This is a genomic window from Streptomyces sp. NPDC005878 (genome assembly GCF_040629815.1).
Lineage (GTDB): Bacteria > Actinomycetota > Actinomycetes > Streptomycetales > Streptomycetaceae > Streptomyces.
This window is the reverse complement of sequence record NZ_JBEXWK010000023.1, coordinates 61,953-118,828: the sequence shown is the minus strand read 5'-3', so window position 1 is coordinate 118,828 and position 56,876 is coordinate 61,953. Positions and strand designations below refer to the sequence as shown.

The following is a 56,876-nucleotide window of genomic DNA, read 5'->3' as shown; positions in this document are numbered from 1 at the left end:
GAGGCTCCAGGATGGGGCTGTGGCCCGGGGGGTAGGCCATCTCGTGCAGCGCAGTCGGGGTTGCAGTCAGGGTGCTGGTCATCGGGGTCTCATTTCGTGAGGTGGCGGTAGGGGCAGGGTGGTTGGGCGGGTTTAGCGGGTCAGGGCGAGGTACTGGTCGGCCGCAGCCGGCCCGAGGTGACGGCGTACGGCGTCGCCGCGGCGCCAGGAAATGGGCCCGTCGAGAGCGTCGAGCATGCGGGCGGCGGCGATGATGGCGTTCAGAGTGAAGTCCTGCTTGAAGCTGTGGCCGATCCGTCGCTCGAGCTCGGCGAAGGTCTGCGGGTGCGGGAGCTCGAGGGCGAAGCAGACGCGGGTGGCGAGGATGAGCCACTCCGGTCCGGCAAGGACGCAGTAGACGCAGGACAGGCGTTCCAGTCCGGTGTCGTAGATGGGGTGGTACTCCAGGCCGTTGCTGGCGATGTCCTGCCAGACCTCCTGCTCGGACAGCCCATGGATGATGTTCCAGGTCAGTACGAGCCGGTTGGCGCTCGTGGTGCGGGTATCGAGCGCCAGGCGCGCTTTGAGGGCGCGCGAGGCGGATTCGGCCCCGCGGACCCCCATCACGTTGAGCACGATGGCCTGGCGGTCGAGGCCGAGCTCCCGCACCCAGGTGGTGATGACGGGGCCGGTGGGGTCCCGCTTCAGCGCGGAGGTGCAGAGCCGGCGTTTGGCGTCGGGCCACATCTGGCGGTCCTCGACCATGCCCAGGAAGCCGCCGTCGGGGGTCACGAGGAGGAACGGGATCCCGTAGCGCTCGGCTTGGCGCCGGGCCAGTTCGGGAACCCCCGGCCACTCCGAGCCGAGATCGCAGTGCATGACGCGCACCTTGTGCAGGCAGCCCGCGGCCTTGGCCGCAGCCACGGTACGGTGCATCGCCACGAGTGAGTCCTTACCGGAACTCGTTTGAATGATGATCAAATCGGCGGCTCGGACCAGGTCGACGGGGTGGTCGGCCAGGCGCTCCAGGAGCACGGTGGTAGCGCGTCGCCGGATGTGCCCGGTCGGGTACCGGTTGAGCGCCGGCCGGTGCGACTGGGCCGTGGACGCGGCGCGTTGCAGCCGAGCTTCGGCCTTGCGGACCTTCTGCTCGGCCTCCTGGTGCTCCTGAATGGCGGCGAGGAGCGTGGAGTATGCCGGGGAGGCGCGGTCGGTTCCGCCCATCGCGTGGATGTGGTCGTGCCAGTGGTGACGGGCCAGGGCGGCGCCGTGCTCGTCGTGTGCTTCTCGGACGGCGTGCTGCGCCGTCCGGTAGGCGTCGGCGGCCTTGCCGGCGCAGCGGATCATGTCAATGGTGCGCAGGGCGTTCTTGGTACTCACGTCGGTCTCCTTGGTCGTGGAGGCGGTTGGGCGGTGGAGGGCCGGACCGGATCGGCCCGGCCACGCGGCGTTGCCGGGGGCTACCGGCGGGGCATGGGCAGGTGGACGCCGGGCAGGTCGAAGATCACGGCGGTGTCGTCCGGGTCACGGTCGGCGCGGGTGCTCGCGAAGTGTGCGCGGACGGCGGCCGCAGCGTCGCCCGGGCCGTTGGCGGTGACCTGGTAGGAGGTCAGGGCCGCCTCGTAGAGCGTGTTGTAGAGGGTGTCCGCGATGTGCGGGGCCTTCTGGGGCGAGGGGGTGGGAAGGACGCCGATGACTTTCACTCGCCATCCGTGGTCGGCGGCGAGGACGGTCCAGGAGTCCGCCTCGCGTTCGTAGTTCCACCGGAACGTCCGGACGAATTCGTCGATCCCGGCGGTGTCGCGGTCGGTGTACTCGGTCCAGGGCCAGTGAAAAGCTCCGGGGCGGTAGTGGCCGTCCTGGTCCGGGAGGACCTCGGTGCGGCCGTGTGGCGTCACGATCACCACGGTGTCGACCTCGAAGTGGGCCGGTGCGTTCCAGTGGCCAGCGCGGTGCGCGGTCTGCGTGTCGGCGCAGATCTTCCGCATCACGGCGCGGGTGAAGCGCGGGGCGCAGTATCCGTCCCAGTGCTCGGGCCGGGTCTGGCAGCGGTAGGGGCCCGCGATGCCTTCCAGGCTCACCTCGTTGCGGGTCCACTGGGCGGCGGAGCCGTCGAGCCAGTTCCGGATGGCTCGCGCGCAGCTGGCGCTGTCGTGCGCCATGTCGGCGAGGGTGGGGTTGGTCAGAGGGGACTCGCGGTTGTACAGCTCGTTGTCGGCGTAGCCGTCGAATTCCGGGCCGTACCGCATGGCGAGCCATCCGCTGTGGTGCGCGATGGGGTGGTCCACCGAGGCGTCGTCCGTGATGGCGATGTGCAGCTGGTGTTCGGACAGCTGGCTGTCCGGTCCGAAGGTGACGTACCGGGCGGTGCAGCCGCCACCGGTGTGCCAGAACTCGGAGGGGATTGCGTAGGCGTCGAGGGCGGCTTTGAGGGCGATGTTGGCCGCGATGTCGTCCGTGGTGCCGTGCTGCGAGGCCAGCGTGCGCATGACCGCTTCGCGGGCGTTGAGGAAGCGCGGGTCAGCCAGCCCGATTTCTGTCGAGGGCATGACACATCCTTATGTTGGGTGGGTGGTTTGGGGTGGGTGGCGGTGTGTCCGGCCGCCTGGTGCGTTGCGTGACCTCGCCGAGAAGGAGTGGGTCGACGACGATGGCGAAGGTAGGAGGAGCCGGGGTTAGCCCGGCAACCGCGATGGAGCACCGCGCGGCTTGGGTGGTTTCACGTCAGGTCCGTGCGCGGCGGGAGATGCATCACGGCAGGTCAAAGAGACAGCCGATGGATCTGTCTAGACTCCCTCGGCATGATCAAGGGGTGCCCCCGTCGCAGCCGGCGTCCGTCTCTTCGCAGTGAAGGCTGAGCGCGTGCCATCGCGGCCTGTGCCGAGACCGGTCGTAAGCTCGCTGGCCGGCGAGGGCCTGTCAGGGGCCGGGAAGCATGGGAACAGTGGGCGGTAAGGCTCAGCGTTCTCCGGAGGGGTTGGTGCAGCCTGCGGACGGCGCCGGAATCCCGCACCGTCCGGCCAACGCCCGCACTACGATGCGCGGATGAGCGAGCTGGCGCCGACGGTACGGCGCACCCTGTACCAGCGTGGGCCGCTGCGCCGCGCGCTGCTGGACACCTCCGTGCTGACGACGGACATCATCGCGGCCACGCGACGGCTGGCCCCGTCGTCGTTCGTCGCCGGGGCGCGGGCGGGGACGGTGCGGTGCCTGATCCCGGTTCACGTGTGGGAGGAGGTGCCGCGGGTGCTGGCCGACCGGCACCACGAGGGCGGCCGGTTCGATCTGGGGCGGGCGCTGGAGCTGTGGCAGTCCCGGTACGCACCCGTCCTGTACGTCGTGGACACTGCCGGCCTGCCGATGACGCCGCAGGCTCAGGTTCTCGCGGGGCGGGATGCCTCTGATGTGCCGATGCTGCTGCTGGCCGGGGTGATCGCTCCGGTGGTCATCATCGGGACCGACGCGGACCTGGTCGACAGCGGGCTCGCGGTCGCCGACTGGGTCGCCCTGCGCGCGGCCCTGGGGGACGTGGGGGTGACGGAGGGTCGGATGGCCGACCTGGAGCGGCAGGCCGGTGTCTTGGCGAACCTGGCCAGCCACCTGGTGAGAGCGACGGTGGAGCAGCTCAGCGAGCCGAAGAAGTTGGCGGCCGCGGCTGTGCTGGGTGCAGCGGCCGGGGCGCTCTACTGGCGGCAGCGGAAGCACCCGCGAGTCCCCTCGCAGCGGCAGCCGGCGCTGCCCGTGGTGCTGGAGCACGCCTCGAAGCGATGGACCGAAATCAGCGCGCGGCACACCCGTGGTGAGGACCGGTGGCGGCAGGCGGAGCTGGGGACGCCCGGCGACACGCTGCTGCACCGGGTCGCCCGGACGCTGGTCAGGTCCCGGGAGCCCTTGACGCGCACGGCGATCGTGGAGCGCCTGGGCGAGACCGTCCCCGGTGCCGGGCACACCGAGCGGATGGCCGCCGTCCTGGATGTGCTGACCGCCCACGCGATGTTCGTTGACGTCACGGGCCGCGGGCACTGGCAGGTGGGCCGGCTCGGCGGCCGGTAACTGGAACGCGCTGCCCCGTCGGTGCGGCTCGTCCTGTCCTCCCGCCTCGCTTGAGCATGCGGTTCGTGTTGCCATGCCAGGCCGTTCGGGTTGGTCACGGACTGTGTTTGTGGATGGGCTGGCAGGGGGCGGTCCACCACGACGTGGCAGTCTGTGTCCAACCCTGGTCGGTTCTGACATCTTCGCGGGCAGCTGCCTCGATTACGTAGCCGTGCGACTCAAGGACTTGTGCAGCCCGCTCCCGCGGCAGGGTCGGCACATGGCCGGTGACAGCGATCAGATAGCGCCCCGGATCGTCAGGCTGAGCAGTGATGAGTTCCTCAGCGGGACCGAGGTCGATGTTCGGGCCGGCCACCACGCCCAAGTCCGGGCCGATGACGGACAACGTCCAGCGCCCGTGGAACACGCCGGCCTCGGCCCGGTACAGGGCAGGCAGGTCGGCATGGGCGGGGTGGGCTTCTGGCACTGGGATCTCCTCGTGGAAGGTGGACGTGCCAGCCAGGCGAGCGCCGGGCCTCCAACGGACACCGACACTGCCACATGACGCCGACTCGTCTTCCCACGGGGGCTGGACTGCCCGTACCGGGGTGGTGCCAAGTGCGCTGAGCATGGTCCGGTCAGTGTTCCGGTGGTGCGCAGGGACTCGTCCATGCCTCGGGAAGCCAGGCTGTAGCGCCTTCCGCGAGGCCGGACGCGGAGCGGTAGCGCAGCCTCAGCTGGACCCAGCCGTGGGCCTCGCGGAGTTTGATCCCGCGGTCGAGATAGAAGAGTTGTCCGATCGGCGCGAAGTCGGGACCGGGGCCAGACCGTGCGGGGACCGCGTCGCGGTTCACGTACCGCGCGAGGTAGCTGACTGCCGTTACTGCGGCCGTGGGCGATTCGGTGGGTGCGGGGTCATCAGTGCGATGGCCGAGGGCGAAGAGCTTCACGACGGACCTTCCCTGGGGGACAGGACGGCTCTTTCGCCGACCGCGATCGTGTGCAGAACAGGGTCGCGGCACCTCGCTGATCGGGACAACCGTCCCGGTCGTACACACGGGAGTTAGAGGCCCGCGCTCCCGGGCTGCGGCTCCGCTGTCGCGGCGCGCATCCCTTCTGCAGGGACAAGTCGTCAGCGGGGAGGGGCTGCGCTCGTGACCTTCTGCGTGCGGCACTTCCGGCGCTTGGCAGCTTCCGCCTTAGTGATCTTGTGCGCCTGGCCGCGGTTCACATCCCGTCCACGCCCCTTGAGCCACGTCACGATCTTCGGGGTATGGGTGCTGTCCAGCACCTTGATCGCGTACCGGACAGCGTCAGCGTTGGTGAGCAAACCTTGCAGCACCACTTCGTGATCCCCCGCAGACGATGGAGACGCAACGACGCCTTCCTCCTCATCGCCCGGAGCAAACGGGGACTTGTCGGTGACGCCACCCGTTTTCTCGCCTTCCGAGGCCACTCCCCCGTGCGCGGACTCTCGTGGCGCTGCGAGCGGCGGCGGCTGCCCGTCATCGACCAACGAGCCCTGGTACCCAGCCGCGGCCTTCTTCCTACTCTTCTGAGGAGCCAGCCCTGAGTCCTCCATCATCGCGGCCCGGTGTGCCTGGGGCTCGCTGGGATCCCTGCCGTTCAGGCGCCGACGCGCTCCGGCGGTGACGATGTCGAGCAGGCTGTCGGTGATCACTCCGCCGGTGAACGCAGCAGCCAGGCCCGCAGCGAGGCGAACGTAGTGGCCGTGGTGTGCCGACACGCTTCGATAGGCGGCGGTGCCGCTTGTGGTCGCAACGGCGAGCGAGGATGCGGAAATCGCAGACTCCAGCAGCCCTAGGGTGATCTCACGAATCAAGCGCTGGGCGAGGGAACCTCGGTCGTCATAGAGCATGGGCATGGCCTCCTCGGGGGTGACGGCGTACACCGGCCAGGGGGATAGGCAGTCCAGGTGCGGCTGTCAAGAGATCGCCTTCGTCGGCGGCTTCTCCGGGTACCTACAGGGGAAGGACCTCCGAACGCCGCGGTCACGAGACCGGAGGGGCGATCGCGGCGTGTCTCTGCTCGGCGGTCGCGTCACGCTGCGGCTCGCGGAGTGTCTGGGCGATGGAGCCCTGCGGTGAGGGTGCGCGCGAGGCTGGCCACGGCGTCGGCTTGCTGCCGGGGCCCATGCGCCGCTTCCATGGCGCGAATGAGGGCGGATCCCACGATAGTGACGTCGGCGATGCGGCTGACCTCCTGGGCTTGCGCAGGAGTGGAGATGCCGATGCCGACTCCGATGGGCAAGTCGCTGGCAGCCCGCAGGCGCTTCACGAAGGTGGGAAGCGCGTCGTGGAGGGGGCCCGCCGAGCCGGTGACCCCGGCGACGGCGGGGGCGTACAGCATGCCGCCGGCGGCCGCGCAGATACGGGCGAGGCGTGCGTCGGTTGTCGAGGGGGCGACGACGAACACCGTGTGCAGGCCGACGTGCCGGGCCGCGCTAAGCCACGCGTCGGCTTCTTCGATTGGCAGGTCGGGCAGGATCACGCCGGCGGCACCGGCTTGCGCCAGGTCATGCGCGGCCCGTTCGAGGCCGTACTTGAACAGCGGGGGATAGTAGGCCATCACGAGGACGCTCGCCGGGGACGTGGCCAGGGACCGGATGCTCTCCAGGAGATGCCGGACGCGGAATCCGGCGGCGAGTGATTGCGCGGCGGCCCGTTGGATAACTGGACCGTCCATCGTGGGCTCGCTGTAGGGCCAGCCGAGCTCGATCACGTCGGTGGTTTCGGCAAGGCGGTGCAGGATCCGCAGGCTGTGGGCCTGGTTGGGGTAGCCCGCGGGTAGATAGGTGGCCAGGGCCGCCCGGTGGTTGGCACGGGCGCGCGCGAGCACCTGGTCGAATCGGGCGGGCGCGCCGGCCGCGGGTCCTCCTGGTGTAAGGCGTGGGCGGCGCCATGTCGGGTTCATGGGGTGAGGCAAGCAGACTGTGCGGGCCAGCGGGGGGCTCGCGGCTTCGCGTCTCACCGCCTGGATCCGGATTCGGGGGTGTTGTTCCGCCGGGCGGTACAGCACCTCGTTGCCGGTTTGTGGGTCAGCCGTGCCGGGATGTCGTCCGGCGGACAAACCAGGATGCCGGATCCTGCGAAGGCCGTCCGCCGGTCGCCGGGAGTCGCGTGGGGAGTAGCACGGCTGGTACCCCTGAGCCCATGCTCAACCGCAGTGGACGCCGTTCTTCGAGACCTCGTAGTGCGCGCGGACGTGGCCGGGCGCACCGAGGTTCATGTCTCCGACCACGTTGATGCAGGCATGCGGTGACTTCACGTAGACCGGCCCCGCCCATCGTGTGTAGACCTGCCCGCGCGCGTATCCGTCGGACTCGCCGTCCTTGTAGGTGGGGCTGTGCAGGCCCACGCCCAGGCCCCAGGCCTGGCCCCGCAGTTCGGGAACCGGCTTGGATATCGCGCAGTTCTTCTTGGTCTTGGCGCTGTAGTAGACGTACACGTAGCCGCCCGTGCGCGGCCCTTCCTTCCCCGAGACCTTCGTCATGGCGTGCTTGCCCACGTAGCCGTAGGTCGAGCCGCACAGCGAAGTGGAGGTGGCGGCCGCGGCGGTCGGCGCGTTCGCGACCATGCCGGCGATCGCGGCGGCACCGACTGTGGAGGCGGCGAGGACTGCGCGGAGCTTCTGCATCGGATCACACATCCCTGGTGTGGAGTAGCCCATGTGATGGGCGGGGCGATCCGAGCCTGTCGCTGTTGGCCAGCGTGCAACTCGGTCCACCGCGCGACGTCCCAAGAGGTGGATCCGCATTCGCCGTCGGCGTTCCGCGCGACGGACCGAGTTGCTGCTGATGGTCGGCGGCCATTGCCCCGTTGCGGGGCGTGCCGACAGCTTCGTCCCTGAGCTGGTCGTACGTCAGGCCCGCACGCAGTGAGGGGGTGGGGGACGGTCAGTTGGGCATGCAGGGCTGCAGCGCGCGGACGGCTCGTGCGATCAGGTCGATTTGCTCGGGCAGCGGGGCACGGGCGCCCAAGTCGCCCAGGTCGGCGAGCGCCTCGCCGATCAGCGGGATCAGGGTGGTGGTGTCCGCGTCCGCGAGAGGCTGTTGGACGGCGCTGATGTGGAGGGCGAGGATCAGCGGTCCGGCCGCGTCGTCTAGGTGCTCGGTGAGGGCGCGCAGGTGCGTGATCGCCTCCTGCCGAAGCGGGTGGGACTGGCTCGTCATTGGATTGGCCAGAGGGCTTCCCACGGCGTGCAGCAGAAGCTGACGGCCGGTGTTCCAGCCGTGGTGCACGGCTCCGGGCTGGTCGGGGTGGCTGCTGGCCGGGAAGATCGTGTGGGACGGCGGGATCTGGTCGATGCGGGTGATGGCAGGCATGTGTTCCTCGCTATCGGTGCCGCCGGTCGGTCCGGCAGGCGCGCGAGGGACGCTAGGAAGCGCCCTACCTAGCTGGGCAACCGTCACGTCCGGCCGGGCGCGAGGTCCAGGTCCACGGCGTCGGGCACGGTGGGGGTGATGTCCATGCGCCGCTTCAGCGCGAGAAGGCCGGCGGCGGCGAGGGCCCCCAGGGCGAGACTCGTCGCCCACATGAGTTCCGGTCCTCCGGCATCGAGGGCGGCGGAGCTGATGAGGGGGGCGATCAGGGCGGAGATGCCCATCGTGGATGCCCAGATGCCGGTGTAGCGGCCCCGGGCATCGGCGGGTGCGAGGCGTTCGACCACTGTCATGATGCTGCTGAAGAACAGCACCTCGCCCAGGGTCCAGATGGCGGCGGCGAGGCCGTAGCCGATGAGGGACTGGCGGGCGCCGAGGTTTCCGCCCATGCCCAGGCCGAGGGTGATCGCGCCCGTGGCGCACACCACCAGCGGGGTACGGCGGTCGATCCAGGGTTGCAGGAGAGGCTGGAAGACGACGACGCCGATCGCGTTGATGAGGCTGATGATCCCGTAGGCCGATGGTTTCAGCCCGTCGTGGTCCATGGCCACGGGCAGTCCGAACAAGACCTGCTGGTACGAGCAGAGATACAGGAGCGTGAGGCCGGTCAGTGCGAGGAACCGCCTGTCGCGGAGCAGGGCCTGGTAGCCCGTGGCCGGGGAGTCGGGGCGTTTGTGGGGTGCTGTCGGGCGTGGGCCTGTTCCGATCCTGCGGATCAGCACGGTGACCGCGAAGGCCAGGTTGGAGGACGCGGCGACGTAGAAGAGCGCGGTCATGTGCCGGTCGGCGATGGCCGTTCCGACAGAACCGGCCACGCCTGCGCCGATGTTGGACGCCCAGTAGAGGCGGGCGTACGCCCGTCCTCGGGCGTCCTCGGGCACCACGTCGGCGACGAGCGCCAGGACGGCCGGGCGGGGTGCGTCGAAGAGGAGGCCGACGGCGAACGCGGCGGCGGTCAGTGTGGGGAGCGTATGCAGGGCGGGGAGCAGAAGGTACACCGTGGTCACGGCGGACAGGGTTACCAGGAGGGTCCGGCGTCGGCCGATGCGGTCGGCGAGCCATCCTGCGATGGCGGGTCCGATGGCCCATCCCGCCCCGAAGGCGGCACTGACCTGGGCCGCGTCCGATGCGCTGAAGTGCTGCTGGCGCACCAGGTACAGGGAGAGGAACGGCACGACGACGCAGCCGCTGCGGCAGATGGTGAAGCCGGCCACAAGCGTCCAGTAGGCGGCGGGCATCCGGAGCGGAGCAGGGCGGGGCTTGAGGGTGGGGCGGTTGTCACGGGCCACCGCTGCTCCTTGACCTTGAGTGAATTGCGGACGGGTGGGAGGCGCAGATGTGCGCTTGCGTCTGCCGCGCGGTGGGGCCGGGCGGGCTCGTCTGAGGATGCGGTGATCGTGAAGGAATCGGGGCGGGCGCCTGCGCGTGGCGCCACCTGGCGGGAGATGATCTTCACGCCGGTTCCGTGGCACGGGCCGTGCCTTGGGTGTCCAGCGGGGTGGCACCGTGGTCCGGCTGTCGGCCGCGAGGCGCGGGGGTCGGTCGCATCCGTGGTCCGGTGACTGTGTCCCGCGGGGCGGAACGACGGGTGCGATCGCAAGGCCAGGGCGTGGGACGTTCTCCTCTGGCGAGCCTGTCCGGCGTGCGGCGGGGTGAGGGTGGGGCGGAACTCGGCCGACCCGCGATAGAGATCGGACCCCTCTTGATGGACCTGCTGGAGAAGTGCCGTGCCTATGCCCGGGCTGACGAGGCACGCGATGTTGGGCTCTATCCGTTCTACCCGGCCTTTCAGGGCCCGTCCGAGGGCGGTCAGGCGGTGCTGGACGGCGCCGAGGTCTGCATGCTCGGCAGCAACAACTATCGTGCGCTGAGCGAGAATGCGCAGGTGATCGGTGCCGCGCAGGACGCGATCGCCCTGTACGGGACGTCCGCGACCGGATCCCGGCTGCTGAACGGGAACCTGGATCTGCATGAGAATCTCGAGGCGGACCTCGCCGACTTCTTCGGCTACGAGGCGGCCCTCATCTTCAGCACGGGCTACATGACCAACCTGGGCGTCGTGTCCGCCCTGGCCGGGCGCGGCGACCAGGTGTTCCTGGATGAGAAGGCGCATGCCTCGCTGATCGACGGCGCCCGGCTGGCGGCAGCCTCCGGCGCGGTAGTGCGCGCGTTCGCGCACAACGACCCCGATGACCTGGCCCGTCAGCTGGCGGCGGCGCCGACGGCCTCTTCCTTGGTCGCCACGGACGGGGTGTTCTCGATGGAGGGCGCCCTGGCTCCGGTGGCCGAACTCGTGACGGTGTGCGAGGAGTTCGGTGCCACCTTGCTGGTCGACGACGCCCATGGGGTGGGAGTGTTCGGGCGGGGCCGCGGGGTGGTCGAGCAGGCCGGTATGCGGGGCCGGGTGCCGCTGATGACCTTGACCTTCAGCAAGGCGTTGGCGTCGCAGGGAGGCGCGGTGCTGGCCGATGCCAAGACGATCGACTTCCTGCGGCACACCTCTCGGCCGCAGATCTTCTCAGCCGGGCTGAGTCCGGCCGACACCGCGGCCGCGCACGCTGCGCTGCGAGAGGTCCGCCGGCGCGCGGAAGCGGAGCCGGACGTGCTGGCGGCGGCCGAGTACCTGCGCCGGGCCCTGGACGCGCTGGGCTACGACGTGGTCGGCAGCGCCGGCCCGGTCATTCCGGTGCGGTTCCCCGACCAGCTTTCGATGCTGTCGGCGCATCGCGTCCTGATCGAGCACGGGGTGTACACCAACGCCGTGTTGCCGCCCGCCGGCGAGGACCACCAGCTGAGGATCGCGTGTACGGACGCGCACACCCCCGACGTGCTGGAGTCGGCGATCGGCGTCTTCGCCTCGCTGCGCGAGGAACTCCTCCCCCGCTACCGCCGGGCGGCGTAACCGTGTCGGCCACCGGGGTCACCGGGGCCAGTTGCGGGCTCGGGCGGCGCTCGCCCGAGCCCTCACGGAGCGCGGATGCCACCTGGTGCTCGTCGCCCGAGACTGCGCGGCCCTCATGAAAGACCCCGCCCCGTCGCGGCCCCGTCCGGGAACCACGACCGGCGGATCGCCCCACTCTGCCGAGGTCCGCGACCGCGAGATCTCACCCAGAAAGGTAGGACACCATGGCCCTTCCCGCCCTCACCAATGACGAGCGCGACGCCGCGCGCCAGAAGGCCATCCTCGCCCGGCAGGCACGCAGCGCCGTGCGGGCGAGCCTCAAGGCCGGAACCCTGACACTCGCCCAGGTGCTGGACCGGGCGGACAGCGTCGTCGGCCGCATGCCGGTGCGACAGCTCCTGACCGCACTGCCCGGCATCGGCCAGGTCCGCGCCACCCGGTCGATGAACGCACTGGGCATCCCTGAGGGGCGCCGTGTCCAGGGCCTGGGGCCCGCCCAGCGAGCCAAGCTCCTGGAGGAGTTCCCCAGCGCCGCGTAACGCGCCGGCCCGGTGACCGGCGCCGCGGCGCCGGTCTCGGTCAGCTGCCTGCGGGGAGCTTGCCGACGGCGGTCTTGATGTGGCGGTCCACCAGGGCGGGGGCGCCCACCAGCATCACCGCGACATTGCCCTTGCGGACCGCCATCGTCTTGAGTACCTGCGCCCCGGAGGGCAGTTCCATCGTCGAGGTGTAGGCGAACTGTTCGTCGCCCAGTTCCGGGGTGACCGACTTGGACACCTTCACCTCGATGGGGGTGGTGCCCGACGTCATCGTGTAGGTGGGGCACGACGTGTAGGCGCCGAACAGCTCCCGCAGCTTGCTGGAGAGCACCGAGGGGCGATCGCTGTGCACTTCCTCGCCCAGCGTGGCGTCCCGGTCGTAGGTGAAACTGGCCTCCGCCTTCGCGGCGAACATGTTCTCCTCGCCGCTCTGGCCCAGCTTCTCCAGCGCGGGGCAGTCCTGCACCGAGATGTCGTCGAACTTCCCGCCCCCGGGTTCCTCTTGGACCTGGACGTATCCGGATCCGAGGTCCGCCTGGGTGAGCAGCAGGGGGCGTAGGGCGCCTTCGGCGAGCGGCTTCGCCTCAGCCGCCGGCTTGGCCTGCGGCTTCGCGTCGCCGCCGTCTCCTCCCCCGCTGCTGCACCCCGTGATGAGTACGCCGAACACCGCGGTGCCCAGCATCCACCGTCGCGTCCCGGACGTTGAGATATGCATCATGTGGCTCAACTCCCTCCCCGATTGCCGGGACATGACACTACTGCCTCATGTCGATCCTCTCCTCCCGGCCCACGCGTGTCGCGGTCGCGCTGCCCCGGGCGAGCCGGTGCTCGTACCAGGGGAGGCGTCCTCCGGCGCCGGGGGTACCGAGCTTGGGGAACAGCAGCTGGGCGGCGGCCCGCAGGATGGTGTCGGCGGCGCTCGGCGACGCAGCCGGTCGGCGGCGAGAGCTCTCCACCAGATCGGCCAACAACATCGCGAGTAAGGCTGGTTGTTCGGTCGGAACCCGGTGGGTGGCCCCCTCGATCACGTGCACCCGCGCGTGGGCGAGCTCGGCGGCGAGGCGGCACGTGTGCACGGGCGGGATGACCCGGTCCTGCGCTCCCGTGACGAGGTGGACGGGGATGTCGCGCAGGGCGGTGAGGCGGCCCGCTACGTCGAAATCCATGATGGCCCGGAACCAGGCGGCCGCCACGTCGGTGGTCGGCCGCGGTGCCGCCGAGGGGGCCAGGAGGTCGCGCAGGTAGCGGGTGGAGCGCGGCGCACGGGTGCAGACCTCTGCTATGGCGGTGCGCGCGCTGCCCACGACGCGGGCGATCGGCGGGTGTCCGGCCAGGCTGAGGTCCATCTGGCCGCTGCTGGCGCTCACCAGCAGCAGGCCGGCCGGCTGCACGTCGGTGGTGTGTCCGCCCGTCGCGGCGCTCGTCAAGGCGGCCATCGCCCCCATCGAGTGCGCCGTCACGATCGCCGGGGTATCCGGGCTGAAGGTGCTCAGTACGGCCTGCAGGTCGTCGGCCAGCACGTGCATGTCCGCCGGGGCGTGACCCGGGGTGGAGGCTCCGTGTCCGCGCTGGTCGAAGGTGAGGATGCGTGTCCGGTTGTCGGCGGGGAGGTGGCGAAGCACGTCGTCCCACACGGCGGCGGAGGCTGACCAGCCGTGCGCCAGGATCACCGTCGCCTCGGGTGGGGTGCTCGGCTCGCGCCGGTAGACGGCCAGGCGCGCACCGTCCGGTCTCGTTAGGTGGAGGAGTTCTGCCTGCTCGTTCAGGTTCATCGGGCTACTCGACGGGGACCGTGAGGTCGACGGTGGAGCTGTGAATGGCCGGCCGGGTGGCGCCGAGTGTCTTCATGATCTTGAGCATGCGCACGTTGTCCGAGCCGGTCATGACAGTCATGGAGGAGCAGCCGAAGGCGCGGGCCTGCGCGCGGGCATACTGAGCCAGCGTGGTGCCCAGGCCCTGGTTCTGCCACGGGTCCTCGATCATGATGCCGAGCTCGGCGGTGTTGGGCTCGGTCGTACGGACCAGATTGGTTGTCGCGATGAGCTGCTGCGGATCATCCTCCGGGTGGGTGACCCAGGTGAGGCTGCGGTCGGGGCGGGTCAGGTGGTGGAACTCGGCGAGGCGCAGTGAGCGCCGGGCGGCCTGGTAGCGGGCGAAGCGCGTCGCGAGTGAGCAGCGGTCGTGTAGCGCGTTCACCGCGTCGAAGTCGTCGAGCGTTGCGGGGCGGGTGATGGTCCGGGTCCCGGTGTGCGGCAGGACGGGCTGATGGGGGACGGTGGTCATCGGGGCAGGGGTGGGCACAGTAGTCCTCGGCTTGGAGAGGGGGAAGCGGGGGGCTCAGGACACGGTGCTGGACTGCCGCAACCGCCGGTAGCCCCTGCGGGGGCTACTGACCGGGGTCCGGCACCGCCAGTTACGGCGTCGTACCCCGTGGCGGGATCCCGGCCCATCGCAAGGGAGTCAGTCCTGCGCGGTCGCCCCGGAGTGGGAGGCTGTCGTCCATGACGAAGCTGAACATCGAAGGACTGGACTGGGCGGCCGTGTTGGCGGCCCTGTTCAACCACACGGAGCCGTTCGGGATGGGCGCCCACGACCCGCTCGCCCATACGAAGCTGTCGGTTCAGGAGGCGCAGGAGATTCTGGACGCGGTGGAACCGCGGGCCGTCACCGATCTCCCCGTGCCGGGTCGTGCCTACATCGAGCCGGGCGGCGGCGTGCACACAGGACGGTACCTGCGCGGCCACTCACTGGAGCTGGTCTTCGACAAGGACACGGTCGAGGTCGGTCATTACGACCGGGACAATGGGGCGGGACTCGCCGAGAAGGTGCTCGCCCGGCTGCGGGAGACCGGTGAGGTGACCCCCGCCTAGGGCCTGTGTGATGTCGTGATCAATCGGCTGCTTGCAGGAGATCTCCGAGCCAGATCATCGAGGCGCGGAGTTCGAGGCCGGCGAGGTAGCTCTCGGGCGTCTTGTCGAAGCGTGTGGCGATGCCGCGCCAGTCCTTCAGCCGGTTGATCAGTCGCTCGACGGTGTTGCGGTCACGGTAAAGCCCCGCGTCGAAAGTGACGGGACGACCGCCCCGGCTGCCCTTCTTCTTACGGTTGGCAGCCTATTCCTTCTTCTCCGGAATGACCGCCTTGATGCGGCGTCTTCGCAGGTGAGCGCGGTTGGCGCGGGACGAATACGCCTTGTCCGCAGCCACCGGGCCCGGCCGGCTGCGGGGCCGACCGACCGGCAGACGGACGCGGATCTTCTTCAGCACGGGGACGAACTGAGGGCTGTCCGCGGCCTGACCGGCGGTCAAAACGAACGACAGAGGCCGACGCCTGCGGTCGGCAGCGAGGTGAATCTTGCTGGTCAATCCGCCGCGGGACCTTCCGAGCAGGGCTTCCTTCAGCCGGAGCCTGCGTCGGCGGCGGACGCGTCGGCGTTCTTCCTGCTCAGGCCCGTTTCCTTCGCCCCGCCCGTTCTGTTCCGCCTCGTCGCCCCTTTTTGCCGGGCCTGTTCCTGCTCGGCGGCGGCTTCCTCCAGAGCCTCCATGACGTCCTTGCCGACGATCATCCCGGCGGCGTCGTGGTGAGCGCGGACCGTCGTAGAGTCCACGCTGACCAGGGATAAGTCTGTCTTGCCCTGGCGGGCGGCTTCGGCGATCAGGCCCTCCAGCAGCGCGGTGAAGACGCCGGCGTTGCGCCAGACTCGGAAGCGTCCGTAGACGGTCGGCCAGGGCCCGAACTCGCCCGGCATCTCACGCCACTGCGCGCCTGTTCTGAACCGCCAGATCACCCCCTCGAACTGATCCCGCAGCCGCTCGGGGTACGGGCCGTACTCGCCTATCGGCAGGAACGGCTCGATCAACTTCCACTGTCCGTCGGTGAGTTGCCTGCGCGTCACGATCGTCTTCCTACCGGATCCGCCTTCCAGACGGACCCGGATGGGCAAGATTGATCACGACATCACACAGGCCCTAGTCGGATCGGCGGCCCCTCGCGGGCGAAGGGGCGGCTCCCGGCGGGGGTGCGCTTGTACGGGCGGCGGCGAGCCGGCTGCTACCGCCTCTCGTGGCTGGCCTGGCCCGGGGCGAGCGCCTGGGCCGCGGTGGCGAGGTGGGACTGCAGGAGGGCGGCGCCGTGCTCGTCGTCGGTGTGGGCCGCGTTCAGGCCCGCCAGGATGATCCCGGGCGCGCTGATCCGATTCCACATGACGACGTAGGCCTCCGGGTCCGTGGGCGGCGTTGCGGGCATCAACCCCCGCACCTTGCGCCCTGGGCCGAGGGCTGCGGTGAGCTCGGCGACGCTCATGGCCAGGAATCCGTTGCCCTCGACGGTGACGCGGTGGTCGAGGAGTTCTTCCCTGGTTGCGCCGTCCGGCGGCTCCTCCGGGCGATGGTGGCGCAGGGGCGGGGCCACGGTCAGTGCCTTGACGGTGCGGGCTTCGTGCGCGGTGCGCTCGGCGTCCTCGCGGGATCCGGACTGCAGGAAGCGGGCCCCCGCATCGAGCAGGAACCCGAAGGTGCCTTGCAATCGGAAGGTGAGGACTTCGCGTGTCGGCTGCTTGGGGACGCTGCGCGGGACGACGGAGCGGCCGGTGGCTTCCAGTTGCTCAAGGACATCGGGCCAGGGTGCGGGGGCCGTGCCCGTCGCAGGGCGGCCCAGGATGTTCCCGGCCGGCTCAACCCGGATGTCCGCCAGTGCCTCGTTCACGGCGTTGTGCATGGTGAGCCCCCTTCTGGGATGTACGAGCAGCCGCCATCTTCTCGCTCAGGGTGTGGCGCGGTGCAGTGGGGGTCCTCCACCGTCAGCGGCCCGGCGGGGTGCTCCGGGGGCCTGGCCGGGCGTGGGTGTTGCCAGGGCCGGTGGGGCTGGGCGTTGTGCCGGTGCCGAGCCCCTGCGCGTGAGCAGGGAGGGGGGTAGTTCGGCGGTGAAAAATGCGCGAGAGCACATGCTCGGGGCTCCTTGCGGGTTGGTGGTTATGCGGAGAGGCGTGCTGAGCGGAGCTCGGCGGCGGCGCTGCGCAAACGGGCGGTGCACTGCGGATAGTCCATGCCGGAGACGAGGACGTGCCCGCTGCGCTGCAGCGGGCCCACTGGGCGCTCGGCTGGATAAGGGCGGAGGGTTGCGTACGGGGTGAGGTGGGGGTGCGTCGCGGCGTTCGGCGGCAGCAGTGCGGCACTGCCGGGACCCTGGAGGAAACGTACAGCTGTCGCCCCGAGGCGGTTCTCGTCGTCGTGCAGGGTCCGGCCGCGGGCGTGATGGCCGGCCTGGGAGATGAGGTCGATCCCGGTCACCTGCTGGATCAGCATGCCGAGCAGGGGGTCGGTGAGATGGGTTGAGACACTGATGACGCGTGGCCCGGTAGAGGTGATCCGCAGGCGGATCTGGGCCGGTCCCGAGCGGTGTCCCAGGGCGGCCAGCGCGCGGCTTGCGGCGTCCTCGACGGCGGGCGCGCAGACGTCTTCAGCGTCGACGACCACTTCCACCGGGACCAGTGCGGGCTCGGCCTGCGGATCGAAGGTTGCGTGGGAGATTGCGACGACCCTGGGACCGGATGGGAAGTCGGCGGTGTACGCGGTCGCCTCGATGCCGTCGAGCAGTGGCTCGATGACCGTGCCGGTGCCGTGCCAGGTGGCGGCGGTGGCCGCCGAGAAGGCTTCCGCCAGTTCGGGCAGGCCTCTCACCTGGCGTGCGGCGTACCGCACGCGGGGCGAGGCGGGCTTGCAGACCAGTGGGAAGCCGACTTGGTGGGCTGCTTCCAGGGCTTGGTCGTAGGTGTCTGCGTGGAGGGCTCCGCTGTTGTCCACGCCTGCGGCGGTGAGCAGTTGCGCCGTGCGATGGCGCAGGGTGGTTGCTTCGATAGTCGCGGTGGGCGGTGCAGGCAGGGCGAGCTCGCGGCGGAGCAGGTCGATGGTGCGGGAATGGGCGGGGTGGAAGGTGAGCGCGCCGACGAGGGGTCGGGTGCTGGCGAACTTCTGAACCGTGCTGAGGACCTGGTACGGGTCCATAAGACTGGCGGTCCGGGCCTCGGCCAGGAGGGGCTGCTGCCAGGTTGGCGGCTCCGCATCGATGAGGAGCAGCGGCCCCACTGCGGCGAGGCGTTGCAGGGCGTACTCCCACTCCGCCTGCGGCCCGCTGCCCAAGACGACGAGATACCCGGCGGGGCCGTCGTCCCGGTAGGGCGCGTGGGTGTTCACGGGCGGTGCTCCAGAGGGGTAGGAAGTGGTGCGCTCGCTGGCGGTGCCAGAGGGTGTGGTCACTCTCGCCGGGTGGTCGGGGCGGGGCAATGGCTCCTCGCTCCGATTCCCTGCGCACGGTCGACATGCGGCTCGTTGTGTCGCGTAGCGGGACGTGAACCGAATTCCCGATTGCTGCTGGCGGGACGCGGTCCACGCCATGGGAGAGTGCGGTATTTACGCAGGTCACACGGGGTTTCTCTGGGAGTCCGGTCCATGGGGTGGGACTCGGCACGACGAGGCGGTGCTCCCACGTCCCGCTGCGCTGCGCGCGGTCGCGCGCCTCTGCGAAACCGCCATTGACCTGCTGTTTTACTTCCCAGGTGCCGCCAACTGCCGCGGCCAGCCATGTGTTTGGTGGGTCACTGGAAGACCCTCTTCCTGGAAGGGGTGGTTCCTCCACAAGATCGGATCTGCACGGTAGAGATGTAGTTGGCGGGACCCGTGAGGCGGGATCAAGCCCCGCTCGTGCCAACCAGGAGGGACTGTCAGTGATCGACGCCGAGCTTGTCGAGGCCGCCGGCACGGTGGATGACGGCATGACCGCCCACGCCCGGGTCTACCTCGTACTCCAGACCTTGAACAGCATGGGCCCCGGACTGCACCCGCTGCGGCGCATCATCGACGAGTCCGGAGTCACCAAGTCGACGGTCCACCGCATCCTGCGCGCCGGGGTGGAGGCCAAGCACCTGATCTACCGCGCGCCGGGCCGCTACGGCATCGCCACCGACGTTGCCAACCACCGTCCGGATGCGAGCGTCCACCTCAATCTGCCGCACGACAGCGCCCTCGACCGTGAGACCACCGTGCTGCAGCGGCAGACCGCCCAGGTCGCGATGGCGTTCAGCGCCGTCCTGATCGACGACACTCCGGGGCGGCTGATGCTCGACCACACCTACGGCCGCCGCAGCGACTTCCAGGCGGCCTTCAACCACGCCGACGTCGACACCAAGGTGGCCTTGCGGTACGCGCCGCTCACCGCGGACGCGGCCGGGCTGGCGATCCTCTCGCACCTCGACGGCGCTCCGCAGAGCCACCTGATGCGGGAGATACGCTCCGAGGGGTACGTGCTGACTCAGTCGCCGCTGCCGGACTGGAAGATGCTCGGGGTGCCGCTGTGGCGCGGCTCGACCGTGTACGGCTCGCTCGTCGTCATGGGGCTGCGCCCGCAGATGGAACGCAACCGGCGTGAATACGCCGCGGCCGCGCTGGCCTGCGCCGCACGGCTGAGCGCCCGTTGCGAGCTGGGCAGCGGTGCCATGCGGCTCGCGAGCTGACACGCACGGCCTGCACCCGCAACCGCGCCGGCCCGCGCCGGAGCCGGGACGATCTTCGCCGAGCAGCAGCCGCGACCGTGAAGTCGCAGGCAGTCAGCAGGGCTTGCCACCCTCTAAGGATCGCGCTCAGTCATCGTCCGCGGCGCTCCCGACCCACGCAACCGGCGTCCCCTCCCCGTTGACGCCCCAATGAGGGTCCTCTGACTCGTGCCCCGCGTCCAGGACACAGATGCGCCCCCACCGGCCATGTTTGCCGGGACAGCCCCGCTGAAGGATTGCGTGGTCGCCGGCCCGGAGCGCCTGCTCGTGCCGATCCTGCAGGGCCTCATACTGAGGGCGCAGGTGCAGCCCGAGCCGGAGCTCCTCCAGACGGATTTCCTCGCCCAGACGACGGACTTCCGGGTCGGCCAGCAGAATCTGGATGGTGGTCTGCGCCTCTCTGCCCGTGGCGCCGCGATCGGCGCCTGCGCGCCCAAGGTTCGCGTGCTTCTCCATGATGCTCGTCCCCTCTGCCCGGATTCCGCGGAGACACTCCCGTGCGGCGACCATCCTCGCCTACCCGGTTGTGTCCGGCGGGCCGGTCTTCCGCGTCCGTTGTCGAAGCGGCCAGCGGCACAGGCTGGACGGCTCCGAGCATGCGGCCTCCAGGCCGCTGCGCGCTCCGAGCGAGGGCGGGAGCGACACCCGTACGCGGCTCGCTGGAGGGCTGTCTTCACCGAAGACCGCGAGCTGGCCCAGGAGGCTGTTCGCTGCGCGTACGCGGTCTCTGACCAGCTCGAACGGCCCATCCGCGATATCCCGATGTCGCGCCGCTGCTCGGGTTCCCGATGCCGGTCAGGTGTGTGAGCCCGCCGACTACGTCAGCGTGCCGGGTCATCGGTCTGGCCGCTCGAACCGAGCGGGCCCGCGCAACATCGGCAGAGCGTGCCGCCCGCCTGCCGTGGAGGGGCGCCGATACCTCTGGTGGGGAGTGGTCGGGTCAGGCCGCGTGCTGGTCGTGGGACGCGCAGCGCTCCGGCGTCAACCGCTCGTCGAGGTCGATGAGCACGAGGGTGAGGCGCGTGAACCCGAGACGCTGGAGCGAGCGGGGGGTCTCTTCGACCAGTCGGCATCCCTGGCGGCCGACGCCCGGCTCGGGGTGACGCAGTTCGCGAACCGCGCCCTCGTGGTGGACCAGGTCGGCGCCGGTGCCCAGGACCCAGTTCGGCATGTCGGTGAGGTAGGCGTCGCGGAGCGCGGCATGGCGATACACATCGCGGCGGATGGCCTGGAGCCCGTTGTCGTCGCTGTGCCGCTCCAGGCTGGAGGAGAGCTGGGCGAGCATGGCGAGTTGCCACTTGAGGTGGTCGATGAGGATCGCCGGGGCGTCCGGGTGGAAGAGTCCGAACCTCAGGAAGTTGCGCGTGGGCATTGCGGTGGGGTGGGCCCGCACGCCGCTGAACAGGTCCCGGAAGGCCTTGTTCGCCATTTTCACGTCCCACGCCTGGTCGATGACGAACGAGGGCAGCGAGAGCGCGTCCATCATGACGGTGTAGTCGCCCAGGAAGGCGGCGACGGCGGGATCTTCCGGCTCAGGGCGGTAGAGCGCAGCGCGCAGCTCCGGCTGCGGTGCGCGGCCGACCGCGTAGAGGAACAGCAGGGTGGTTTGGTACTCGGTCATCTCGAGGGCTTCCGCCAGGGCGTAGAGCTTCTCATCCGTCCACTCCTTGACCTGCCCTCTCTCCCAGTTCCCGTAGGCGCGTTCACTGATGTCCAAGCGCTCGGCAACCTCGATCTGACGGAGGTTGAGGTGCTCGCGTCGCCCCTTGAGAAAGCTTTGCAGACGGTATGTCTGCATCTCCGCGGCGAGGCCCTCTGCGGTCGACTGCGGGCGGGCGGCCTGGCGCACGTCCGTATACATGTACGTCTCACCCCTCGATAATGCAGCGCTGTTCGTGGCCGCATGGATGGCCGGTTGGGTGCCCCACGAGACTTGCAGGTGCGAACTGCGGCTGTGCGATGCGGTGTTGACCGTTGCCTCCGGATCCTGATCCAGCCAGTCGAACACGTTGGCGGGCTGGCCATTGCTCGCTGGGGTGCGCCGCTTGTCTTCATGTTCCTTCGTCGCCCTAGGCTGTGGCACGTCCTGCCCACTCCCCCGCATCAACCCCGCTGATTACGGATTATCCGTTTGAACGGCGCAAGTTCACGCTGCCTGTTGGCACCTCTTGTCCTGAGGAAAGTTCCGCCGGGACTTCTCCGTGCGGCGTCCGTAAACAACGGTAGGCATATGCTGCGCGCGCTGCCATTTCGGCTGTGCACAATTTGACTGAAGGACACCCTCAGCAATGCACCACCTTGCTTGATCCGGAACAGATGGTGCACCTTCCCCTTGAGATCGTTTACGGGAGTGCACAGCAACTCTGAAAATTGCAGACTGTAGGCTCCATTTCCCTCCAGTCGCCAGGCAGTCGGCCGCCGGCTTGTTACACTCGACACGATCGCGCCGAGCCTTCACTAGTCAGTTCCCGTCGATCACTGACCCCTCATCGTCACTTTGTGAATTTGTCGACACGGTAAGCGAAGGGCGTTCGGGCTGATGAAACGACCGCATCATCAGTACTGAATGACGTGTCCAACCACGAGGCACATTTGTGGGTGCGGTGAATATTTCACTGGCCGCTCTGATCGTGAGCGAAGATGCTACGGGCCGGCATCCAGGAAACCGTGCACACTCCGCCTTGTTCGCTCGCACGTGGCCCACCGAGGTGGATGCATTGCGATATTTAGGCATTCACGGAAATTCCGGCGACACGAAAACTGGTTGTCATGCCTTTGGCAGGCATCGTGGGCGTCGGGTCTGCTTGGTCGCCCCGATTTAGGCCACGACGCACAGCCCGGGTGATCGCTCACTGGAAGGGGCAATGGGGCGACCATGTGTGGCATGCAGCGAAATCATCAGGTCGCGCACTCCTGACAGCGTACTGAGATCACGTTGTATGTAGTTCTCCAGAGCCCGGAGATGCGAGCGGACTGTGACCTCGGACAGCTCAAGCTGCCGAGCGGCGGGTTCGACATGGGTGTCGAAGCTCAGCCAGGACTCGGCAGTGGCCAGCAGATCGCGGCGGTCGGCCCGCACCGGCTTGAGCAGGGTCTCGGCCCAGGCCTTGACCGGAGGCGTGGTCAGCAGATTAGTCAGCTGCGGCGGGTCGCCCCCGGGAAGGTCGGGCGATGCGGATTCGCGGTGGGTGACCAGTTCCATGGCGAGGGCCACAACGATGCGATCTGTGACCACACTGAAGTTCATGCGTAGCAGCTCGGCGGCCCGTGCAACGCGCCGGGTGACGGTATTGCGGTGCAGCTTCAAGCGGCGGGCAGCGACTGTGTAAGGGAAGGCGAGTGCCGTCGGCAGGGTTCCCCGCACGGAATCCCAGTGTGTGGGGTCGCGCATGAGGGGCGCGAGGAGGCTGTGGGCCCACTGCTGTGCTTCGAGCTGCGGGAGAAGGGTCACGAGTTCGGAGTCGTGCACGGACAAGGCGACCGAATCGGGCTGCAGGGCTGCGAACGTCTGTACGGTGACGGCCTCGTGCAGAGCGTCGGCAAGCAGGCTCATAGAGTAGATGCCGCTGCCGCCCAGTGAAGCGCTCGGCCCTAGCGCCCTCACGAGATGGGTCAGTTGGTCGCCGACGCTGCTGCTGCTCTCCTGTCCTGCAGGGATTGGATGCACGATCACGATGCGCCGATCGCTGTGCTGGTCACAAACGATGAGACAGCGGCGGCCGACGGCCGTGTTGCAACGGCGAATGGCGACATCCCGGTTTCCCGGCTGGGTGTCGATGACGAAGATCCGCACGGTGTCGGCGTCCAGGAGCCCTGGGGCCAGGTTGGCCATGACCCGCCTGGCCTTGGCAACCTCCCCGTCCAGGAGGAGTGCGAAGGCGGCATTGCGGGCGGCGCGGGAAGCGTCCGAAGCGGCTCGGTACTCCCCGACGGCCTGGTCTACCAGGCCAAGGAGCTTGGCCGCGTACCGCATCAGTCGCAAGTCGGCCTTCTCGAAGGGGGTGCGCCGGGCGACGGCGAGCACCGTGTCGGCGGTGGAGGCCGAGGCGAGCGAGATGAGCTGGGTGTGGGGTCCACCGGTTGCCTGAGTGGCCGAGCGGTCGACGGACTGCCGGATGATGGCGCCGGCGAGGTGCTCGGCTGCGGTGGCAGGCGCTGCGGCAAGTACCCGCTCAGGCTCGCTCACCAAGACCTGGGCATCCAGGACGCGGGCGAGCCAGTCGACTATGCGCTGGATTACTCGAGGGTCGGCGAGCTGGGCTGGCAACTGCTCGAAAAGGGAGCCGAGTTGGGAGGCTCTGAGCTCTGCGGCCAGCAGGCGCATGCGCTGGATCTCGTCGTGCGTGCCCTCCCACGCCTCGGCGGACGCCGTGGTCACCAGAAGGGGAATGTCGCGGCGGGCAGCCTCGTCCACGATGGCCTGGGGGAAGGGCTGGCGCGTTCCCGGCTCGGCCCGGACCACGAGGGCGGCACTCGCATCGCGGCTCATCCGTTCGAGCAGCAGCTCCAGCACGGTGATGATCCGGCCGCGCAGGCGGAAGGACACGGTGCCGGTAATGAGGACCAACGCGCCCTCGGGCAGCGCCCCTGGCACGCCATCCTCCAAGAGCTCCTCGGGGGTGATGGCGAATACTCCGCTGACTTCGGTCGACGCCGCGGCCGCGGAGCCCGACGCGGCAAATGCGAGTTCGAGATCAGACTTGTGGTCAGGCAGCGAGCCCAGCGTCGGCATGGGGCACTCCTCGGAGGGAACCGGGTCGAAGTCGTGCGGTGTCGAGCGGCCCGTACGCCATGACCGGGCCGGAGGCGTCACGGCTTCATGGCTCCGTTCCCGCCGCACGGCTTAATCGCCCCGCGACGTCCGCCCATCCCCGCCGACAGGGCGGAGACGGACGGCCATCGATTGGGGCATGGGCAGCGCGAGTTGAGTGGTGGCCCGCCGGGCAGGGATCATGATCAAGAATCTCGATCGGATGTGGGAGGAACGTGCGAGCTCGGGGCAGGGGTTGCTCCCTCGCTCGCCGGTGCCCACGAGGTCCTGCAGGAAGGCGCGCTGGTCGATGCCGTGCAGCGAGTTGCGGCGCTGTTCCGACGGTCGCCCTGTGCTGCTGCGCTGCGCCTCCATTGCCATCACTTCCCCCTCGCCTGTGTCGCGCTCATGCGCCTGTCATCGCTGCGGCGAAGCGCCGGCCGTACCGTTCCTCCGGCATCGTTTCCAGAACGCTACGTTGCCGCGCGTGGCTCCCAAGTGATCGTTCCCCGTTGCGGTTTCGCGGGTAGGCCTTACAGGCTGTGTACGCGCTGGAGCACAGGGTCTCGATCACACTCGTGATCCTGCCTTGCGTCCTCGAGCGTGTCAACTAAAGTACACACAGCGCGTGTACGGCAGATGAGGGACGGGGTTGTGAGCGGACATCAGGTGGACGGCTTCCGGGTCCTGTCCGGCTACCGTGGTCTGCGGTGACTTTCAGCGGCCGTCCCTCGCTGGCGGAGAAGCTCAAGGCCCTGATGGCCTCCCGCCGGGACGCCAAAGGCCGCGCTCACACATCGCGTTCCCTGTCCGCGGCTATCGACGCGCTCCCGGGCGACCACGCCTCGGTCTCGCACGCCGCCGTCAACAAGCTGGCCAACGGCACCCAGGACAATCCCACGTTGCACACCATCGTGGCACTGTGCAGGGCACTGGGCGGCGTTCCGCCGGCGCACCTACTCCCCCACGATGCCTACAGCGACCTCGCCGCGCTGAAGGCCTTCGAGGACCCACGTGCACGTCACATCCTCGCGCTTCTCGGCGGCATGCCGGACAGCGCGGTGGACGACGTGGTGGCACATCTGAAACGGCGCCGCGCCGAGCTAGGGCTCGAGCCGGTGCGACCTCGTGACGAGGCGGCGGAGGACGAACATCTTCTCCCGGAGGCGCCAGAGGAGGCACCCAAGATCGGGCGTCGCCGTCGGCGCAGCAGCATCGAAGCCGCTGAATACGCGGCGGACTCATTGGAAGGGCTTTAAGTGGACGGCATAGTCTTCGGGACGTGCACAGTGGCCGGCGTGCTGGTCACAGCGCTCTGCATGCGGAGAGCTGTGGGTAATCCACGTGTCTCCACCTGGTCTATCGCGTTGGCCTTCGGGGTTTGCACGCTGGGAGTTCTCTTCGCGGTCCCGGCTGTCGCACACGCGGCCGAGAGCGCCACGGGGATCCCGAACGTGGCCAAGCTGATCGCGCACATCTGCGCCATCCTGTGGTGCGCGTTCCTCCAGGTCACCATGGTCGACCTGGCCTATCGGCCGGAGTACCTGCGCTCGGCGATCTTCCAGCGTGGCTTCGCAGCCGTTGTCTATCTGGCCATCATGGTGCCGCTCTTCCTGGCCACCAACGAACCCGACGTCGCCTTCACCACCGCGCATGCCGACAATGCGAAGGTCGTCGCGTACCTGCTGATCTACCTCTCCTATGTGCTGATCACGTGCGGCGAACTGGCGTTTATGTGCGGCCGCACCGCCCATCGCAACTGGGGCATCCGCCCCTGGAGCGGCGCGGGGTTCGCGCTTTCCGCTGCAGCCGCCTTGCTCGGCGTGGCCTACGCGATCTCCAAGGGCAGCTACCTCCTCTGCTACGCCCTGGATGCGCCCTGGTCGCTCACGGCTGAGGAGGCACTGAGTCCGACCGTGGCCGGACTGTCCATCCTGTGCCTCTTCTCGGGGCTGACCCTTCCCATGATCGGCGCCCTCCGCGATCACAGGAGGCAGAAACGGGCCCTCGCCGGCTGAGGATGACTGTGGCCCCGCTCGGCCGGGGCCACAGAAATGCGCGGAAGCGCGGATGGCTGTCAGGCCGGCTGTCCCTGTCCTGTGCGGAAGCTCACCGGCAGGCTCATCAGTCCGCGAGCTCGCAGGGAGCGTCGCCACTGCGGAGCGTCATCACTGTCGAGTTCGAGGAGCGGGAAGCGCTCGAGTAGTGCGGTGAGCGCAATCTCAGTCTCGGTCCGGGCAAGTGGAGCACCAACGCAGTAGTGGATGCCGTGGCCGAGTGCGAGGTGCCCCGTGGCGTCCCGCTCGATGTCCAGGCGATCGGGGTCTTTGAATCGGTCCGGGTCACGGTTGGCGGCGGACAGCGAGAGCAGCACGGTCTCCCCCGCGGGCACGGTCACGCCGCCTATCGTTACGTCTTCAGTCGGGAACCGGCGGATCGCCAGGAGGGCGGGCCCCTCATAGCGAGCCAGTTCCTCCACAGCCGCCTGAATCTTCGACGGATCCTGGCGAAGCGCAGCAAGTTGCTTGGGGTGCTCGAGCAGCGCCCGCACCGCATTGCCGATGAGCTGCACCGTGTTCTCGAAGCCGGCGAACAGGATTAGGAACGCCAGACTCGTCAGTTCGTCCTCGGACAGCCGGTCGTGTTCGGTGTCCCGGACCGCGATCAGGTCGGACAGCAGGTCGTCCTCTGGGCTGTGCCGTTTGTGCGCGATGAGCTCCGCGAAGAACTGCATCATGGCGCCGACGGCTTCCTTGGCGGCCTGCGGCCGACTTGAGTCCGGAGCAACCAGGGCCTGCGTCCACGCGCGGAAGTCGCCACGCTGCTCGCGTGGGATGCCCAGCAGCTCGCAGATCACCGCGATCGGTAGCGGCGCCGCGTAGGAGCTGATCAGATCTGCGCTCCCTTCCTCCCCCAGCTCTTCCAGGAGTCGGTCGGCGATCGCTCGGATCGGTGTGCGCAACTGATGGACACGGACAGGTGTGAAGGCCTTCCCCACCAGGCGCCTGATCCGGGTGTGGTCCGGCGGGTCCATGTTCAGCAGGTTCGCGTCGAGAGCCGGCGGAAGCCTCAGACCCTGGTAGTTGCCGGCCTGCGCGTGTTTCTTGTCCAGTGAGAGCCGCGGGTCGGCGAGTCCTGCTCTCACGTCTTCATACCGGGTCACGATCCAGGCCGGCTGCCCATCAGTGCCTTGAATTCGGTGCACTGGCGACGTGGTCCGCAGCTGCTCGTAGACGCCGTACGGGTCAGTGATCAAATCGTCAGCGAGATCCATGCCATCACCCTAGGTCGCCTTATGGTTCATGGCCGTCGCCGACCCGAGCCGTGGGACACAGCCAGGCATGTCGCCTCTGAGCTGGGGAGCGCGCATGGCTGCCGGGCAGCGGGTGACAGGGGGCCGGACGCTTTGGGGGCAACGCAGTCGATCCCGGGATCCCTCGGCCTGCGGCCACCGATCGCAGCGCCACACGGGGAGGAGGCGCAGACGGCTATCCCGGCCCCGCTAGGCGATCCGGAATCCGTCGCCTGGCAAGGATCTCCATCTGGGAAAGGTTCGCCTTGGCGTGCGCCTGCGCTATGGGTTTCGGGCACGGCGAGCGGGGGCGACCCTGCTCCTGCAGCGCGCCCGACTGCCGCGGTCAGGCCGCGTGAGGGTCGCGCGAATCGCAGCTCTCGGGAAAGAGTCTGTCATCGAGTTCGACGAGCACCAGGGTGAGGCGGATGAGTCCGAGGGCCTTCAATGACCGCGGGGTCTCCTCGACCAGCCGACATCCCTGGAGGCCGACCTTTGGATTGGGGTGACGCAGCACACGGACCGCTCCTTCATGGTGCACCAGGTCGGCGCCGGTGCCCAGGACCCAGTTCGGCATGTCGGTGAGGTAGGCGTCGCGGAGCGCGGCATGGCGATACACATCGCGGCGGATGGCCTGGAGCCCGTTGTCGTCGCTGTGCCGCTCCAGGCTGGAGGAGAGCTGGGCGAGCATGGCGAGTTGCCACTTGAGGTGGTCGATGAGGATCGCCGGGGCGTCCGGGTGGAAGAGTCCGAACCTCAGGAAGTTGCGCGTGGGCATTGCGGTGGGGTGGGCCCGCACGCCGCTGAACAGGTCCCGGAAGGCCTTGTTCGCCATTTTCACGTCCCACGCCTGGTCGATGACGAACGAGGGCAGCGAGAGCGCGTCCATCATGACGGTGTAGTCGCCCAGGAAGGCGGCGACGGCGGGATCTTCCGGCTCAGGGCGGTAGAGCGCAGCGCACAGGTCGGGCTGCGGTGCGCGGCCGACCGCGTAGAGGAACAGCAGGGTGGTTTGGTACTCGGTCATCTCGAGGGCTTCCGCCAGGGCGTAGAGCTTCTCGTCCTTCCACTCCTTGACCCGGCCGCGCTCCCAGTCGCCGTAGGCACGGCCGCTAATGTCCAGGCGCGCAGCGATGGCTTCCTGGGGGAGGCCTAGATGTTCGCGGCGTCCCTTGAGGAAGGTGTGCAGCCGCCTGGCCTGGATCTCCGAGGCCAAGAATTCCGCGGTCTCCTCCCAGCCGGCGTTCCGCTGAACGTCGGTGTGCATTGCGGTTCCCCCTTAACGATGCGGCTTTCTTCCGGCCGCGTTGGCGGCCATCGCTGGGACACACCGGGTGGTGCGGTCGCTACCAACCAGCGTCCGATGTGGCGTGGTACGACGCCCCAGCGTCTGTTCCGCCATGCTGTGCACGGTTGTGGACCTTCTGGTGCCGAGCGGCGTCAGCGAACCGGATCTCCCGTTCTGCTGCGGTGCCGACACGGCCTGAGTGCCTGTGCCTGCGGGCACCGGCCCGGGAGCGAACAGGTGCCGCGCCATGCAGCTGCCGTCCGACTCCGGCCTCGGTTATGCAGGGTTCATGTAGCGACTCCAAGCGGGCTCGACACCGGACTCGGTGGCTCACAGCCCGCAGGACCAGCGCACCGGACCCGGCACAGGGCGCGACACTGCAGAGCCGCGCAAGGGCAGGGATGGCCGAAACGGCCCCTGCCGAAGTCAGCAGGTAGACAGTTCGCCCACAAGCAGCGATCATGCTGCATGTCATCGACAGTGTCAACGTTTGTAGCCCTCATGGCGCGCTGTGAGTCACAATGGCTACAAAGTTGACCGATGGCGATGTGGGGTACATCTGAGAGGGGGTAGCGTGACGCCCGCTGATCATCAAGGAACATTCACAGAGAGCAGGAGACCGCCCTTTTATGGACACTCCCGACACCCTCGGGGAGCACGACCTTGCGAGGGTTGTAGCTGCGCTCACCGATCAGATCAGGGCGCTGGACCGTACCCCCGAGGGTTTGGTCGACTTCGACCACATCGAGTCGACGACAGGCATCGCGGCCGACACTGTGCGGCGCCTGTTCGCCGGTGAAGCGGTCCCGTCGGAAGAGCTCAACCACTCTTTCCCGGAGCGGTTGCAGTTCCTGCGCAGGACGCACCTGCGTGAGGACGGTAAGCAGTACTCCGCCGATCAGCTGGCGCAGCGTGTGGGCATCGCCAGGGCGACCATGACCGCGTTGATCCGAGGCGACCGCAACCCCAACCTGGAAGTGAACACGAGCCTGGAACGGCTGTTCGGCGTGACGCCGGGCTTCTTCACGATGAGTGGCGAAGAGGCATTGGTCAAAGCCCTTGAGCGCGTGAGCGATCAAGTGCTGGTCCTCGCCCAGCTCAAGGGAGTTCGCATCGAACATCTGGCCCTGCGCGGCAGCATCGCGGCCGGCAATGACGAGCTGGCGCAGGAACTCCGTGCAGCGCTGCTCAGCGGGCTCGCACCTCCGGCTCGGGCGGCCGAACCGCACCCCGAGGACACGGAGTTGCGCGAGCTCACCGACACCATGCGCGCCCTTCCCGCAGGCCGCCGACGCAGTGTGCTGAACGTGGTACGCGGAGTTCTGGGCCTGGCACACGACGACGTGCCCAACAGTCCGGACCATCCCAAGAGGTGATGCTGTACGGCGTGCCTTCTACCGCGCCCGCAGCGCCGCCGCGTACTGACGGGCCAGCACGCCCAGCAGCGCGGGCTTGGACAGACTCGCGCCGCCGTCGGCGAGGCATCCGCCCTTCTTGCTCACCGCGTCCAGCCGGAGTTCCTGCACCCGCAGCAGGGCGGTGACGAAGGGGCGTGTCTGCCGTGAAGCCAGGGCGGTCAGCTGTCGGCCGGCGTCCAGGCTCCGGCGGGCCAGTTCACTCTGCTCTTCGACCAGTTTCCCCAACCTTTCCCTGGCCGTGTCCGTGGGCGTGCGTAGTTCCGCAACGGACACGGCATGGCGCTCCAGGTCCTTGCCCGGGATGCCGATGTGCCCCTGAACGGCGTCTTCGGCCAGGTCGTCGAGGAAGTCCACGCGCTGCATCGCCTCGATGAGGTCGCGGCAGCGGGCCTCGAATGCGCCGGTGTCAGCGCCATCCTTCGGGGCTGGCGTGAGAAGGCAGGCCAGGAGCATAAAGGCGGGCAGCGAGTACCCGTCGATATAGGCCTGCAGCTCGCCCTCGGTGTCGAATCCGGCGTACTCCACTTCGTGGCTGGCCCCGCTCAGGAAGTCCTCGACACGCTGCCGGAGTTGCGGGTGACGGGAGACGGCGTCCCCGAGGACCTGAAGGGTTGCGCTGGGAGCGGGCGCACCGTCGAGCACCTGGCGCGTGGCGGTCGCCCACTCCCCCAGTGCCTGCTGGCGGGCCTCGGTCGTGCCGGTGTCGATGCGCTGGTCTGTTTCGTGCATGAAGGCGACGGCCGCGATGACCGGCGGGTGCAGGTGCGCCGGCAGCAGGAGCCGGACCGTCAGGTACTCCTCGGTCTTGAAGCGCTTGACGAGGGTCCGCTGATGATCGTACGCGGCCTGCAGGTCCGGATCGGCGATGCCGGCGCGGCGCAACGCGCGGGTCCATGTGGGCATGTCGTGTTCCTTGCGGTGCTGGGTTACTGGGCCAAGAGTGCGCGAGTGGTGCGCAGCAGGACGCGCGGGCTGGTGAGGGCTCGCGGGTGGCGGCGCATGTGGACGACATCCATGTACGTGCTGTTGATGCGGGGGTCGACGATGGATGCGCGGGTGACCTGGTCGGCGGCCCAGCGCAGGAGCGGGTAGCCGAACGGGTAGGGCCCGGTGACGTGGGGCTGGGCGAGGTCGGCGGTGGTCGACAGCTGCCAGGCGGCATTGACGACGGAGGCCGCGCGCCGGAAGTAGCGGTGGGCGGGCCGGTGGGCGGGCGTTGCGGAGGCCAGGTGCCGGGCGAGGGCGTCGGCCTGGAGCGCGGCCATGCTCATGCCCTGCCCGTAGATGGGGTTGACGCTGGCGAGGGCGTCGCCCATCACGACGAGGCCGCCGGGGAGGCGGGGGAGGCTGGTGAAGTGGCGGCGCTGGCTGTCGTGGACGTGGAAGGTGGTGGGTTCGCCGTCCATCTCGCAGTGCTGGGCGACCTGTTGGAGGGGTTCCACGCTGCGCATCATCCGGGCCCGGAAGGCGTCTGGGTCTCGGCCGGGCCGGTAGTCGTCGTATCCGGCGATGACGACGTCCCACCGGTGGTCTTCCACCGCGGTGAGGGCACCGGGCTCGCACCGGGCGGGAAGGTAGTTGCTGGCCGGTCCGGGAGTGGCGTGCGCGATGACGGTATCGGGCAGTTCGCCGCCGCGGTGGAAGCGGGCGGTGGCGTAGCCGAGCAAGATGCGCATCCGTTCGGTGCGAGGGGCCGGCCAGCCCTGCTGCTCGAGCCAGTGGCCGAGGCGGCTGGAGCGTCCCATGGTGTCTGCGACGAAGTCGGCGGGCAGTTCAGCCGCCTGGCCGGTGTCGATGTCGCGGTAGGGCACGGCGTAGACGCGTTCGGCGCGGATGCGCAGCCCCTGGGCTTGGCCGGCGAGCAACCTCACGTTGTCCAGGGCGAGGACGCGCTGGCGCACGTGTTCTTCGATGAAGGTCCGGCTCGCGCCGATCATGCGGGCGTGCGGGAGGGGGGCCTTGAGCTTGCCGTCGACATAGAACTGCACCTGTCCGCCGGTGCCCAGCCGTGCCCCGTCGGCCACCATCTGCTGGGTGAGGCCGGGGAAGTAGCGTTCCAGTTGATCATGCCCTCTGGCCAGCAGGGCGTGCAGCTGGGTGCGCTGGGGTGCACCGGATGACGGATGTCGGCAGGTGCCGTCCGGTTCGAGGATGATGACCTCGTCGGCATGTTCATGCAGGATGCGGGCCGCGAGAAGTCCGGCGATCGATCCCCCGAGTACGACTGCCCGCACAACTACCCCCTTCGAGCCGGTCGGCTCATGTTCTGACTACTGAACTGGTCCTGGTCCTGCCCGTCGACGGCGCAGGCGCTATCGGTGCTCGGTGGCCGAGGCCTCGACGGCGGATCGTGCGGCCGAGGCGCGCTTGAGCGCGGCGTCGACGAGCGGGTGCGGCAGCGCGCGGGCGACGCGCACGAGGCGGGCGCGTTCGTCCTGTGCTGCCGTTTCCTGTCCCGGCAGTATGCCCGCGGACTGACCGGCCGCGGCGGACCGGAGCTGCTTGCCCTCGGACCGTTCGGCCTCCGGCGATGCCCGGTAGCGGGCGGCGGCGTCACGCAGCACCGCCGCGGTGACAACGGCCTCTAGCTCGTGTGGGGACAAGGTGCCGTCCTCCAGCTCGTGGACTGCCTGCACGATCTCGGCGCTTGCCCAGGGCTGCACGGTCCGGATGCCGTCGAGGATCTCGATGATCCGGCGGGTCAGCACGACGCGGACAGCCCCCCACAGATGCGGTTTGGCGCTGGCGGGGCTGTACATGAGGCCGGTGTCCACGTCGCCGACGACGAGCATCCACAACGGCTGCAGGGCGGCCGAATCGCGGCGCTCGCGCAGCCAGGCACTCAAGGCGGCGCCAGTCATGCCGTAGCAGGTGCCCAGGCATCCCAGGATGCCGAAGTAGGAGCCGAACACGCCGAGCGTCTGGAGCTCCTGGTGCCCAAACGCGGCCAGGATGATGGCCGGGGCCGAGCACAAAACGTAGCCGAACGTGACGAGCATGCTGCCGCCGAACCAGCGCAGGGCATGGCGGACCTGCGGGTCGGCGCTCTCAGCGCGCCGGGATCGCTGCCAGGTGTTGAGGGTTCCGCAGGCGAGGACGACCAACAGGATTGCCAGGAATACCTGCACATGACGATCGTCGGCCTGCTGCGTGTTGAACCGCAGCGGATCTGCGGGGCCGTCGAGGTCGGCGCCCAGGAACACCAGCGTCATCGCGGTGATGGCCAGCCCGTAAGCGGTGGTCCAGAGCGCGACGGTGCGTCGCACCTTGGAGCGCGGAGCGTCGTGGGCGGGCGTCCACAGGAGGGTGAGGATGTGGGTGTCGGCGTAGCAGCCCAGGATGCCGACGTAGATCGGCAGGGTGGCGATCCGGGGCTCGCCGAACTGCTCGCCGAGGAACCGGTACCCGGCTGGGGACGCCATCGCGTACACGATGCCCCCGACGAAGAAGGCGGTCGCGATGAGCGCGAGGGTGACGGTGGGGCCGCGGAGGAAGGCTAGTGTCTTCCAGCCGGCGATGACCAGGAAGATGACCGTCATCAACAGGTAGACGGCGGTCGTCGGGTCAGACACCGGCTCTCCTGTGGGTCAGGGTGGAAGAGTCGAAGTCCGCGCTACTTTTCAGGAGGAGGTGGCGCTCGAGCATCACGGTGGCGAAGATCTCGACGCGTCGTTCCTGCTTGCTGTCATACCGCGAGCGCCGGAAGAAGCTGGTCACCTCGGCGGACTTCAGCCCAGGGAACAGCTGGCGGGCGAGCTCCTGCGCCATCGGCTCGTGGGCCTCGTCAGAGCGCTGACACGCGGAGCGCGGGGCGTCGTAGAGGAGGTGCCCCAACTCGTGCAAAATTGCCAGAAGTTGGAGGAGCTCGCTGGCGTTTGAGTCGACGACGATCCTGTCGTGGTCAGCGCTGGAGCTGCAGGCCGCGGTCACCGGCAACGGCTCGAAGTGCACGAGGATGGGCCGTCCGCGCCGGGCCGAGACGAATGCGATGACGTCGTCGAGGCTGTACACACCTGACAAACCAACGTCTCTGCGGATGGCACGTGCCGTCCGGCGGATCTCACGGTAGATCGTCAGGCTGTCGAGGAGCTCTCGCCACCGGCGGGCAAGGGCATCTGCGCCGCGGGGCCTCGGGTCACGGAGGTTTCCGTCGAATCTGGAGTCGACTTCCGCCTCGCCCCTGCGGACCGTTCGCTGATGACCGCACGTCTTCACCCCGTCCTCCTCGCCCCGGCCCCGTTCGCCTCAGAAGTACCTCCACGCTGCGGCCCAGATTGGGCAGGAGCGTCCGCCGAACTACGGGACGGCCGGTCCCCCTCGGCCCACCGTATGCGCGTCACGCTGTGCCTCTAAAGTCCATTTATCTGGTCGCCGCCTTGACTCGAGGCCCCCAAGCGCCTGCCAAGCGAACCTAACCCCCGGCCATCACGGCGGTCAACTATAGTTTAAGTACGTCGAGAGAAAGTAGTGATCGTGGCCCGAGCAAACGAGACACCGGAGAGCGAGACGTCGAAGCCGGCGCCGCCGGTTCCCGTGCCTGGCCCCGGGGCCTCCTTCGCCGAGCGTCTGAACTACCTGTTCGACCGCGTGAGGCCGCCCGGGGCAGCAGAGTTCAGTAACGCGCACGTCGCCCGGACGATCACTTCTTACGGCGAGGAAAGCATCACAGGTGCGTACATCGGGCAGCTCCGCAAAGGAGTCAAGAAGCCTGGGCTGCCCCTGGTCCCGCTATTCGCAAGGTTCTTCGGAGTCAAGGCCGCGTTCTTCGTCGAGGACGAGGTGACACGTAGGGTTACTGGCCAGTTCGAGCTGTTGCGTCAGCTCAGCCAGGCGGGCGTGAAACAGGTCGCGCTCCGTGCGATCGGGCTCTCCCCACAGAGCCTCAACGATGTGATGAAGAGCCTTGAGGCCGCACGGGCCCGGGAGGGCTTGCCTCCTGCCCCAGACGACGATTTGTGACCGACTACTATCCTTCAGCTTCAGGGCTTTCGAGAGGAACACGCATGTGGCATGGCCGTCGTGCGCGCCGACCCGTGGACAAAGCTGCGGAAGTCGAACGGCGCAGTCGGGCCTTCGTCAAGGATCTGGGACTGCCAGCCGTCGACAGCGTCCTTGACCTGGTGCCGTTCATGGAGCAACTGACCGGCCGTGAGATCCGGCCCGTGCCCTTCACGCCTGACCTGTCGGACCCGGACTCCTTGGAGCCGGTGGCGGCTTGTGGCGCCTGGATGGCCACGGCCACGACGGACTACCTCTTCTACGATGAGGGAGTCAGCCCGGCGTACACCGACGTCGTCGCCGGCCACGAGTTCGCGCACATGCTGAAGCACCGAGACTCGAAGGAGTCCCTGGACGTCTCCAGCCTCGGCGGTCTCATCACGGACATCGACCCTGCCACTGCCCAACTGGTCCTCGGCCGGACCCGCTTCACCGAGCCGGACGAGTTCGAGGCCGAGATGATCGGCTCCCTCCTGCAGGAGCACGTCCGCAAGTCCCGCGCTGCGGCCGCTCGCGCGTCGGAGACCGAAGACCCCATAGCCCGCACACTGCTGCGCTGACCGGAACGGGCACCTTGAAAGACATACTTCACCCGCTCTGCCTGGCAATCTCCGGCATCGGGTTTCTTCTCCTGCTCCGCGACCTGGGCAAACACCGGCGCAACCCCGCCCTGGTCGCCCTAGCCTTCACCTACGGGTTCTCGGCTCTCAGCTACGCCACCTCGATCACCTGGGTATGGGTGCGTATTGACGGCGTGGTCGGCATCACGAACGTGGCCGTTCCCATCGCACAGAGTTGCGTAGTCCTAGTCCTCGCCCTTCAGGCCAGCGTCCTGGCCCACTGGTCCAGGCCCGTCGAAGCCGCCCGCCGGCGCACCCGGCGCCTACTCATCGCGGCTGCGCTCGTCATCGCCGCGATGGCGGTGCTCTTCGCTCTCCTCACCCCCACCGCGCAGCGCCCCACCGACTTCTCGCTCTACTACGCCCACGACCCGTACTTCCAGGTCTACCTGCTGCTCTACGTAATCACGTACAGCATCGCCGAGGTATATCTCGCCCGGTCCTGCTGGAAGTACGCCCACACCGCGTCGAACCGCTCCATCTCCACCGGCCTGCGGCTCGTCGCGATCGGCGCGGCCATCACCCTCGGCTACAGCGGCATCCGCCTGGCCGGCGTCTTCGGCGGCATGTTCCACTTCAGCGTGAAGGGCCTCGACCCCTACGCCTGGATCTGCGGCGATGTCGGCGCCGCCCTCACCCAAGTCGGCTATTTCCTGCCCACGCTGGCCCTGCGCCTGGCCTCGCTGAGGAACGGAATCAACACCCACCTCGCCTACCGGCGGCTACGACACCTGTGGGACGCACTCACCAAAGCCAACCCCGGCATCACCCTGCTCCAGCCGAGCCGGCAGCACGAAGCCATCCTGCAGGGCCGCAGCGTCAACTTCCCCCTGCTGCGTCGCACCACCGAGATCCGTCACGGCCAAAAGCTGCTCCGCCGGTACCTGGACCCCGCGGTGCTCACCGAATCCCAGGCACGACGCGAGGACGAAGGACTCACCGGCGACGAGCTGGTAGCAGCCGTCACAGCAGACCAGATCAGCGCGGCCCTGGTGCGCCTCGGGAAGGAGGCGCCGGTCGAGGCCCCGGCCGACTACGCAGACTCGGACCTGCCCCTGCCGACCTACGACGACGAACTGCAGCACCTTGAACGCGTCGCAGGTTTCTTCACCGCGCCCCGAACGACGGCGGCCGCCACCGACCCTGCCAGCACCACATCAGGAGCCCGTACGTGATACTCCGCCGGACCGTGCTCAGCGCTGCGGCCGCCCTTGCCACAGCCACCTCCATGACCCTCCCGGCCAGCGCACGCCAGCGCCCCTCCAAGCGCCCCGAAAAGTCACGGCCTCTCCGCCTGGCGTCCGCCAACGAGCAGCTCACCGCTCTGCGCGAGGGAAAGATCACCAGTCGCAGCCTGCTGGAGCAGCACCTCGAGCACATCGCAAGATCGAACCCGGACTTGAACGCCGTCGTCACGATTGACACAGACGGCGCCCGGGCCGCCGCCGACAAGGCCGACGCACACCTGGCCCGTACCGGCGTCGTCCTCGGGGCCCTGCACGGCCTGCCGATGACCATCAAAGACGCCCTCGAGGTGGAGGGGATGCGCACTACCTGCGGCTCCCCTGACCTGTCGGACCACGTGCCCGACCGCGATGCCGACACGGTCGCCCTGCTGCGCGCCGCGGGCGCGATCATCATCGGCCACACCAACGTGCCGACGATGTGCCAGGACATCCAGACGTCGAACCCCATCTTCGGCAAGACCGTGAACCCCTTCAACCCGGAGCGAACGGCCGGCGGCTCCTCGGGCGGACCGGCTGCCGCCGTCGCCGCTGGGTTCACCAGCCTTGAAGTCGGCTCCGACCTGGCCGGCTCGCTGCGGCTACCCGCCGCGTACTGCGGTGTCTATGCTTTGCGCACCTCCCGCGGCGCCAGCCCGATCGTGCCCACCCGAGGCCACATCCCCCGCCTGCCCGGATGGTCCACCAGCAGCGACATGATCACTCTCGGCCCGATCGCCCGCACCATCGACGACCTCTCCCTCCTCCTGGACGTCATCGCCGCCCCCGCACCCGCCGATCGGCCAGGCTGGAAGATCGACCTGCCAGCCCCGGTCAAGAGCAAGCTGAGCGAGTTCCGGATAGGTGTCTGGGCTGACGACCCCTACTGCCACGTCGACGCTGACACACGGGCACTCCTTCGGCGCGTCACCGACCTCCTCCGCACCGCCGGGGCCGACATCGACGACTCCACCGAGCCCGTCGACTTCGCCGAAAGCGACAAGCTCTTCCAGCGGCTCATGTACGCCACCGCATCGGCCACCGCCACCGACGCGGCCTTCACCGCCGACGTGGAAGCCGCACAGAAGATCCCGGCCGACGACCCCAGCGGTCTGTTCCTCCACTCCCGCACCATGCGCCACCGCGACTGGTGCGTCGCCGACGAAGCACGCCAGAAACTCCGCTCCACCTGGGAGGAGTACTTCGCCGAGCACGACATCCTTATCACGCCAGCCACACCGACCGCGGCCGTCCCCGACCAGACCAGCACGCCTCCCCCGCAGCGGTACATCACCGTCGACGGGCAAAGGCGCTCGTTCTACGACCAGACCGGCTGGCTCAACCTCGCCAGCCCCGTTGGTCTGCCCTCCCTCGTACTTCCCGCTGGCACGACCGAAACCGGGCTGCCGCTGGCCATCCAACTCATCGGCCCCTACCTCGCCGACCGCACCGTCCTCCACGTCGCGAAGCAACTCGCGAAGAGGCTGCCCAGTCCGGCTCGGCCGCCGGCCTTCTCCGCGTAGTGCTCTCGGCAGCCCCACGGCCGACTCCCGGCGGGGCCGAGTCATGACGGTGTAGCCGGACGGCAGACGACGCACGGGTCTCCTGCCGCATCCCCTGGCTCGCGCGGCAGCGGTCAGGAAGGTCGGCTCCGGGCACGTGCTCGGCCAGAAGCAGCAGGACCGCGCGAGCGGTCGCATCGGTGATGCCGAGGCCGTTCAGTGCGCGGTGGGGCGTTGCTGGATCGGGGCGAACAAGAGGCGGCGTCACGCAGAGCGTGACGCCGCCTGATGCTGGCCCCGATGGCTGCCTGCGGTCGAGTCAGATCCGGCGCATGACGGCGGTGACGATGCCGAGGATTGTGGCGTCGTTGCCGTTGATGGGCGCGTAGTTCTTGTTGTCCGGCATCAGCCAAGTGTCGGTGCCGTTCCGCTTGAGGCGCTTCACGGTGGCCTCGCCGTCGAGCATGGCGGCCACGAGTGCCCCTTGTTCCGCGGTTGGTTGCACCCGTACGACGACAAGATCACCATCGAGGATGCTGCCGTCCCCGGCCATGGAGTCCCCGACCACGGTCAGGACGAAAAGTTCGCCAGATCCCACGAGTTGGCGCGGCAGAGTGAGAACGTCGTCTACCTGTTGGTCCGCAGTGATCGGGATGCCGGCAGCGATGCGCCCGATGAGCGGAACCTCCGTCACGGCCGCAGAACGTTCAGCTTCTGCCGCCCGGGCGGTGAGCTCAGCGTCGCTGGGATTGGGCTCAGCGTCCTGGACCAGGACGTAAGCGCGCGGTCGGTGCGGGTCGCGCCGGAGGAACCCCTTCTTCTCCAGGGCAAGGAGCTGGTGGGCGACCGATGAGGTGCTCGACAAGTTCACCGCCTCCCCGATCTCGCGCATCGACGGCGGGTAGCCGCGCTCCTTCACCGAGTCGCGAATACAGGCGAGAACCTTCCGCTGCCGCACGGTCAGTCCGTCGGCGCCGGTACGGATGCCGGGCGGGCGCCCGATGTGCCGGTAAGAGTTTGCGATGGCCTCCATACGGCCCCCCATCGTTCATGATCTATCGGCAAACGGTATCCCGACCCGCCAACAATACGCACGAACATTCGATCAATCGGCTTGACCTCGGAGAACTCCACCGCCGGAGTGGCCAGGTCATGTCCGGGACGGACGAATGGGTGCTCGCCCTCGTCGACGGCGCGTGCCAGGGCGGCCCGGCCACCCCCGTCGCCGAGCGCACCGCCGGCCACGTCGTGGTCGCCGGCGACGGCGGGAGGCGTACAAAGCCCTCCTCCCCAGACGAGATGACGATCGGACACCATTCGGAACGTAGAGAGCAACCAGCGGGGGCAAGATCTCGTTGAGCGCGGTGTAGGTGGGTGCACCTGCGCGGTCCCCGGCGATGGAAGGGTTGGAGCGGGATGGCTCAGCTGGTGACGGAAGCCGAGCGTGCGGCCCAGCGCCGCCTCGTCGGGGTCGTGCGCACCTCTAGCGTTTTGACCGGCGGCGGCCTGGCGATGTGGCGCGAGTACAACGCCGGGGAGTGGAAGGCGTCCGCCGCGGAGCTGTCACAGGACCTGGACACCTTGACCGTGCCGCACGAGATCGTAATCGCCTTCCGGCCGCCCCGGGCACGCGAGGTGCGCCGCCGCAAGGGCCAGGAGGTGCGAGTCGCGTTCGCCGACCTGGGCAAGCTCGTGCGCTGGATGCCCTCGCTCCAGCAGTCGATCGACCAACTCCCGTCCGAGACGCCCGGCTTCACCTTCACCTACTGTGAGCCGCGACCGACCGGAATGACGATGCTGGCGCTGTCCTCCTTCGCGGCGGAGTGGCCGGCCTGGACGGCCAAGCAGGCAGAGGCGATGGGGCTGCTGTGTGCCGAGTGCCGCTTCGACCTCCGCACACCAGGCGCCGAGCGGCGCCTCGCCTACAACATCCCCACCCAGCCGGACCGCCGGCGCCTGGTGTGCGGGGACTGCTGCGGCAACGGGCTGCCCGAGCTGGAGCGGCTGGCGGCGGCCGGGCAGACGCCATGACCGCAAACGAGAAGATCGGCAAAGGGGCCGGGCACCCAGCCGACGCACTGCTGGTGGCGGAACTCGTCGGGCTGCTCGGCGACGCCGAGAACTACATCGCCCTGTCCACCGATGAGCGGCTGCGCTACCTCGAGCGCCGCGCGGAGTCGTTGCACCGGCTCGTCGATGCGCTGGGCGACGAAGCCTCCCGCTACCTCGCTTCGGACGCGGAGGACCGGGCTGAGCAGGCGCGGAACGGAGCCGAGGTTCTTGCTGAGGAGTGCGGCGACCCGCGGCCTGTTCCGACGAAGTGGGTCCGACGTCGCTGAGGCGGCCACGCAGGACCGATGCAACGACTCCTCAAGGGCGGTGCTGTGCGCCGGCCACCGTGGGTCGACCACGCTTCCGGCTGGCGGGCCACGGGTGAACCGAACGCCGCAGGCTGCGGTACAGCTGCTCGATCTCGATGGCGTCGTGCTGGCGTTGGGCCGTGACCGGACAGATCAACATGCCGGCGACAGCCGCCCGCGGATCGGCAAGACCCTATGAGCAACACAGAGCGTCTGTTCGGGTGAGTCTGCGCGCCGCAAGGAGCCGCACACGAAGGGCGGGACGTTGTGCTGTTCGTGAGCAGCTGCACGTGTGACTTCGGTGTCATCACCGGACCGGCGGGAATGGCGGCCGGCTTCCTGCACCGCATCCAGGCCCGGGCCGCCGACGGGAGGAAGCCTCCGCGCAATGAGGGGACCTGCCGGGATGTGCTGGACATCCTGTCCGGTCGGCTCAAGGGCAGCGGACCGATTTCATTCGAGTTCGCCCACTGGGCCGACGAACTGGGTGTGCCCGTCGCCCGTCTGCGCGCGGTGGTCGCTTGGCTGGTTGAGCACGAGTTCCTGGCGCTGGACGGAGACGTGGACGGCATCGCCCGCTTGTGGGTGAACCCGTCGGTGGCCTTCCCGCCGCGAACGGACCCGAGGGCGGTTGCCGCCCGCCATAGCTTCCCCTACATCACGACCGCTTCCAAAGGCATGGCCGCCGAACAGCCCGTGGTCATCCATCCGTACGACGCGGCGGAATGGGACGGCGTCTACCAGCAGCACCTGCACATGATCGAGGATCCTGTCTGCTTCTCCTCCACCGGCTGCGCACTCCACGACGGATAGACCAGGCCACCTCCCCGCACGGAGTTGTCGGGGTCTGCGGCTGCGCGGCGCCGCGGGCGAACACGGCGAGTTCACCGCTTGCCCAGCCCGTGCCGCGTACGGTGGGCCCGCCGCCGCGCACCATCCGGCGGGCGGGGCAGTTGGGAACACAAACGGGAGGAAGAGCAGGATGACGCAGGCCGCGGTGAGCGAGGTGGACGAGCGGGTCCCGGGGCGCCGGTGGACGGTGCGTCTGGACGCCGCCGGCCGGGGCAGCGCGGCGGTACGCATCTCGTGCAGCCGCCCCGCCTGTGCGGATCAGCGCCTGCCGTCCGCGGCCGTCGGCCGTGCGGCGGCGGTCGCCCACCTCAAGGCGCACCTGCGCGCCGCCCCCGCCCCCAGGCCCGGGGCGTACTGCGCGTGCAGAGCTGACGGCTGCCACACCCATCTGCCTGACACCGGCCGGCAGGTGCGTGCCGAACCCTGGCGATGCGGCGGGCCGGTCGTCCTGGCAGTGGTCACCGACCGGGAAGGACGCTGGTGGCAGGCCATGGAGTGCTGCTCGCGGTGCGCGGCCGCCACACCCGGAGCGAAGACCGCGGCCACCTCCCAGGCCACCGGGCCCCGGCCTTCCGAACCCCTGTCCGCCGCAGCGCCGAGCACGGCGCATTTCTCCGACCGCCAGGCCGCGGCCGGGACGGGGCTGCCGGCTCCCCGCTCCGCACCTGCACGCCGCCGCCCACCACAGGCGAAGATCGCCCAGCGTGTCATCCCCCACGATCTGCGGCCCGTCGCCTTGCGGGACGAGCTCGTCGAACTCGGTGACCTCTTCCGCGCCTACCAACAGCGCACCGAGCCTGACCTGGAGCTCCTCGCCGACCTCCAGGAGCGCAAGGCACGGGCCTTCACCACCTGGGCCGACGTCAGCGGCATCGAGAGCCTGCGGCTGGAGGCCCGGCGCGCCGAGCAGGCCGCCATCGCCGCCCGCTTCCAGCACCAGCAGCGCACCGGTGGCATCACGGACAGCGACGGACCGGCCGTGTCGCGCCTGCTGAACGTGCCGACACAGGGGGACCACGCACGCTCTGTCCTCGCGTACGTGGCCGACCACAGCCCGCTGCCCGGCCCGGAGGCACGGCTGCTCACGCTGATGCTGACCTTGCGCACCGCGCACACCGGCACCGGCAACCTCGTCGGCCAGGACCTCACCGCGCTGGGCCTGGCCGACCCGGAGGACCTGGTCGAGAAGCTGACCGGCTGCGGCTGGCTCACCCTGCCCGGCACCGCCGGGGACCTGCTCGCCTCCCGGCCGGAGAACCCCACCCAGATCACCATCCCCTCCCTGGTACCCCACGAGGACAAGGCGGGCCCGTTCACGTTCGGCAAGAAGATGCGGGCCAAGCTCTCCGGCTGGGCCCAGAAGGTCATCTCAGACAAGAAGCTCCGCAAGGCCAAGGCCACCGCCGGCACACGGCTGCTCGCCCTGACGCTGGCCACCCAGACCGACGCCGCGGGGCGCCTCGGTCCCGGTGGCCAGGGCATCGCCCTGCACGCTCTCGCCGCTTGGGTCCCGACCGATTCGGGTGAACTGCAGCGCCTGGTCGACCAGCTGACCGCAGCGGACTGGCTCGTCGACGCCGCCCTCACCGATACCCAGCTCACCGGGCAGCTGACCGAACGCGTCCTCCCGCTCACCTGTCCCCTTCGGGCTTGAGGCCCGCCCGCCCGGGTGAACCTCGTGGCGGTGTGGCCCTTCTTGGCCCGCTCATCTGCTGCATGATGGGCGGACTGGCGTCCAGGAGACAATGCCGATCATGCCGAAGCCTGCCACTCCCTTGGCGCCTGTAGCGTCCTTCCTGCTGACCATCCCGCAGGGGCACGCCGCCCGTCGCCTCCTCTCCTACGCGGCTGCCCTGCCGCTGTCCTCGCCCGACGCCCAGCTGCTCGCCGTGATCATCGCCATCCGGGCCGCGCGGGGCGGCACCGGCAGGCTCACGGCCGCCGCTGTGAGGGCGCTTCGCCTGGACGATGCGGACCAGGCCGTCGCTGATCTGCGTGCTTTGGGCTGGCAGCTTCCTGAACTGCTCCTGGACCCGAACGCCGAGGCTCCAGCCCTGGTGACCGTGCCGGCCCTGGCGGCCGGACCGGGCGACCACCCTCTTCCCCTCGGGAAGGATCCGCGGTCGCGGGTGTCCGACTGGACCACGCGCACCCTGGCTGCCCCTCTGCTCACGGGGAGCCCGCCGGCCGCCCGGCTTGCCGCGCTGTTCCTGACGGCTCACGCCTCAGCCCATCTGAACGGCACGCTGCCGGACGACCTGCCGCGAGCCTGCCGTGACCGCCTGCCCGGCCTGGTGACGAGCGGCTTCCTCACCCATCTCGACGGCGACCGCTACCGGCTCGATTCCTCCATGCGGAACCTGGTTGGCCGACTGCCTCACCGGGCCGACCCGGACGACTCCCCACCGCGCAAAGGTCCGTGGAAGGTCCCCCGGCCAGCCCGGACCACCAAGGCGGAGTGGGCACAGTGGAAGCAGGAGGCCCGCCCGACGGTGCGGCAGAACGCGGAAGCGGTCGAGCGCTGCACCGTGTGCCGCCTACCCCGCGCTCAGGTGGCGGCTGCTTTCACGGCAACCCGCTACACCGGCAAGGCCCCGCGCCACGTACGCGACGCGTACGACGCCTGGAAGGCGCGCAACCCCGGCCACGGCCTGCAAGCCGCCCAGGCCACCGCCGTGTTCCGGACCAGGCATGGGCACAGCCCTTCGTACGGTCAGCTGTGCTCCAGTCTGGGCTGGCCGCGCACCCTGCGGGGCATCATCGTCCAGCAGCTCCTGGCCGACGGGTGGCTCGCCGAGATCCCATCCGTGCCGTGGACCCTGCGGCCGGGAGAGACGGCCGCAGCTCACGGGATCCTCCTGCAGCCTCGCGCTGGGTCTGCCACTCGCTTATAACTGCGATGGCCGGGACCAGTCGGACGGCGGCGCGATTCCACGGTGCACGGCGAGCGCGCGAGGGCAGCCGTCAAGGGGGGTGCAGCTGGTGCTCTGCTGGTGCAGAGCGCACGGCACCCGCCCAACGAGGTGGCGCGCGGGTGCCGTGGAGGACCAAGCCGTTCAGGCGGGGGTGATGTTCTCCGCCTGGGGGCCCTTCGGGCCCTGGGTGACGTCGAAGTTCACCTTCTGGCCTTCCTGGAGTTCACGAAAGCCGGAGCTGGCGATGTTGGAGTAGTGGGCGAAGACGTCGGGGCCGCCGCCGTCCTGCTCGATGAAGCCGAAGCCCTTTTCCGAGTTGAACCACTTGACGGTTCCGCTGGCCATTCTGTCCTCCAAGGCGACTGGGAATCGGTTCCTGCACTGCGCGGGAACCGGAGGTGATCGCCTTGGTCCTCAGACACTCTGGACAGCAGAAACGCCCGTGCGCACGCTCACGGGCGACCGGTACTTCGGAACCATGACAGCTGACTCTGACGCTACACCGTAAGCCCCCGCCCGTGCTCTCGCCCGACCGTGCCGCCGCTCGCCGACCGCTGCGTGCTTGCGCCGAGGCATCGCCGACTGCCGCTCACGGGCGGGTCACTCGGATGGGTCAGCGCGCGTCTGGAGTTGCTGCCAGCAGTGGTGGACGTGCTGCTCAGCCGCTCGCACGGCGCAGGCGGCGGCGTCCGAGGCCCCGGCCGCAGATGACGCGGCCTTGTCCGCGCAAAATGCGGTGCGAGGGCGCGCGAGGTCTGCTGCGCGCGCGGCACGCCTTCGGTCGCCCTGGTGAAGGACGACTGCACGGGCGACCAAGATCGTGGCGATGACTGCGGCGGCGGTCAGCGCGGTGGCCGCATGCTGATCGGACATGACTGTGGGCGTCCTTCGTACGGATACGTGCCGGGGACGATGAGGGCCGGTATCCGTGTCGTACCGGCCCTTGCTCATCCTCATACGTCAACCGGGCCAGGTACCGGTCAAGCGGCGGGTGGCGGTGGCCCCGGCGCGGTCGACGGTGGCTCTGACACCGGCGAAGATCACCCCTTGCAGCGTGGCAGCGAGCAGCACCTCGCGCGAGGAGCGGTCTTCGTCGGTGGCGTCCGGGGCGTCCTCATCGTGGCCCAACATCTTCCACGCCTGCTTGAACAGCGCTCCTGCGGTCATTCCGCTTACGACTCCGACCGCCAGACCGCCGGGCTGGCAGGCCCTTGCCGGTAGGCCCGCTCGGCTCGGACCACAACGGGTTGCGCGGTCCTGGATGCGGCACCCCGCCCGTGGCGCGACCTTGCGCTCACAGCGCCTGCGGGGAAGTCGCAGCGCGTCGGCGGTGACGGCGGCACGGCAGCGCCGTGGGGCCAATGGCAGGATTGCCCGCGACATGTCCCGTGCCATGCGGCCGGGCGATCCACAGATCTGGAGTGCAACATCATGAACCGCAGTGAGCTGGTGGCCGCGCTGGCCGACCGTGCCGAGGTGCCCCGCAAGGACGCCGACGCGGTGCTGTCCGCCCTCGCCGAGGTCGCCGGTGAGGTGGTCGCCAAGGGCGACGAGAAGATCACCGTCCCGGGCTTCCTGACCTTCGAGCGTACTCAGCGCTCCGCGCGCACCGCACGCAACCCGCAGACCGGCGAGCCGATCAACATCCCCGCCGGCTTCGGCGTGAAGGTCTCCGCGGGCTCGAAGTTGAAGGAAGCGGCCAAGGGCAAGTAGCTCGTCGCCCCTTTGCCGTCCCGCCCCGGCCCGTTGTGTAAGGTGGCAGCACCGACGCGGGGTGGAGCAGCTCGGTAGCTCGCTGGGCTCATAACCCAGAGGTCGCAGGTTCAAATCCTGTCCCCGCTACGAGAACGAAGGGACCCGGCAGATGCCGGGTCCCTTCGTAGTTGCGCCTCCGCCGACCTGGATTCCCGCGCTCGGTGAAGCCGTCGGTGGCGCCGACGGCTCCAGCGCCGCGCGCACATCAGCCTGTCGTCAGCGCGAATCGGTCTGGGCGTAGCGGTAGTCCAGAATGTCGGGCTGGCCCTTCTCGGGCAGGAGCACGAGGGCTTCACCCTGGAAGACGTCGACCGTCAGCGGACGCGGCGACTTGTCGTACACCGATCCGACCTTGCCTGGGGTGATCTGCAGGCCGGGCTGCAGAACGAGACTCTCCTCGTTGTGCGCGAGAGGCGCGATCGCGAGGACGCCGTCCCGGGTGCGCAGGGCGTACACCTTCTCGTTGACCGGGGTGGCGGGGAAGAAGCTCACCTTGGCCCGCGGGCCGAGGCTCTTCCCGCGCTCCTTGTAGGTCTTGAGGATGCTCTTGGCGTTCTCGTTCGTCCGGTCCAGTGCTGCGCCCTGCCTGGTGCCGCCGGTGGCGAAGAGGTCCTCGATGGCCGCGGTCACGCTCTCGGGCGCCAGGCCTCCCACCTTGGTTGCCGCGGGTGCAGTGCTCGCCAGGCCGTCTCGGGTCTGCACCGGTGGCAGGGCCTTGGCGGGGAACAGGGACACCACCTTCTTCCACCGGTTGTCGGTGGCGGAGGACTTCTCGAACACCATGACCGTGTGGTTCTTGCCGGTGGTGGTCGCCTGGGCGGCGAACCAGTTGCCCCCGGCCGGCAGGTAGAAGGTGCGGTCGGTGAAGGTGAACGGCTTGCCGTAGTCCTTCTGCTCCTTCTCGCTGAGCGTCTCGAACTGCTCGAACTCGGCCTTGCTGCGCGCATACAGCTGTCCTGCCTCCACGGTGGCCAGGAGCTTGGGGTCGCGGGCCGCGTTCGCGCGGTTGTTCACCTCTTGGTAGGTGTCCAGGATCTGGTTGGCCTGGCTAAGCGTTACAACGCCCTTGGGTGCGGGACTGGCGGAGGCCGTGGGCGGGTGGGAGGTCGGGGCATGGTCGCTGGAGGGAGCGTTGCTCGCGCAGGCGGCCAGGCTCAGCGCGGTGGCCAGGCCGACGGCGGTGGCTGCGGCCCGAGCCGCGTAGGGGTGGCGACTGGCGGTGTGGGGCATGCGGATTCTCCTCGGTGGCGACGGTGGCTCCGAGCAGCCTGTGGCCGCGTGGAGGCCTTCCGGCGCCGGATGCCAGGTCCTTCCCGTGCGGCGGGAGACGGATTGAAGTCGGCTCCCCGGAGGCGGACTTGACCGCACTTACCCCGTCGTGACGTCCGCCTGGCCTGCACCCGGAGCGTTCACCGTGGCGGTGGCGGGAACGGGCTCTGCTGCGGGTACCCGGAGGGATGTGCGTAGCCGTGCTGCTGCGGGGGCTGGGCCGGGAAAGCGTGAGGAGCTGGGGCGACGGCGGCCGCGGCGGGCGAGGGGGTTCTGCGGGTGGTGAAGCCCTCGGCGACGAGGGTGCACAGCTGCAGATAGGCGTCGCGGGTCTTGGGGCGCATCAGGTCGAGGTCGACCTCGGCGCCGGCCGCCAGGTGCTCGTCGAAGGGGACCGAGACGACCCCCCGGCACCGGGCTGAGAAGTGCGCGATGATGTCTTCCACCTTGATCATCCGGCCCTTCTCCCGTACGCCGGAGACCACCGTGAGCCCCCTGCTGACCAGGTCGGTGTAGCCGTGGGCGTTGAGCCAGTCCAGGGTGGTGCTGGCGCTGGAGGCGCCGTCGACCGACGGGGTGGCAACGACGATCAGTTGGTCGGCCAGGTCCAGGACGCCGCGCATGGCGCTGTAGAGCAGGCCAGTGCCGGAGTCAGTGAGGATGATCGGGTACTGGCGACCCAGTACGTCGATGGCGCGGCGGTAGTCGTCGTCGTTGAAGGTGGTGGAGATGGCCGGGTCGACGTCGTTGGCGAGGATTTCGAGGCCGGAGGGGGCCTGCGAGGTGAAGGCGCGGATGTCCATGTAGGTGTTCAGGGTGGGGATGGCCTGCACGAGGTCGCGGATGGTCGCACCGGTCTCGCGCCGCACTCGGCGCCCGAGGGTGCCGGCGTCCGGGTTGGCATCGATGGCCAGGACCTTGTCCTGGCGCTCGCTGGCGAGCGTCGCGCCGAGGGCTGTGGTCACCGTGGTCTTACCGACGCCGCCCTTGAGGCTGATCACGGCGATCCGGTAGCAGGCGTGGACCGGGGTGCGGATGAGCTCGAGCTTGCGCTGCAGCTCGGCGTCCTCGCGCGCACCGCCGATACGGAAGCGGGCCGGGCGGGTTCCGGGGCGGGCGCTGCGGGGCTTGGGCGGAGCACCGCGCAGGAGCCGTTCGGAGGACAGCTCGGTCGCGGCGCTGTGCCCCAGGGGAGCGTGCGCCGGACCCGGAGGTACCGGCTGCGGCGGCGCGTACGGGGCCAGGGGGGCCGCCTGCGCGGTGGCCGGCATCGCCGCGGTGTGCTGCCGCGGCGGCCAGGCTGCGGCAGCCTGCGCGGGGCCGCCGGCGTGGAACGCCGCTCCTTCGAGCGCGGCCGGGGCGGGGGAGGCGACAGCTGGCGGGTATCCGTATCCGGCCTGCAAGGGCGGCGGTGCGGATTGCTGAAGCGCGCCCGCGGCCGCGGGCAGCGGGCTTGGGGAGGCCAGGGGAGGTGACGGCATGGCCTGCACCGGTGCCGGTTGCACCGGCTGCTGGACGGCCCAGGGTTCGGGCACCGCGGGCGCGGTGTCCTGCTGTGGGTGAGGGGCGTGCAGCTGGGACACGGACGGCGCTGGGGCGGGCACGGGTTGGGGGGCGGGGGCCTGGCCGTACCAGGCCGGGCCCGTGTAGGCGGCGGCGAAGGGCCCGTGGTCGGGAGCGGCGTCGTCGACGTTGATCGGCTGGCTCTGTGCGCTCGGGACCCAGCCCGCGTCTCCCCCTGCTGGCTGGCTGTGCATGCTTGCTTGCCTCCTGATCTGAGCAACCACCGGACGGGCGGTGCTGTTCGCGGCGTCGAGCCTGGATCTGATGCGGGACCAGGAGGTGAGCGGCATCGCGGAGCCGGCGCTGTGGTCGGCCCTCTCGACCGCGGCTGCTCGCTCACGCCCGCCTGCTGCGACGTCTCCCCTTCTGGGCGGTTGATTCGGTGCGGTCATGGCCAGCGTGCCCGAGAAATCACCGGTTCTCAGCGCGCCCCAGCGATTCTTCCCGCCGGGAGGAACACCAGTTGAGGTCGGCTCCCGCCTGCTGCCACTGACGAGACAAGGCGACCGTCATGTCCGCCGTCGCGTGGGTGGGTGGCTGTGGCAGTGCCGCGCGGCCGGTGGCACGCCGTGGTTGAGGACGGGGAGGTACGCGATGGAGTGGACGCGACGGCGCCGCAGGCTGGACGTCGCCTTGGGCATCACCCGGATCGAGTTGCTGTGCGCGCCCTCGGTATGGGCGTCGCTGCTCACCCGGTGTGCGCGTCGATATGGCACCGTGCACTTCGCCGACGGAATGCAGCGGCTGGCCGGCGCCGGGCTCGTGCGCGTAGAACTGTCCGGGCTGCAGCTCGCGGAACTGATGGATGTGGCGGCTCGCCGGGGCCGCTGGTGGAGCCGGGAGGATCCTCCCGGCCGGGCGCTGTGCCGCACCGTGTACCAAGCTGTCGCCGCCAGCATCGACCAGCTGGGCCCGGACTGTGCTGAGAGCGCGATCGCGCCGATCACACTCACCACGGGCACCAGCCCATGACGACCGCCCGCACAACTGGATGTTCCCGCCCCCTCTACCCAAAGCGGGCTGAAGTAGAGGGACTTGGTGGATCGCGGACCGCTAGCCTCTGGACGCGGGGCCTGGATAGCGGCAAAGGTCTACACCACTGACCTGCCGTTTTGCACCGTATGCCCGCTTCCGTGGGCGGAGATATCGCCGATTCCCGTGGTGGACGACGACTATGTATCGACATTTCGCTCCGCCGAAAACGTGAAAGTTTCCACACACCTGACGCAGTGCGACAAGAGCGAATACCCCGAAAACGGCATCTTCCTCCACAAGATCCGAATCACCGTTCACGATCTGTCACAGGAAGAGGGTCTTCCGGAAGAGGGTGTTCCTGGTCATACCCCTATACGCCCAGGTAGAGATCTTGTAGACGGACCAACAGCACCAACTGCCCCTGCTGACGTGCTGAATTGGCGCAACGGGGAGGAATTGTGGACATCGGCTCACGTAGTTCGCATCAGCGTAGGGAGCGCGACCGCACGAACGCAGTGCTCCATGCCCTGCTCCAGCTCGGCCCCGGCCCGCACAAGTTGAGCGAGATCACCGCCCGGACGACCATGGACGAGGAGGAAGTGCGCCGGAGGCTGCTCCACCTCTTCAAGGCGAAGGTCTGCTTCCGGCCGCGCTTCGGCTACTGGGAGCTGCGCCCCACTCCTGCCGCCGCGACCGACACGCCGGGTCTCGTGCACCCCAGCTCCACTCCCCTGCTCGACGCCGCCCTGCTCCTCGAGGGCCTGCACAGCCGCACCGAGCAGGCCGTACTCCTGCACACCTACTCCCCCATCACCGGCGAACGCCTGTGCATCGGCGCCGCCGGAGCCCACGACGTGCGCCTGCGCCGCGAACTGGCCTCCACCCCCCGGGCCGTGGACCGACTGCGCCGGGCACCCCTCGATTCCGACGCCCCGGGCCTCGTCATGCTCGCCAACCTCGCCGGCCATGACACCCCTCTGCGCGAGGACCTGCGGCAGATCCGGTCCATCCAGGTCGCACTCACCGAGGCGCCCCTGCCCGGCTGGATCCTCGTCTCCGTTCCGGTCCGCCGCCTGCCCGGCGCCCCGGCGGTGCCCGGAGCCGAACCCCGCGTGGTCGCCGCCGTCAGCATCCTGGCCCCCGATCACGCGCACGGCGATCCCCTGGTCGCCTACGGGCGGCTGATGCGCAACGCCGTCCAGGCGGCCATCGGGTCCAGCGTCGTTATCTCTCACCCGCGCTTCGCGGCCGCCCAGGCCGCGTGACCCCGACCCGAGCCGCAGGCTCTCCCCGAGCCGCACGTCGGCCCCCTCGACGCCCGCACAGCGGTCCGCGCTGCCGGGCGCACACGCACGTCGGCCTCCGCGTAGGCCCCAACCAGCCAGGGAGAACGACATGTCAGTCACGAACGGAAAACCCCCGAACGGGGAGCATTCGATGACCTAGCACCCTGCGGCCCCGGTGTTGTCTGCCCAACACCCGGGCCCGGCCTTGCGCCTGATGCGGTGTGCCACCACCTCATCAACCGCCGGCCCATCGTCATCGCCCGACCTGCCAGTCGAGCGAGTCCCGGCTTCTCCGTTCGGAGGGACCGGGCGAAATCACTCCCACTCCGGAGCTCGCGCCCCTGCCAGGGGGCCTCGACGTTCCACAACACCACCGGGAACGGATCGCGTTCATGATGCAGCAGACGGCTGCCGCTTGTCACCCACCCCTGCCCGAATCATCCAGCTATGCCCTCTGCTCGGGCCTGCTTCTCCTCCCTCCGCTGAGCGATGCACGGGTCGCTGCCTCAGCACTTCCGCCACGCCCGAGGGACCGCTCCATCGCCGTCTCAAGGACTTCCGCAGGGGCGCTGTGACCATGAACAGAGCGACCGCCCTACTCCCCGCAGCCACCGCACTGTCGACACCTGCATCCCGCCACTCCCCCATACCGAGCACGGCCGCGCTCACCTCCCGGCACGCATATCCGGCGCACCGGCAGACGAAGCCCTCCGCGCCCGCCCGCCCCGGGGCACAGCTGCCACGGACCGGACTCCTCGCCCCGCTCCCGCCCCTCTCCGTACGGATGCACAAGCTCCTCGTCCTCGGCGACCAGGACGCCGCGTACGCGACCGGCAACCTCCAGCGCGGCGGGAAGAACACCGCCGCATCCGACCACGCCTGGGCCATCACCCGCGCCGTCGCCGCCGACGCCGTCCGCGCAGGATGGAACCGTGCCTCCTTCGTCCAGGTCATGCTCGACGGCCCCTACAAGGCCGGCCGGCACGCCCGCACCCTCCAACACCGCCGCGGCTACGACAAGGCCGCCGCATGGCTCCAGCGGGCCTGGGACGGCGCCCAGCAGTACGTCCGCTCCACCGACCCACTCACCACCCGCCAGGACTTCCACGCAGCCCTGGCCGCCCTCCGCTCCCGCATCGAGTGCACCCCCTGGAAGGGCATCGCCGGAAAGACCGACCTTCGCAACCTCATCGCCCGCATGGACATCTGCTCCCAGGCTGGCAGCTGGGACCACACCGTCTCCGAACGAGACCTCGCCGAGAGGATGGGCTGCAGCCGGACCACCGCCCACAAGTCCAACCAACGCCTCCTCGACGCCAGGATGCTGCGCCAGCTCGACAACGGCTCCCCCACCGAAGGCGCCCGCTGGATGCTCATCTCCCGCCTGCCTTCCACCACGTCTCACCACTGGTCCACCCCCAAAGGGCCGGAGGCTGGGGGGGCCATGAGTGGCCCAGCCGTGAGACAGAGCGACACCGACGCCAACCTCGACTCCAGAACGGCAAGCCGACTGATGTCCCTTGACGCCTTCGCCCACCACGGCCTCGGCGGCAGCGGACTCGCGGTCCTAGCCGCCCTGGCCGAACGAGACGGACAGAGCCGGACCGAACTCCAGGCCAGCGCTTCCATCTCCCGCCCGACCGCCTACCGACAGCTCGGAAAGCTCAAGAACCTCGGACTCATCCGTCACGAAGGCGAGCTCTACCACCTCTCCCCCACCGCCCTGGAAGGCATCGGAGCGCCGACGCAGCACTGCACCGACCCCGTGGCCAACTGGACCGAGACCGCCGAACGCCTGGGTACCGCCGGCACGGCAGAACGACGACGCCGACACCACGAGGCCCAACGAACCCACTGGCGCCTCGAACAGGTACGCCTTGCCGAGCGCCGCCGCGCCGCTCAGCAGTCCCCCCTCCCCCACCCTGCCGTGGCTCTGCCCCAGTACGTGCGTGCCGACGGCTGCGCCATCGACCCTGCCACCGGCGAAGTGATCGAGGGACTGGTTGTGGCATCCGACGGCAGATGGATTTGGGACGACGGCACGAAAGGTGGATGAAGAGCCCCAACGAGTCCTCTTCCACGGCGTAATCCGTGCGCGTCCGCCAAAGGCTGCGTCTTCAACCTGACGAGCGCAGCGGCTGAGCTGCGCGCCGGCCAGCATGAGGCCGTGGTAGCCGGAGCCCTCGGCCTCGCCCCAACGGCCCCATAACTCGCGCGGCCCGGATCTGGACCGGTTCCCAGCTGCCGCCCGGCAACCAACGGACAGCATGCCGGTCACCAAACAACTCGGAGAACGGCACCGCAGAGCGATGGTTCCGATGAAGATCAGCACCGTGGGACCCCGCCTGCTCGCTCACATGCACGAATGACTCGCCACTCATCAGCGACCTCGCACTGAACGCGTGCCGCCAATCCTGGCCGCCGCCTCCCCCAGAAGCCCTGTGTGCCCCTGTGACGGCCGAACAGGGCTTCCAGCGTCCATTCACCCCAACCGAGTTCCGATAGGCCCTCTCGCGCGAAAATCTACAAAAGAGCAGGTCAAGAGGCTAGGGAGCGCTTCACGTGTGACCTGTTTAGGGCAATATGCCCGATCTCCTCTTCTGTGAGTGCTGGCATGAAGCAGAGCCCCGACTCCCTGGCACGCACCGAAACTGCACCACGGCAAGGCAGCCAATACGCCACCTGCATGACCCCGTTCAGCCACCGCACGGACTGGGGTTCCCATCGAAAGAGGGCCCTTCCTCCCGGCCATGCCGATGCAAATGAAGGCGCTGATCTAGCGACCGGCTGTGCCCGTTCCGGGGTGGAACGAGCGGGCAGAGTACTCGTACAGGCCCCCTTTCGCGCTACTCGACGTGGCGCTCGATGCGACGACATTCCACCCAAGCCTTCTGTCCCACGTGGGTCGCTCGAGCATGCCAGCTCCGGACGGGCCCACCATTCCCCATGCCGTTCTCCCCAACAGGAGGTGGGCGGAGCGTCGGCTCGGCGCCCCGGTGAGTGCACAGAGGCTATAGAACGCGAAAGCGATGGGGCAGACCGGCGAGCCCTAGACAGCGCCTCCACATGGGTGCACCGAATCCCGCGGGCGTGTGGTTCCCGTCAGTAGGCATCGAAGGCCAGGCACCGTGGCAGCGGCCTTCGGCGACTGCTAGTCCACAGGGTGCTTCCTACCAAGACCCGTCTCTGTGGTGGTGTGCCTGGGTGGCAGTAGCGCAAAGCCGTCCATCACGCTTCACCTACAACCACCTAGTCGTCGCTGGCCGAGCCGTGAGCCGGTGGGCAAGATGAGCCCCGTCGCCTTACTCAGCATGCACGCGACGCTAGCCCTCTGCAGACTTTAGTCCGGAGTTCGAGGCCGTCCGTCAACTCGTGTTGTCGAAGGAGCCGTTCTTCGTAGCACTCCGGTCGAACCTCGAAGAGGATGCCTTGGTCGCGTGCGGCCGTAGGCGTCGAGCGGGGTCTCGTTGCCTATGCAGCAGGGCCAGTCGAGGTTGACAGCAACGGTGATCGGCTGTGCTCGGCAGTCCCTTCCGGTCCGCGTGCCGAGTCTGTGCCCGCGCATCCCGGCCATTTTGCCCCACCAGAACCGCACCTGAGTGCGGTCATGGTGGCTACATGGACCCTGTCGCGCAGAGACCGACCCAATGCGTAGATCTCGACGCGGGCTTTGACCGCGGCGGGTGAAGTGCGTGCCCTCGGGGATGGAGATCGCGCCGTCGCCCATCGGCGGTCCACAAGATCGTGTCGCGCAGACTGTTGGTGCCACCCGAAGCGTCCTGGGCTTCTCAGGCGCGTTGGCCTTCCTGCTCGTCGATTGGCAAGAGCTGTCCGAGGCGAAGGGATCAGTGTTGTCACCGATGGCAACCTACGGATGCCACTCGTTTCGGAGGCCAGCGAACTCTCCGTATGTGTCTTCGTCTGCCCCTCGCCACGTAGCGTGGAAGTGGTGAGCAGCCGCTTCTCGATAGACCTGTCGCCCTTGCCGGCGGCCTACGCGAATCTCGACAGAATGCATCTACTTCTCCGTCTGGTCAGCGTGCATCAGGCTGAGCCAGCGGCTCTCCTCAAACTCCCGATGGAGGGCAAATGCGAGCAAGGATGTCCACCTCAGTGCGCCTCTCCGGCGAGTACGCGCAGCCCAGCGCCGCGGTGACCTTCTCGATCTCCGGGGGGGGGGGGGCACAGCTTTCTGGTGCGTTGGTTGAAGAGGTCGCGCCTGCGCGGCTGCACTCCCAGCCGCGTCCGGAATCCGTGCTGATACTGACAGGCATGACCGGCATGGAGCGGGCAGCTAGGCGGGGTCCGCTGGCCACCGCCGGCAGTCGCGGGTGGTGTCTGTTCACCCCTGTTCCACCCAGATCATGCGGCGGCAGGACAGGTGCAGCAGTGTCGGTGCTACTGCCACGAGTCAAGTCTCTTCCTCTCCCCCTTCCTCCTCCAGACGCTTGAGCGAAGGTGCTCTGACCTGCAACAATACTTGAGGTCGAAGTCCTGTCGAGGGGTCAACAAACACCAAAACAAACACAGCAACACACAGAGAACAATGTGTGTTGACCAACATGCTGGCAAGCTGCGGAACAGGAGGATGGCAAGACTGATGACTATGCACGTCGAGCCATCTTCACCCGTGGAGCCACTCCAGCAGGTCGACAGCCGGGGCAATAGGCACGACAGCCTGGGTTTTGTTAAGAGGAGTGCACTACGTATCAGCAAGTGGAGTGAATCGCGCACAGAAGCGCTTTGCATCACTCAGCTTGCCTCGCAGGGTTGCGTGCCTGTGTGTGAGGATGGTGACTTTCCTGGGTACAAGGCAGCACCTCTTAGCGTTTCCCTACGGCAATGCAAGCACGGGGTCATGTGTGCGCCCCCTCCCGGAGGAGGGCTCGCCATAATTCATGTGTCTGGTGCTGCTCAGATGCAGGCATTGCAGCCGGTTGCTCTGAGTGCCGTTCAAAGTGCCCGTCATCATGCTCAACTGCGCGCTAAACAGACTGCTTCCCTGAGTCGATTGACGTTTGCCTCCATGCGTGCGAGCAGCATGGTGGGCGTGCAGGGGAGAAGGCCCGGTAATCCTCACGCATGTTCACGGGTGCTCCATTGGGCGCATGAGCACGGACGCGCGCAGGCCCGTCACCGCGCTCACCTGAAGGCACTGACCAATGCCGACACGCTGGCTCGGACACGTGTTGAAACGCGCGAGGCCACACCGGCATCGGTGCTTGCATGTTCACGGGTGCTCCATTGGGCACATGAGCACGGACGCCCGCAGACCCGTCCACGCGCTCACCTGAAGGCACTGACTGATGTTGAAAGGCGCGAGGCCACACCGGCATCGGTGCTTGCATGTTCACGGGTGCTCCATTGGGCACATGAGCACGGACGCCCGCAGACCCGTCCACGCGCTCACCT

Annotated in this window: 49 protein-coding genes, 1 tRNA gene and 1 pseudogene (1 of these 51 only partly in view); 22 read left to right on the top strand and 29 right to left on the bottom strand. The window is 68.8% G+C overall.

Annotation, left to right across the window (positions count from 1 at the left end; genetic code table 11):
• From ABZ404_RS28255 to ABZ404_RS28245, 3 genes are all read right to left on the bottom strand, one after another.
• A protein-coding gene (locus tag ABZ404_RS28255; protein WP_358833138.1) for a hypothetical protein crosses the window boundary here: on the bottom strand, nt 1-82 show its beginning. 134 nt of this gene lie to the left of the window's left edge; the window shows 82 of its 216 coding nt (coding positions 1-82); its start codon is at nt 80-82; its stop codon lies off the left edge, out of view.
• Between the two features lie 50 nt (nt 83-132).
• A complete protein-coding gene (locus ABZ404_RS28250; RefSeq protein WP_358833139.1) occupies nt 133-1,359 on the bottom strand; it encodes a phosphoadenosine phosphosulfate reductase family protein in 1,227 nt (408 codons plus the stop codon).
• An 80-nt stretch (nt 1,360-1,439) separates the two neighbouring features.
• Nucleotides 1,440-2,528 carry a hypothetical protein gene (locus ABZ404_RS28245; RefSeq protein ID WP_358833140.1) on the bottom strand — a complete coding sequence of 363 codons (1,089 nt, stop codon included), beginning with the start codon at nt 2,526-2,528 and terminating at the stop codon, nt 1,440-1,442.
• A 496-nt stretch (nt 2,529-3,024) separates the two neighbouring features.
• Here ABZ404_RS28245 and ABZ404_RS28240 point away from each other — a divergent pair, with 496 nt between their 5' ends.
• Nucleotides 3,025-4,032, top strand: coding sequence for a PIN domain-containing protein (locus tag ABZ404_RS28240; protein WP_358833141.1), 1,008 nt, complete (start codon nt 3,025-3,027; stop codon nt 4,030-4,032).
• Nucleotides 4,033-4,126: 94 nt separating this feature from the next.
• On the opposite strand, the gene ABZ404_RS28235 is transcribed toward ABZ404_RS28240, so the two are convergent.
• From ABZ404_RS28235 to ABZ404_RS28210, 6 genes are all read right to left on the bottom strand, one after another.
• Nucleotides 4,127-4,498: a hypothetical protein gene (locus ABZ404_RS28235; protein WP_358833142.1), complete on the bottom strand. Its 372-nt coding sequence runs from the start codon at nt 4,496-4,498 to the stop codon at nt 4,127-4,129.
• 645 nt (nt 4,499-5,143) lie between these two features.
• Nucleotides 5,144-5,890 (bottom strand): hypothetical protein, encoded by a 747-nt coding sequence (locus ABZ404_RS28230; RefSeq protein ID WP_358833143.1) that lies wholly within the window; start codon nt 5,888-5,890, stop codon nt 5,144-5,146.
• A 182-nt stretch (nt 5,891-6,072) separates the two neighbouring features.
• Entirely contained in the window at nt 6,073-6,870 is a 798-nt protein-coding gene (gene trpA / locus ABZ404_RS28225) for a tryptophan synthase subunit alpha (RefSeq protein WP_358833144.1), read from the bottom strand.
• A gap of 318 nt (nt 6,871-7,188) precedes the next feature.
• Entirely contained in the window at nt 7,189-7,668 is a 480-nt protein-coding gene (locus tag ABZ404_RS28220; protein WP_358833145.1) for a hypothetical protein, read from the bottom strand.
• A gap of 259 nt (nt 7,669-7,927) precedes the next feature.
• Complete coding sequence (locus ABZ404_RS28215) at nt 7,928-8,356, bottom strand: hypothetical protein (protein ID WP_358833146.1); 429 nt, start codon at nt 8,354-8,356, stop codon at nt 7,928-7,930.
• 83 nt (nt 8,357-8,439) lie between these two features.
• Nucleotides 8,440-9,702 (bottom strand): MFS transporter, encoded by a 1,263-nt coding sequence (locus ABZ404_RS28210; RefSeq protein ID WP_358833147.1) that lies wholly within the window; start codon nt 9,700-9,702, stop codon nt 8,440-8,442.
• 416 nt (nt 9,703-10,118) lie between these two features.
• Between ABZ404_RS28210 and ABZ404_RS28205 the strand changes: the two genes are divergently transcribed.
• Together ABZ404_RS28205 and mihF are read left to right on the top strand one after the other, a co-directional pair.
• The gene (locus ABZ404_RS28205) at nt 10,119-11,315 is read left to right on the top strand and encodes an aminotransferase class I/II-fold pyridoxal phosphate-dependent enzyme (protein ID WP_358833148.1); all 1,197 of its coding nucleotides are present in this window, start codon (nt 10,119-10,121) and stop codon (nt 11,313-11,315) included.
• 224 nt (nt 11,316-11,539) lie between these two features.
• Nucleotides 11,540-11,854 carry an integration host factor, actinobacterial type gene (gene mihF, locus ABZ404_RS28200; protein ID WP_358833149.1) on the top strand — a complete coding sequence of 105 codons (315 nt, stop codon included), beginning with the start codon at nt 11,540-11,542 and terminating at the stop codon, nt 11,852-11,854.
• A gap of 40 nt (nt 11,855-11,894) precedes the next feature.
• On the opposite strand, the gene ABZ404_RS28195 is transcribed toward mihF, so the two are convergent.
• The 3 genes from ABZ404_RS28195 to ABZ404_RS28185 are packed head-to-tail and all read right to left on the bottom strand — an operon-like array spanning nt 11,895 to nt 14,137.
• Entirely contained in the window at nt 11,895-12,572 is a 678-nt protein-coding gene (locus tag ABZ404_RS28195; RefSeq protein WP_358833150.1) for a hypothetical protein, read from the bottom strand.
• A 37-nt stretch (nt 12,573-12,609) separates the two neighbouring features.
• Nucleotides 12,610-13,626, bottom strand: coding sequence for an alpha/beta fold hydrolase (locus tag ABZ404_RS28190; RefSeq protein ID WP_358833151.1), 1,017 nt, complete (start codon nt 13,624-13,626; stop codon nt 12,610-12,612).
• Between the two features lie 4 nt (nt 13,627-13,630).
• Nucleotides 13,631-14,137, bottom strand: a complete 507-nt coding sequence (locus tag ABZ404_RS28185; protein WP_358833152.1) for a GNAT family protein — start codon at nt 14,135-14,137, stop codon at nt 13,631-13,633.
• Nucleotides 14,138-14,355: 218 nt separating this feature from the next.
• On the opposite strand from ABZ404_RS28185, the gene ABZ404_RS28180 reads away from it, so the two are divergent.
• Entirely contained in the window at nt 14,356-14,724 is a 369-nt protein-coding gene (locus tag ABZ404_RS28180; RefSeq protein WP_358833153.1) for a hypothetical protein, read from the top strand.
• A 19-nt stretch (nt 14,725-14,743) separates the two neighbouring features.
• On the opposite strand, the pseudogene ABZ404_RS28175 reads toward ABZ404_RS28180, so the two are convergent.
• From ABZ404_RS28175 to ABZ404_RS28165, 3 genes and pseudogenes are all read right to left on the bottom strand, one after another.
• Nucleotides 14,744-15,747: pseudogene (locus ABZ404_RS28175) on the bottom strand (IS5 family transposase).
• Between the two features lie 155 nt (nt 15,748-15,902).
• Nucleotides 15,903-16,568 (bottom strand): hypothetical protein, encoded by a 666-nt coding sequence (locus ABZ404_RS28170; RefSeq protein ID WP_358833154.1) that lies wholly within the window; start codon nt 16,566-16,568, stop codon nt 15,903-15,905.
• Between the two features lie 254 nt (nt 16,569-16,822).
• Complete coding sequence (locus ABZ404_RS28165) at nt 16,823-18,043, bottom strand: hypothetical protein (RefSeq protein ID WP_358833155.1); 1,221 nt, start codon at nt 18,041-18,043, stop codon at nt 16,823-16,825.
• A 530-nt stretch (nt 18,044-18,573) separates the two neighbouring features.
• On the opposite strand from ABZ404_RS28165, the gene ABZ404_RS28160 reads away from it, so the two are divergent.
• The gene (locus tag ABZ404_RS28160) at nt 18,574-19,359 is read left to right on the top strand and encodes a helix-turn-helix domain-containing protein (protein ID WP_358833156.1); all 786 of its coding nucleotides are present in this window, start codon (nt 18,574-18,576) and stop codon (nt 19,357-19,359) included.
• Between the two features lie 126 nt (nt 19,360-19,485).
• Here the strand turns inward: ABZ404_RS28160 and ABZ404_RS28155 are convergent, their stop codons facing one another.
• The 3 genes from ABZ404_RS28155 to ABZ404_RS28145 form a co-directional block, all read right to left on the bottom strand.
• Nucleotides 19,486-19,854 (bottom strand): hypothetical protein, encoded by a 369-nt coding sequence (locus tag ABZ404_RS28155; RefSeq protein WP_358833157.1) that lies wholly within the window; start codon nt 19,852-19,854, stop codon nt 19,486-19,488.
• Nucleotides 19,855-20,338: 484 nt separating this feature from the next.
• The gene (locus ABZ404_RS28150; protein WP_358833158.1) at nt 20,339-21,259 is read right to left on the bottom strand and encodes a helix-turn-helix domain-containing protein; all 921 of its coding nucleotides are present in this window, start codon (nt 21,257-21,259) and stop codon (nt 20,339-20,341) included.
• A 957-nt stretch (nt 21,260-22,216) separates the two neighbouring features.
• Nucleotides 22,217-24,130 (bottom strand): helix-turn-helix domain-containing protein, encoded by a 1,914-nt coding sequence (locus ABZ404_RS28145; protein WP_358833159.1) that lies wholly within the window; start codon nt 24,128-24,130, stop codon nt 22,217-22,219.
• Nucleotides 24,131-24,858: 728 nt separating this feature from the next.
• Between ABZ404_RS28145 and ABZ404_RS28140 the strand changes: the two genes are divergently transcribed.
• Nucleotides 24,859-25,407, top strand: coding sequence for a helix-turn-helix transcriptional regulator (locus tag ABZ404_RS28140; protein ID WP_358833160.1), 549 nt, complete (start codon nt 24,859-24,861; stop codon nt 25,405-25,407).
• A gap of 195 nt (nt 25,408-25,602) precedes the next feature.
• A complete protein-coding gene (locus ABZ404_RS28135) occupies nt 25,603-26,166 on the top strand; it encodes a hypothetical protein (RefSeq protein WP_358833161.1) in 564 nt (187 codons plus the stop codon).
• Nucleotides 26,167-26,225: 59 nt separating this feature from the next.
• Here ABZ404_RS28135 and ABZ404_RS28130 read toward each other — a convergent pair whose 3' ends face one another.
• Both ABZ404_RS28130 and ABZ404_RS28125 read right to left on the bottom strand, forming a co-directional pair.
• Entirely contained in the window at nt 26,226-27,422 is a 1,197-nt protein-coding gene (locus ABZ404_RS28130; RefSeq protein WP_358833162.1) for a cytochrome P450, read from the bottom strand.
• A gap of 364 nt (nt 27,423-27,786) precedes the next feature.
• Nucleotides 27,787-28,707 (bottom strand): helix-turn-helix domain-containing protein, encoded by a 921-nt coding sequence (locus ABZ404_RS28125; protein WP_358833163.1) that lies wholly within the window; start codon nt 28,705-28,707, stop codon nt 27,787-27,789.
• 650 nt (nt 28,708-29,357) lie between these two features.
• Between ABZ404_RS28125 and ABZ404_RS28120 the strand changes: the two genes are divergently transcribed.
• A complete protein-coding gene (locus tag ABZ404_RS28120) occupies nt 29,358-30,104 on the top strand; it encodes a helix-turn-helix transcriptional regulator (protein ID WP_358833164.1) in 747 nt (248 codons plus the stop codon).
• 18 nt (nt 30,105-30,122) lie between these two features.
• On the opposite strand, the gene ABZ404_RS28115 is transcribed toward ABZ404_RS28120, so the two are convergent.
• The 4 genes from ABZ404_RS28115 to ABZ404_RS28100 all read right to left on the bottom strand — a co-directional run bounded on the left by ABZ404_RS28115 (nt 30,123) and on the right by ABZ404_RS28100 (nt 34,361).
• Nucleotides 30,123-31,049, bottom strand: a complete 927-nt coding sequence (locus tag ABZ404_RS28115; protein WP_358833165.1) for a squalene/phytoene synthase family protein — start codon at nt 31,047-31,049, stop codon at nt 30,123-30,125.
• A 23-nt stretch (nt 31,050-31,072) separates the two neighbouring features.
• Entirely contained in the window at nt 31,073-32,380 is a 1,308-nt protein-coding gene (locus ABZ404_RS28110) for an FAD-dependent monooxygenase (RefSeq protein WP_358833166.1), read from the bottom strand.
• A gap of 78 nt (nt 32,381-32,458) precedes the next feature.
• Entirely contained in the window at nt 32,459-33,718 is a 1,260-nt protein-coding gene (locus tag ABZ404_RS28105) for a DUF6545 domain-containing protein (RefSeq protein WP_358991031.1), read from the bottom strand.
• Nucleotides 33,711-34,361: an ImmA/IrrE family metallo-endopeptidase gene (locus ABZ404_RS28100; RefSeq protein ID WP_358837163.1), complete on the bottom strand. Its 651-nt coding sequence runs from the start codon at nt 34,359-34,361 to the stop codon at nt 33,711-33,713. Before ABZ404_RS28100 ends, ABZ404_RS28105 begins: the two co-directional genes overlap by 8 nt.
• A gap of 258 nt (nt 34,362-34,619) precedes the next feature.
• Here ABZ404_RS28100 and ABZ404_RS28095 point away from each other — a divergent pair, with 258 nt between their 5' ends.
• The 4 genes from ABZ404_RS28095 (at nt 34,620) to ABZ404_RS28080 (ending at nt 38,510) form a co-directional block, all read left to right on the top strand.
• A complete protein-coding gene (locus ABZ404_RS28095; RefSeq protein WP_358837164.1) occupies nt 34,620-35,105 on the top strand; it encodes a hypothetical protein in 486 nt (161 codons plus the stop codon).
• A 74-nt stretch (nt 35,106-35,179) separates the two neighbouring features.
• On the top strand, nt 35,180-35,704 hold the full coding sequence (locus ABZ404_RS28090) for a hypothetical protein (RefSeq protein ID WP_358837165.1): 525 nt from the start codon (nt 35,180-35,182) through the stop codon (nt 35,702-35,704).
• A gap of 14 nt (nt 35,705-35,718) precedes the next feature.
• Complete coding sequence (locus ABZ404_RS28085; protein WP_358837166.1) at nt 35,719-36,939, top strand: MAB_1171c family putative transporter; 1,221 nt, start codon at nt 35,719-35,721, stop codon at nt 36,937-36,939.
• Nucleotides 36,936-38,510 (top strand): amidase, encoded by a 1,575-nt coding sequence (locus ABZ404_RS28080; RefSeq protein ID WP_358837167.1) that lies wholly within the window; start codon nt 36,936-36,938, stop codon nt 38,508-38,510. The genes ABZ404_RS28085 and ABZ404_RS28080 overlap by 4 nt, the downstream gene beginning before the upstream one ends.
• 298 nt (nt 38,511-38,808) lie before the next feature.
• Here the strand turns inward: ABZ404_RS28080 and lexA are convergent, their stop codons facing one another.
• Entirely contained in the window at nt 38,809-39,522 is a 714-nt protein-coding gene (lexA, locus tag ABZ404_RS28075) for a transcriptional repressor LexA (protein ID WP_358837675.1), read from the bottom strand.
• Between the two features lie 383 nt (nt 39,523-39,905).
• Here lexA and ABZ404_RS28070 point away from each other — a divergent pair, with 383 nt between their 5' ends.
• The 5 genes from ABZ404_RS28070 to ABZ404_RS28050 all read left to right on the top strand — a co-directional run bounded on the left by ABZ404_RS28070 (nt 39,906) and on the right by ABZ404_RS28050 (nt 44,595).
• The gene (locus ABZ404_RS28070; RefSeq protein WP_358837674.1) at nt 39,906-40,520 is read left to right on the top strand and encodes a hypothetical protein; all 615 of its coding nucleotides are present in this window, start codon (nt 39,906-39,908) and stop codon (nt 40,518-40,520) included.
• Nucleotides 40,517-40,828 carry a hypothetical protein gene (locus tag ABZ404_RS28065; protein WP_358837673.1) on the top strand — a complete coding sequence of 104 codons (312 nt, stop codon included), beginning with the start codon at nt 40,517-40,519 and terminating at the stop codon, nt 40,826-40,828. Before ABZ404_RS28070 ends, ABZ404_RS28065 begins: the two co-directional genes overlap by 4 nt.
• A 288-nt stretch (nt 40,829-41,116) precedes the next feature.
• Nucleotides 41,117-41,662, top strand: a complete 546-nt coding sequence (locus ABZ404_RS28060) for a hypothetical protein (protein ID WP_358837672.1) — start codon at nt 41,117-41,119, stop codon at nt 41,660-41,662.
• A 169-nt stretch (nt 41,663-41,831) separates the two neighbouring features.
• Complete coding sequence (locus tag ABZ404_RS28055) at nt 41,832-43,355, top strand: hypothetical protein (protein ID WP_358991028.1); 1,524 nt, start codon at nt 41,832-41,834, stop codon at nt 43,353-43,355.
• 100 nt (nt 43,356-43,455) lie between these two features.
• Nucleotides 43,456-44,595: a hypothetical protein gene (locus tag ABZ404_RS28050; protein ID WP_358837014.1), complete on the top strand. Its 1,140-nt coding sequence runs from the start codon at nt 43,456-43,458 to the stop codon at nt 44,593-44,595.
• 162 nt (nt 44,596-44,757) lie between these two features.
• Here ABZ404_RS28050 and ABZ404_RS28045 read toward each other — a convergent pair whose 3' ends face one another.
• Together ABZ404_RS28045 and ABZ404_RS28040 are read right to left on the bottom strand one after the other, a co-directional pair.
• The gene (locus tag ABZ404_RS28045) at nt 44,758-44,961 is read right to left on the bottom strand and encodes a cold-shock protein (protein WP_358837015.1); all 204 of its coding nucleotides are present in this window, start codon (nt 44,959-44,961) and stop codon (nt 44,758-44,760) included.
• A gap of 615 nt (nt 44,962-45,576) precedes the next feature.
• Nucleotides 45,577-45,879, bottom strand: a complete 303-nt coding sequence (locus tag ABZ404_RS28040; protein ID WP_358837019.1) for a DUF4235 domain-containing protein — start codon at nt 45,877-45,879, stop codon at nt 45,577-45,579.
• 168 nt (nt 45,880-46,047) lie between these two features.
• Here ABZ404_RS28040 and ABZ404_RS28035 point away from each other — a divergent pair, with 168 nt between their 5' ends.
• Together ABZ404_RS28035 and ABZ404_RS28030 are read left to right on the top strand one after the other, a co-directional pair.
• Complete coding sequence (locus tag ABZ404_RS28035; protein WP_358837016.1) at nt 46,048-46,329, top strand: HU family DNA-binding protein; 282 nt, start codon at nt 46,048-46,050, stop codon at nt 46,327-46,329.
• A gap of 55 nt (nt 46,330-46,384) precedes the next feature.
• Nucleotides 46,385-46,458 (top strand) — tRNA-Met (locus ABZ404_RS28030).
• A 129-nt stretch (nt 46,459-46,587) separates the two neighbouring features.
• Here the strand turns inward: ABZ404_RS28030 and ABZ404_RS28025 are convergent.
• The gene (locus ABZ404_RS28025; RefSeq protein WP_358837017.1) at nt 46,588-47,601 is read right to left on the bottom strand and encodes a hypothetical protein; all 1,014 of its coding nucleotides are present in this window, start codon (nt 47,599-47,601) and stop codon (nt 46,588-46,590) included.
• 179 nt (nt 47,602-47,780) lie between these two features.
• Entirely contained in the window at nt 47,781-49,397 is a 1,617-nt protein-coding gene (locus ABZ404_RS28020; protein WP_358991025.1) for a MinD/ParA family protein, read from the bottom strand.
• A gap of 400 nt (nt 49,398-49,797) precedes the next feature.
• Here ABZ404_RS28020 and ABZ404_RS28015 point away from each other — a divergent pair, with 400 nt between their 5' ends.
• The 3 genes from ABZ404_RS28015 (at nt 49,798) to ABZ404_RS28005 (ending at nt 53,520) form a co-directional block, all read left to right on the top strand.
• Nucleotides 49,798-50,175: a hypothetical protein gene (locus ABZ404_RS28015; RefSeq protein ID WP_358837782.1), complete on the top strand. Its 378-nt coding sequence runs from the start codon at nt 49,798-49,800 to the stop codon at nt 50,173-50,175.
• A gap of 518 nt (nt 50,176-50,693) precedes the next feature.
• Entirely contained in the window at nt 50,694-51,443 is a 750-nt protein-coding gene (locus ABZ404_RS28010; protein ID WP_358837783.1) for a hypothetical protein, read from the top strand.
• A gap of 598 nt (nt 51,444-52,041) precedes the next feature.
• Nucleotides 52,042-53,520, top strand: a complete 1,479-nt coding sequence (locus tag ABZ404_RS28005; protein WP_358836469.1) for a helix-turn-helix domain-containing protein — start codon at nt 52,042-52,044, stop codon at nt 53,518-53,520.
• Nucleotides 53,521-56,876 lie beyond the last annotated feature (3,356 nt).

Coding starts and splice junctions, on each gene's coding strand:
- ABZ404_RS28245 (WP_358833140.1), bottom strand. CDS start 2,528: ATGCCCTCGACAGAAATCGGGCTGGCTGACCCGCGCTTCCTCAACGCC.
- ABZ404_RS28240 (WP_358833141.1), top strand. CDS start 3,025: ATGAGCGAGCTGGCGCCGACGGTACGGCGCACCCTGTACCAGCGTGGG.
- ABZ404_RS28230 (WP_358833143.1), bottom strand. CDS start 5,890: ATGCTCTATGACGACCGAGGTTCCCTCGCCCAGCGCTTGATTCGTGAG.
- ABZ404_RS28220 (WP_358833145.1), bottom strand. CDS start 7,668: ATGCAGAAGCTCCGCGCAGTCCTCGCCGCCTCCACAGTCGGTGCCGCC.
- ABZ404_RS28215 (WP_358833146.1), bottom strand. CDS start 8,356: ATGCCTGCCATCACCCGCATCGACCAGATCCCGCCGTCCCACACGATC.
- ABZ404_RS28205 (WP_358833148.1), top strand. CDS start 10,119: ATGGACCTGCTGGAGAAGTGCCGTGCCTATGCCCGGGCTGACGAGGCA.
- mihF (WP_358833149.1), top strand. CDS start 11,540: ATGGCCCTTCCCGCCCTCACCAATGACGAGCGCGACGCCGCGCGCCAG.
- ABZ404_RS28195 (WP_358833150.1), bottom strand. CDS start 12,572: ATGATGCATATCTCAACGTCCGGGACGCGACGGTGGATGCTGGGCACC.
- ABZ404_RS28190 (WP_358833151.1), bottom strand. CDS start 13,626: ATGAACCTGAACGAGCAGGCAGAACTCCTCCACCTAACGAGACCGGAC.
- ABZ404_RS28185 (WP_358833152.1), bottom strand. CDS start 14,137: ATGACCACCGTCCCCCATCAGCCCGTCCTGCCGCACACCGGGACCCGG.
- ABZ404_RS28180 (WP_358833153.1), top strand. CDS start 14,356: ATGACGAAGCTGAACATCGAAGGACTGGACTGGGCGGCCGTGTTGGCG.
- ABZ404_RS28170 (WP_358833154.1), bottom strand. CDS start 16,568: ATGCACAACGCCGTGAACGAGGCACTGGCGGACATCCGGGTTGAGCCG.
- ABZ404_RS28155 (WP_358833157.1), bottom strand. CDS start 19,854: ATGGAGAAGCACGCGAACCTTGGGCGCGCAGGCGCCGATCGCGGCGCC.
- ABZ404_RS28150 (WP_358833158.1), bottom strand. CDS start 21,259: ATGTATACGGACGTGCGCCAGGCCGCCCGCCCGCAGTCGACCGCAGAG.
- ABZ404_RS28145 (WP_358833159.1), bottom strand. CDS start 24,130: ATGCCGACGCTGGGCTCGCTGCCTGACCACAAGTCTGATCTCGAACTC.
- ABZ404_RS28130 (WP_358833162.1), bottom strand. CDS start 27,422: ATGGATCTCGCTGACGATTTGATCACTGACCCGTACGGCGTCTACGAG.
- ABZ404_RS28125 (WP_358833163.1), bottom strand. CDS start 28,707: ATGCACACCGACGTTCAGCGGAACGCCGGCTGGGAGGAGACCGCGGAA.
- ABZ404_RS28120 (WP_358833164.1), top strand. CDS start 29,358: ATGGACACTCCCGACACCCTCGGGGAGCACGACCTTGCGAGGGTTGTA.
- ABZ404_RS28115 (WP_358833165.1), bottom strand. CDS start 31,049: ATGCCCACATGGACCCGCGCGTTGCGCCGCGCCGGCATCGCCGATCCG.
- lexA (WP_358837675.1), bottom strand. CDS start 39,522: ATGGAGGCCATCGCAAACTCTTACCGGCACATCGGGCGCCCGCCCGGC.
- ABZ404_RS28070 (WP_358837674.1), top strand. CDS start 39,906: ATGGCTCAGCTGGTGACGGAAGCCGAGCGTGCGGCCCAGCGCCGCCTC.
- ABZ404_RS28065 (WP_358837673.1), top strand. CDS start 40,517: ATGACCGCAAACGAGAAGATCGGCAAAGGGGCCGGGCACCCAGCCGAC.
- ABZ404_RS28055 (WP_358991028.1), top strand. CDS start 41,832: ATGACGCAGGCCGCGGTGAGCGAGGTGGACGAGCGGGTCCCGGGGCGC.
- ABZ404_RS28050 (WP_358837014.1), top strand. CDS start 43,456: ATGCCGAAGCCTGCCACTCCCTTGGCGCCTGTAGCGTCCTTCCTGCTG.
- ABZ404_RS28045 (WP_358837015.1), bottom strand. CDS start 44,961: ATGGCCAGCGGAACCGTCAAGTGGTTCAACTCGGAAAAGGGCTTCGGC.
- ABZ404_RS28035 (WP_358837016.1), top strand. CDS start 46,048: ATGAACCGCAGTGAGCTGGTGGCCGCGCTGGCCGACCGTGCCGAGGTG.
- ABZ404_RS28025 (WP_358837017.1), bottom strand. CDS start 47,601: ATGCCCCACACCGCCAGTCGCCACCCCTACGCGGCTCGGGCCGCAGCC.
- ABZ404_RS28020 (WP_358991025.1), bottom strand. CDS start 49,397: ATGCACAGCCAGCCAGCAGGGGGAGACGCGGGCTGGGTCCCGAGCGCA.
- ABZ404_RS28015 (WP_358837782.1), top strand. CDS start 49,798: ATGGAGTGGACGCGACGGCGCCGCAGGCTGGACGTCGCCTTGGGCATC.
- ABZ404_RS28005 (WP_358836469.1), top strand. CDS start 52,042: ATGAACAGAGCGACCGCCCTACTCCCCGCAGCCACCGCACTGTCGACA.